The 57,671-nt window shown below is 35.7% G+C and carries 45 protein-coding genes and 3 pseudogenes (2 of these 48 running past the window's edge); 11 read left to right on the top strand and 37 right to left on the bottom strand.

The genetic code is table 11. The annotated features are described in order from the left end of the window. Together MHH73_RS19605 and MHH73_RS19610 are read right to left on the bottom strand one after the other, a co-directional pair. Positions 1-45, bottom strand: the 5' portion of a protein-coding gene (locus MHH73_RS19605; RefSeq protein WP_191813164.1) for a response regulator. The gene continues 639 nt to the left of window position 1, outside the view; the window shows 45 of its 684 coding nt (coding positions 1-45); it begins with the start codon at positions 43-45; the stop codon falls past the left edge of the window. Between the two features lie 72 nt (positions 46-117). Further along, on the bottom strand, positions 118-1,260 hold the full coding sequence (locus MHH73_RS19610; protein WP_341068852.1) for a sensor histidine kinase: 1,143 nt from the start codon (positions 1,258-1,260) through the stop codon (positions 118-120). A 340-nt stretch (positions 1,261-1,600) separates the two neighbouring features. On the opposite strand from MHH73_RS19610, the gene MHH73_RS19615 reads away from it, so the two are divergent. Next, a complete protein-coding gene (locus tag MHH73_RS19615) occupies positions 1,601-2,239 on the top strand; it encodes a YigZ family protein (RefSeq protein ID WP_191813166.1) in 639 nt (212 codons plus the stop codon). A gap of 87 nt (positions 2,240-2,326) precedes the next feature. Further along, positions 2,327-3,433 carry an LCP family protein gene (locus MHH73_RS19620; protein ID WP_341068854.1) on the top strand — a complete coding sequence of 369 codons (1,107 nt, stop codon included), beginning with the start codon at positions 2,327-2,329 and terminating at the stop codon, positions 3,431-3,433. Between the two features lie 157 nt (positions 3,434-3,590). On the opposite strand, the gene MHH73_RS19625 is transcribed toward MHH73_RS19620, so the two are convergent. The 3 genes from MHH73_RS19625 to MHH73_RS19635 all read right to left on the bottom strand — a co-directional run bounded on the left by MHH73_RS19625 (position 3,591) and on the right by MHH73_RS19635 (position 6,700). After that, positions 3,591-4,640: an MraY family glycosyltransferase gene (locus MHH73_RS19625; RefSeq protein WP_191813168.1), complete on the bottom strand. Its 1,050-nt coding sequence runs from the start codon at positions 4,638-4,640 to the stop codon at positions 3,591-3,593. A 144-nt stretch (positions 4,641-4,784) separates the two neighbouring features. Continuing rightward, entirely contained in the window at positions 4,785-5,891 is a 1,107-nt protein-coding gene (locus MHH73_RS19630; RefSeq protein WP_341068857.1) for a glycosyltransferase, read from the bottom strand. 77 nt (positions 5,892-5,968) lie between these two features. Beyond that, a complete protein-coding gene (locus MHH73_RS19635; RefSeq protein ID WP_191813170.1) occupies positions 5,969-6,700 on the bottom strand; it encodes a WecB/TagA/CpsF family glycosyltransferase in 732 nt (243 codons plus the stop codon). A 98-nt stretch (positions 6,701-6,798) separates the two neighbouring features. On the opposite strand from MHH73_RS19635, the gene murJ reads away from it, so the two are divergent. Next, entirely contained in the window at positions 6,799-8,334 is a 1,536-nt protein-coding gene (gene murJ, locus MHH73_RS19640) for a murein biosynthesis integral membrane protein MurJ (protein ID WP_191813171.1), read from the top strand. A gap of 61 nt (positions 8,335-8,395) precedes the next feature. On the opposite strand, the gene MHH73_RS19645 is transcribed toward murJ, so the two are convergent. The 4 genes and pseudogenes from MHH73_RS19645 to MHH73_RS19660 all read right to left on the bottom strand — a co-directional run bounded on the left by MHH73_RS19645 (position 8,396) and on the right by MHH73_RS19660 (position 16,924). Continuing rightward, a complete protein-coding gene (locus MHH73_RS19645; protein WP_341068861.1) occupies positions 8,396-9,694 on the bottom strand; it encodes an O-antigen ligase family protein in 1,299 nt (432 codons plus the stop codon). A 148-nt stretch (positions 9,695-9,842) separates the two neighbouring features. Next, positions 9,843-12,461, bottom strand: coding sequence for a glucosaminidase domain-containing protein (locus MHH73_RS19650; RefSeq protein ID WP_341068863.1), 2,619 nt, complete (start codon positions 12,459-12,461; stop codon positions 9,843-9,845). Positions 12,462-12,759: 298 nt separating this feature from the next. After that, positions 12,760-13,947: pseudogene (locus tag MHH73_RS19655) on the bottom strand (CDP-glycerol glycerophosphotransferase family protein); the annotation flags it as partial. A 100-nt stretch (positions 13,948-14,047) separates the two neighbouring features. Beyond that, positions 14,048-16,924, bottom strand: a complete 2,877-nt coding sequence (locus MHH73_RS19660) for a CDP-glycerol glycerophosphotransferase family protein (protein WP_341068865.1) — start codon at positions 16,922-16,924, stop codon at positions 14,048-14,050. A 257-nt stretch (positions 16,925-17,181) separates the two neighbouring features. Between MHH73_RS19660 and tagD the strand changes: the two genes are divergently transcribed. Beyond that, on the top strand, positions 17,182-17,574 hold the full coding sequence (gene tagD / locus MHH73_RS19665) for a glycerol-3-phosphate cytidylyltransferase (protein ID WP_191813176.1): 393 nt from the start codon (positions 17,182-17,184) through the stop codon (positions 17,572-17,574). Beyond that, the gene (locus MHH73_RS19670; RefSeq protein ID WP_225230523.1) at positions 17,574-18,755 is read left to right on the top strand and encodes a CDP-glycerol glycerophosphotransferase family protein; all 1,182 of its coding nucleotides are present in this window, start codon (positions 17,574-17,576) and stop codon (positions 18,753-18,755) included. The genes tagD and MHH73_RS19670 overlap by 1 nt, the downstream gene beginning before the upstream one ends. 14 nt (positions 18,756-18,769) lie before the next feature. Here MHH73_RS19670 and MHH73_RS19675 read toward each other — a convergent pair. Then, positions 18,770-19,799: pseudogene (locus tag MHH73_RS19675) on the bottom strand (acyltransferase family protein). 182 nt (positions 19,800-19,981) lie between these two features. Continuing rightward, positions 19,982-22,405: an N-acetylmuramoyl-L-alanine amidase gene (locus MHH73_RS19680; protein WP_341068868.1), complete on the bottom strand. Its 2,424-nt coding sequence runs from the start codon at positions 22,403-22,405 to the stop codon at positions 19,982-19,984. Between the two features lie 254 nt (positions 22,406-22,659). Between MHH73_RS19680 and tagU the strand changes: the two genes are divergently transcribed. Continuing rightward, on the top strand, positions 22,660-23,583 hold the full coding sequence (tagU, locus tag MHH73_RS19685; protein WP_191813181.1) for a polyisoprenyl-teichoic acid--peptidoglycan teichoic acid transferase TagU: 924 nt from the start codon (positions 22,660-22,662) through the stop codon (positions 23,581-23,583). Between the two features lie 50 nt (positions 23,584-23,633). Here tagU and tagH (MHH73_RS19690) read toward each other — a convergent pair whose 3' ends face one another. The 7 genes and pseudogenes from tagH (MHH73_RS19690) to MHH73_RS19720 all read right to left on the bottom strand — a co-directional run bounded on the left by tagH (MHH73_RS19690) (position 23,634) and on the right by MHH73_RS19720 (position 34,313). Continuing rightward, complete coding sequence (gene tagH, locus MHH73_RS19690) at positions 23,634-25,196, bottom strand: teichoic acids export ABC transporter ATP-binding subunit TagH (protein ID WP_341068871.1); 1,563 nt, start codon at positions 25,194-25,196, stop codon at positions 23,634-23,636. 121 nt (positions 25,197-25,317) lie between these two features. Next, a pseudogene (gene tagH, locus MHH73_RS19695) lies at positions 25,318-26,103 on the bottom strand (teichoic acids export ABC transporter ATP-binding subunit TagH); the annotation flags it as partial. A 14-nt stretch (positions 26,104-26,117) separates the two neighbouring features. Next, the gene (locus MHH73_RS19700) at positions 26,118-26,951 is read right to left on the bottom strand and encodes an ABC transporter permease (protein ID WP_191813187.1); all 834 of its coding nucleotides are present in this window, start codon (positions 26,949-26,951) and stop codon (positions 26,118-26,120) included. Between the two features lie 165 nt (positions 26,952-27,116). Continuing rightward, positions 27,117-29,642 carry a glycosyltransferase gene (locus MHH73_RS19705; RefSeq protein WP_341068875.1) on the bottom strand — a complete coding sequence of 842 codons (2,526 nt, stop codon included), beginning with the start codon at positions 29,640-29,642 and terminating at the stop codon, positions 27,117-27,119. Between the two features lie 41 nt (positions 29,643-29,683). After that, positions 29,684-30,577, bottom strand: coding sequence for a UTP--glucose-1-phosphate uridylyltransferase GalU (gene galU / locus MHH73_RS19710; protein WP_341068877.1), 894 nt, complete (start codon positions 30,575-30,577; stop codon positions 29,684-29,686). Positions 30,578-30,740: 163 nt separating this feature from the next. Continuing rightward, entirely contained in the window at positions 30,741-32,072 is a 1,332-nt protein-coding gene (locus MHH73_RS19715; protein WP_341068879.1) for a glycosyltransferase family 2 protein, read from the bottom strand. 12 nt (positions 32,073-32,084) lie between these two features. Further along, entirely contained in the window at positions 32,085-34,313 is a 2,229-nt protein-coding gene (locus MHH73_RS19720) for a bifunctional glycosyltransferase/CDP-glycerol:glycerophosphate glycerophosphotransferase (RefSeq protein WP_341068881.1), read from the bottom strand. 465 nt (positions 34,314-34,778) lie between these two features. On the opposite strand from MHH73_RS19720, the gene MHH73_RS19725 reads away from it, so the two are divergent. After that, complete coding sequence (locus MHH73_RS19725; RefSeq protein WP_318245463.1) at positions 34,779-35,285, top strand: sigma-70 family RNA polymerase sigma factor; 507 nt, start codon at positions 34,779-34,781, stop codon at positions 35,283-35,285. On the opposite strand, the gene MHH73_RS19730 is transcribed toward MHH73_RS19725, so the two are convergent. The 15 genes from MHH73_RS19730 to pgsB all read right to left on the bottom strand — a co-directional run bounded on the left by MHH73_RS19730 (position 35,282) and on the right by pgsB (position 51,005). Continuing rightward, a complete protein-coding gene (locus tag MHH73_RS19730; protein WP_191813195.1) occupies positions 35,282-36,394 on the bottom strand; it encodes a capsular polysaccharide export protein, LipB/KpsS family in 1,113 nt (370 codons plus the stop codon). The genes MHH73_RS19725 and MHH73_RS19730 overlap by 4 nt on opposite strands. Continuing rightward, complete coding sequence (locus MHH73_RS19735; protein ID WP_341068884.1) at positions 36,391-38,595, bottom strand: capsular polysaccharide export protein, LipB/KpsS family; 2,205 nt, start codon at positions 38,593-38,595, stop codon at positions 36,391-36,393. The genes MHH73_RS19730 and MHH73_RS19735 overlap by 4 nt, the downstream gene beginning before the upstream one ends. Positions 38,596-38,615: 20 nt before the next feature. Next, a complete protein-coding gene (locus MHH73_RS19740) occupies positions 38,616-39,035 on the bottom strand; it encodes an HIT family protein (protein ID WP_341068886.1) in 420 nt (139 codons plus the stop codon). A gap of 12 nt (positions 39,036-39,047) precedes the next feature. Continuing rightward, the gene (locus MHH73_RS19745; RefSeq protein ID WP_191813201.1) at positions 39,048-39,569 is read right to left on the bottom strand and encodes a KdsC family phosphatase; all 522 of its coding nucleotides are present in this window, start codon (positions 39,567-39,569) and stop codon (positions 39,048-39,050) included. A gap of 11 nt (positions 39,570-39,580) precedes the next feature. Beyond that, positions 39,581-40,564, bottom strand: coding sequence for a KpsF/GutQ family sugar-phosphate isomerase (locus MHH73_RS19750; protein WP_191813203.1), 984 nt, complete (start codon positions 40,562-40,564; stop codon positions 39,581-39,583). After that, the gene (gene kdsA, locus MHH73_RS19755) at positions 40,527-41,408 is read right to left on the bottom strand and encodes a 3-deoxy-8-phosphooctulonate synthase (RefSeq protein WP_191813205.1); all 882 of its coding nucleotides are present in this window, start codon (positions 41,406-41,408) and stop codon (positions 40,527-40,529) included. Before kdsA ends, MHH73_RS19750 begins: the two co-directional genes overlap by 38 nt. Next, positions 41,401-42,132, bottom strand: coding sequence for a 3-deoxy-manno-octulosonate cytidylyltransferase (gene kdsB, locus MHH73_RS19760; RefSeq protein ID WP_341068890.1), 732 nt, complete (start codon positions 42,130-42,132; stop codon positions 41,401-41,403). The genes kdsA and kdsB overlap by 8 nt, the downstream gene beginning before the upstream one ends. Continuing rightward, on the bottom strand, positions 42,089-43,459 hold the full coding sequence (locus MHH73_RS19765; RefSeq protein ID WP_341068892.1) for a capsular polysaccharide export protein, LipB/KpsS family: 1,371 nt from the start codon (positions 43,457-43,459) through the stop codon (positions 42,089-42,091). The genes kdsB and MHH73_RS19765 overlap by 44 nt, the downstream gene beginning before the upstream one ends. A gap of 768 nt (positions 43,460-44,227) precedes the next feature. Next, entirely contained in the window at positions 44,228-45,394 is a 1,167-nt protein-coding gene (locus MHH73_RS19770) for an IS256 family transposase (RefSeq protein ID WP_341065002.1), read from the bottom strand. Between the two features lie 90 nt (positions 45,395-45,484). After that, positions 45,485-46,003: a hypothetical protein gene (locus MHH73_RS19775; RefSeq protein ID WP_341068895.1), complete on the bottom strand. Its 519-nt coding sequence runs from the start codon at positions 46,001-46,003 to the stop codon at positions 45,485-45,487. Between the two features lie 397 nt (positions 46,004-46,400). After that, positions 46,401-48,020 (bottom strand): gamma-glutamyltransferase family protein, encoded by a 1,620-nt coding sequence (locus MHH73_RS19780; protein WP_341068897.1) that lies wholly within the window; start codon positions 48,018-48,020, stop codon positions 46,401-46,403. A gap of 13 nt (positions 48,021-48,033) precedes the next feature. Continuing rightward, the gene (locus MHH73_RS19785) at positions 48,034-48,192 is read right to left on the bottom strand and encodes a hypothetical protein (protein WP_341068899.1); all 159 of its coding nucleotides are present in this window, start codon (positions 48,190-48,192) and stop codon (positions 48,034-48,036) included. Further along, on the bottom strand, positions 48,189-49,343 hold the full coding sequence (locus tag MHH73_RS19790) for a CapA family protein (RefSeq protein ID WP_341068900.1): 1,155 nt from the start codon (positions 49,341-49,343) through the stop codon (positions 48,189-48,191). The genes MHH73_RS19785 and MHH73_RS19790 overlap by 4 nt, the downstream gene beginning before the upstream one ends. An 18-nt stretch (positions 49,344-49,361) precedes the next feature. Then, positions 49,362-49,811 carry a poly-gamma-glutamate biosynthesis protein PgsC gene (pgsC, locus tag MHH73_RS19795; protein ID WP_095371783.1) on the bottom strand — a complete coding sequence of 150 codons (450 nt, stop codon included), beginning with the start codon at positions 49,809-49,811 and terminating at the stop codon, positions 49,362-49,364. A gap of 12 nt (positions 49,812-49,823) precedes the next feature. Beyond that, positions 49,824-51,005 carry a poly-gamma-glutamate synthase PgsB gene (pgsB, locus tag MHH73_RS19800; RefSeq protein WP_341068902.1) on the bottom strand — a complete coding sequence of 394 codons (1,182 nt, stop codon included), beginning with the start codon at positions 51,003-51,005 and terminating at the stop codon, positions 49,824-49,826. Positions 51,006-51,360: 355 nt separating this feature from the next. Between pgsB and MHH73_RS19805 the strand changes: the two genes are divergently transcribed. Next, entirely contained in the window at positions 51,361-52,164 is an 804-nt protein-coding gene (locus MHH73_RS19805; protein ID WP_341068904.1) for a GNAT family N-acetyltransferase, read from the top strand. A 40-nt stretch (positions 52,165-52,204) separates the two neighbouring features. Here the strand turns inward: MHH73_RS19805 and MHH73_RS19810 are convergent, their stop codons facing one another. After that, positions 52,205-52,975: an SDR family NAD(P)-dependent oxidoreductase gene (locus tag MHH73_RS19810; protein ID WP_191813223.1), complete on the bottom strand. Its 771-nt coding sequence runs from the start codon at positions 52,973-52,975 to the stop codon at positions 52,205-52,207. Positions 52,976-53,145: 170 nt separating this feature from the next. Between MHH73_RS19810 and MHH73_RS19815 the strand changes: the two genes are divergently transcribed. After that, a complete protein-coding gene (locus MHH73_RS19815) occupies positions 53,146-53,757 on the top strand; it encodes a TetR/AcrR family transcriptional regulator (protein ID WP_191813224.1) in 612 nt (203 codons plus the stop codon). Continuing rightward, positions 53,750-54,211 carry a low molecular weight protein-tyrosine-phosphatase gene (locus MHH73_RS19820; RefSeq protein ID WP_191813226.1) on the top strand — a complete coding sequence of 154 codons (462 nt, stop codon included), beginning with the start codon at positions 53,750-53,752 and terminating at the stop codon, positions 54,209-54,211. Before MHH73_RS19815 ends, MHH73_RS19820 begins: the two co-directional genes overlap by 8 nt. A gap of 420 nt (positions 54,212-54,631) precedes the next feature. On the opposite strand, the gene MHH73_RS19825 is transcribed toward MHH73_RS19820, so the two are convergent. Further along, the gene (locus tag MHH73_RS19825; RefSeq protein ID WP_191813228.1) at positions 54,632-54,967 is read right to left on the bottom strand and encodes a winged helix-turn-helix transcriptional regulator; all 336 of its coding nucleotides are present in this window, start codon (positions 54,965-54,967) and stop codon (positions 54,632-54,634) included. 129 nt (positions 54,968-55,096) lie between these two features. Between MHH73_RS19825 and MHH73_RS19830 the strand changes: the two genes are divergently transcribed. Next, positions 55,097-55,711, top strand: coding sequence for a nitroreductase family protein (locus MHH73_RS19830; RefSeq protein WP_191813230.1), 615 nt, complete (start codon positions 55,097-55,099; stop codon positions 55,709-55,711). A gap of 1,029 nt (positions 55,712-56,740) precedes the next feature. On the opposite strand, the gene MHH73_RS19835 is transcribed toward MHH73_RS19830, so the two are convergent. Further along, positions 56,741-57,166 carry a hypothetical protein gene (locus MHH73_RS19835; protein WP_341068907.1) on the bottom strand — a complete coding sequence of 142 codons (426 nt, stop codon included), beginning with the start codon at positions 57,164-57,166 and terminating at the stop codon, positions 56,741-56,743. Positions 57,167-57,223: 57 nt separating this feature from the next. Then, on the bottom strand, positions 57,224-57,671 hold the 3' portion of the coding sequence (locus MHH73_RS19840) for a hypothetical protein (protein WP_341068909.1). Its footprint extends 317 nt past the window's final position; 448 of the gene's 765 nt are visible here — the last part of the coding sequence; its start codon lies beyond the right edge, outside the window; it ends in the stop codon at positions 57,224-57,226.

A 57,671-nucleotide genomic window follows, 5' to 3' on the forward strand; every position in this document is an offset into this window, starting at 1 on the left:
TCGGAAAAGTTGATGGTCGTCAATAATTACTATTTTAGTATTCAAGTTCTTCCCCTCCCAATCTTCAACTGTTTTATATCTATCATGATGTTTGACCAGTTTCAAAATCATCAATTATTATTTCATATAAGGTACTTGAATGATAATAATTGTGCCTTTACCAATATTGGAATCTATCGAAAGCTGGCCCTCCAGAAGTTCAACTCTTTCTCTCATGCCGATAATACCAAAGGATTGTGCTTTTTTCTCATTAATATCAAAGCCTTTACCATTATCTCTAATTACGACTGCTATTCGATCATTATTAATCTCAGTTTTAACAATAATCTCATCTGCATCAGCATGCTTCATTGCATTTTGCACAGCTTCTTGAATGAGTCGGAAGAGCGCCACTTCATATTGACTTGGTAAACGGACTTCTTTACCGACATTCATGAAAGTAATTTTGGTCGAATTATGATATTCTTCGATTGTTTGTAGATACTTCTTTAGTGTAGGAACAAGACCTAAGTCATCTAAAGCCATTGGTCTCAAGTCATAAATAATTCTACGGACCTCATATAAAGCACTTCTGACCATTTTCTTTAAATTCCTTATTTCCTCCATGGCCTCATCTGTGCCACGCTCTTTATATACACGTTCAATTAAATCAGAGCGCATCATCACATTCGCCATCATTTGCGCTGGACCGTCATGTATTTCACGTGAGAGCCTTTTACGCTCTTCTTCTTGCGCCTCAATGATTTGTAAGCCAAATTCTTGTTTCATCTTCGCATCTTCAAGCATCTCACCCATTTGCTTGATGTCACTCATCAAGTAGTTCATGACAACAGTAATTTGGGAGATTAAGTGCTCGGCACGCTCAATCGTATCACTAACGCCCACTAATCTTCTTTCAATGTCGTCTCTACGGTCCCGAAGCTGCTTTTCCATTTGTCGATTCATCGATAAATCCATTTGTAATTGATGGGCTTTTTCATATGCATCACGTACTTGCGCTTCCGTGTAATCTTTGAAATGCATACTGACTTCAGATAATCGTTTACGCGCAAAACGTGTTTGACTTTCTAAACGGTCGCCTTCATCAATGACTTTAATAACCATTACCTTTACATCTTTCAGCTCTTCGGTTAAAGTCTCATAATCTTTTCGACATTGCTCACCAATCCGGAAAATTTCATTCTTACTCGTGCTGACCGTTTCTATCATTTTTTCTAAAATTAAATCGAGCGACTTCGTATCAAACTTTTTTATACTCATTCGCGATTCCTCCAAGGGTATAACCCTGTTGCTGCTATTCCTTATTTTACCTTGAAAAGCGGTATTCGACCATGTGTAGCGGCAGAAAATAATACCATTTGACACAAAATTCGATAAATAGTCGCACGCTTGAAAATTATTTATATGTCATATATCCTAATTTTATGTTAAAAAAAGAGGATTATTAGCAATTTCTATTAGTTATCCTCAGATATAAACTTATTATATCACTTCAACGATTCGACAATATTAAAGTTTGTTTACAATCTATTAATATTTATGTTTTCCGAAGATTGTCGAATTATAATAGGAAGAGACTTGCAGGAAGGAGCGGATATTTTTGCTTCCACAATATCATACCGTCAAAGGTTACGGGGAACATGAAATTATTATACAAAAATCAAGATTTATTGCATATATTGACCGAGCAGAAACAGAAGAAGAAGCGCAAGAATTTATTCAAAAAATAAAGAAGCAAAACTGGAATGCCACGCATAATTGCTCTGCTTATTTAATTGGTGAGCATGATTTAATTCAGAAAGCTAACGATGATGGTGAACCGAGTGGAACAGCTGGTGTACCGATGCTTGAAGTGTTAAAAAAGAGACAATTAAAGGATACTGTTGTGGTAGTCACCCGTTACTTTGGTGGCATTAAGCTTGGGGCTGGCGGTTTAATTCGCGCTTACGGTAAAGCGACATCCGAAGGTTTACTTGCTACAGGTATTGTTGAAAGAAAGCTAATGCGCATTATGCATACAAAAGTGGATTACACGTTTCTTGGAAAACTTGAAAATGAATTACGAAGTTCAATTTATCCAATAAAAGAAATCCATTATGCCGATTTGGTTGAAATTGAAACTTATGTAAAAGACGACGAAACCACAAATTTCAATGACTGGATGATTGAATTAACAAATGGACAAGCAGAAATAACAGAAGGCGACGTGTTATATTTAGAATCGACAATTTCTGAGTAAATATTTTACGTATATGCTAATCCATTGTAAAATAAACATTAACTATGTAAAGAAACGATAAATTTTTAATAATAAAGGAGCAATCATATGTCTTATGATGGTCGCAATGCCCAAAAGGTGAGTAGACGTAAAGTGAAGCGCAGAAGACGTGTTTTCGCATTTATCCTTCTTCCTCTACTAGTCCTTGCCCTAAGTGCCACAGCCTACGGTGCCTATCTCTATAATAAAGCAGAAACAGCGATGAACAGCACATATAACCCACTAGAAAGAGAAACCAAGCGAGATGTCGCTGTACAACCTGATGTTGATAACTTTTCACTACTCATTATCGGAGTCGATGATAGTAGTAAGCGGGGTTTTAGTAATTCAGCGCGTTCAGATGCATTAATGGTTGCAACATTTAATAAGGAATCGAAATCTATTAAACTATTAAGCATCCCCCGAGATTCTTATGTACAGATTCCTAAGCTTGGTTATCAAGACAAAATCACCCATGCTCACGCTCACGGCGGACCACTCACTTCTATTGAAACGGTTGAGCAGCTACTCGATATTCCCATTGATTTTTACTTAAAGTTAAATTTTGATGCATTCATTGAGATCATTGATGCACTAGGTGGAATTGAAGTAGAAGTACCTTATGCCTTATCTGAGCAAGACTCTAATGACAAGGCCGGGGCTATTCAATTAGAAGAGGGCTTGCAAACATTAAATGGTGAAGAAGCATTAGCTCTAGCACGAACGAGAAAGCAAGATAATGACATTATGCGCGGGCAAAGACAACAAGAAATCGTGAAAGCGATGATGAAAAAAGCCGTATCAGTTGATGCTATTTCAAAATACGGAAATGTCATCGAAGCAGTTGGAAACAATATGGAGACAGACCTTTCCTTCGACCAAATGAAATCACTTATTAGTTATGCGACTTCTAGTGGCATGACACCAGATATTGAAACGCTCAATCTCAAAGGTCAAGATATGTACTTGCCTAATTCTAATGGGAATCGCGTGTACTATTATCAAATAGATGACACTGGATTACAGGAAGTCATTTCAGATTTACAAAGCCATCTTGATTTAGGGACTACAAACCTCGGACAAAATGAATCTACTAATCCGACAAATGGCGAGAGTTCAACAGGTGGCGAAATTTCTTCTGAATCAAGTGAAGCTGGTTACAATAGCGGATATTAATAGAATTATTCTTTATAAAACCCCCAAACAGTATTTTGTTTGGGGGTTTTATTTATTTGAAGCTAGCATACGGGTCTCTATCATGGCCCTCCCTCTTAACAACTGTCTGCAAACCTCTTAATCTACAAAAAAACTAACCAAATTGGTTAGTTTTTTATCAATTGCCTTTTCCTTTGAGTCTTTTTAAGAGTGGCTGGTAGTCTTTGCCGAGTAGACCGATCAGTTCGGCAAATAGTTCGAGCATGACAAGGACAACGGCTATTAGTAAGATGGCTCCCCATACTTTTGCTTGAGAGAAAATAATGGCAATCATGCCAAATGTGGCTGCCATCGCATAAATTAATAAGACCGTTTGGCGATGGGTAAAGCCTGCATTCAATAAGCAATGATGGAGATGTGATTTATCTGGCGCTGATATTGGTTGTTTGTTTAAAATCCTTCTAAATATCGCAAAAATCGTATCTGATAATGGGACACCTAATATTAAAATCGGGATAATAAACGAGATCACTGTTACATTTTTAAAGCCGAGTAATGACAAGACAGCGATCATATATCCTAAAAAGAGAGCCCCTGTATCGCCCATAAATATTTTCGCTGGATGAAAGTTAAAGACAAGGAATCCTAGTGTAGCTACCATTAACAAAGAAGCCATAGCAATTACATACGTATTCCCCATAAATATTGCCATCCCAGCAATCGTAAATAGCGCAATCGATGATACTCCTGCTGCTAATCCGTCTAGGCCATCAATTAAGTTAATTGCATTGGTCACACCAACAATCCATAAGATTGTAATCGGGATAGCAAAATAACCAAAGTCGATTCGATTATCGCCAAAGAATGGGTTGTTAATAAACTCCACTTCAACATTTCCCCAAAAGACGACGATTAATGCAGCAGCAATTTGCCCTAGCAATTTATACTTAGCAGGTAATTGATATTTATCATCTAACATACCTATTACGACGATAATAAACGCACCGACCATAATCGGGATATGCACTTCTTTATTTGGTGAGAAAATCAGCACACCAAGCATGAAGCTTAAATAGATCGCTAAACCACCTAATCGAGGCATCACTTTTTCATGGACTTTGCGATTATTTGGTTTATCTGTTGCTCCTATCTTAAAGGCTAGTCGTTTTACCAGCGGTGTTAAAAGAACGGAGCATATAAAACATAATATTAAGGTCAAATAAATCATAAAGACCCTCCTTATGGATAGCATGCCCCGCTTTCACACTTGGAACCAGGCATAATTTACAAATTCGTACAATTGTATATCGAACCTATTATATCACAGTTGTACCATTTAAAAAGGTACTTTTTTTGACAAAATCCGCAATATTTATGTCCAATTTTTGTAGGCGTCCATCACATTTTCCCGAAAATGCTCCACACTAAACCACCTTGATGCATGTTTATATAGATTTTCACCAATTTTTTTTAAGGAACCTACATAATGGGCATTTATCGCCTCTTCAATTGCTTGAGTTAAGGCATCCACATCTTTCACCGGGACAAGCCAGCCATACTCTTTCGATGGAATCAATTCACAGACTCCACCAACATCGGTCGAAATCACTGGCTTTTTCGCTCTGGCTGCCTCTAATAAGACAATTGGGAAATTCTCACTTAATGATGATAATAGATGGAGATCCGAAATTTGTAATAAGGCATCAATATCCTGTCTATATCCTAGAAATTTTATTTTTTTTCCTAATCCTTTGTTGTTCACAAAAGCTTTTAATTCTTGTTCTAAAAAGCCATCTCCTATTAAAAGCAGTTTGACTTGAGGTGCTTTAGCCATGACACGGCTGATGGCTTCTAAAGCAATACGATGGCCCTTTACAGGTGTAAGTCTTGCCACCATAGCAATGACAAAATCATTCGCTTCAAGTCCTAATTCTTTACGTTCAAGGGTGCAAGACTGCATCTGTCTATTAAAATCGATGCCATTGAAAATAGTCTTCACTTTACTCCCTTCCACACCATGTGAAAGCAAGAGCTCTTTCGAACGATTAGAAATGGCGAAATAATAATCTGGGTGCTTCAAAAGCCATAAATGTAAACTAGTGAAGGCTTTTCCTTTCAAGCCCTGATTAAGAAAATCATCATAGGGATTGCTATGTAATGTTGTCACCCACTTACAATCTCGGTAGGATTTTTTTAGCAAGTAACCGTAAAGATTTGCTCGTGCACCATGTGTATGAATCATCGTCATTTGCTCAGATTTTATATATTTCTTTAAACGCTGAATGACTGATAGATCATATCTTTTTTTCGTAGCGAAAAGTTTTACGCGAATCCCCCGCTGTAATGCTTTCTGATAAATCGGCCCAGGTTCAAAAATCCCTAGCGTAAAAACAGAAGGGTCACTATCCTCTAATAAATCAAGAATATGTGTCATGCCACCACCTGTATCATTCCCTGCATTTAAATGGAGTACTTTCATCGTTGATATTCCATCCTTCTTCATAGTATCAGACGGAACAGCTTAGAAAATAGTTGCAGATTCTAGGAATTTTTACTTCAATCTCGCTTTCTGGATTGCCGTACTTGCTGCACAAATTGAGGTAAAACAAGCATCCTTCTCCAACGAGAGGGCTGCTTCAATAGACGGTAAAACCACTCTAACTTAAGGTTTTGCCAAAATTCAGGCGCTCGTTTCATTTCACCAGAAATAATGTCAATCGTGCCACCAACCCCAATAAACAACCCTTTAGAGAAGCGATGATAATTGGTGGTGATCCATTCTTCCTGACGTGGAAAGCCTAAAGCAACCAAGACAATATCTGGCGCTAAAGATGCTACTTCTTCAGCCACTTTCCCATCTGCCCAATCAAAATAACCATTATGTCTGCCGACAAGGTTAATTCCCGGATAATCTTTTGCTATATTTTCAGCTGCTCTTTTATTTACTTGTTCCCTTCCTCCGAGCAGATATACATGCCAGCCTTTTTTATTTCCTTCTTCTAGTAAGGCCATTGTTAAATCAAAGCCTGTTACACGCTCTGTTATCGGCTTTTTAAGCATATTAGCTGCAAGTAGAATGCCATTACCATCAGGCACTACGTAATGAGCAGATTGAATGATCTTTTGATAATCCTTATTTTCTTTGGCATACATAACGATTTCCGGGTTCGCTGTCACGACAAATGTTTTTTCTTGCTTGTCTATATGATTGGTTAAAATGGATTCCATTTCTGCAAAGCTTGTATTAATAAAAGGAACCCCAAGTATATTTACGTAATCATGACTCATTCTATAACCTCAATCTTTATCTTAATGGTCGGTGTTTTAGTTTACACCGTTCTGATTATACTAATAATAAAAAGCACTTTTCCTTAAGGAGATTCATGATGAAAAAACAGCTTATCCAAGCTGCGGGACTCATAACAGGTATTGCAATCATTAGTAAGGTTCTAGGTTTTGTAAGAGAATTGCTTATGGCCTCCTATTTCGGTACGTCAACAGTGGCTGATGCTTACTTTGTAGCATCCATTATCCCTGTTTTATTATTCTCAGCAGTTGGCATGTCGATTACAACAGGGATCATCCCTCTATATGCTGAATTAAAAAAACGACATTCACTAGAAGCACGAAACGTAGTAGGGGTACTTACGACTTTATTCCTCATAGTAGCATTAGTGATTACTATCATCGCCATTCTAATCACCCCTATCGTTACCCAATGGATGGCACCAGGGTTTACCAAAGAACAATGGCATGTCACAAATGTATTAACGATAATCATGCTTCCAAGCTTCTGCTTCTATGTTTTATCTGCCGTTTCAACTGGCATTTTAGAATACGAAAAAGAATTCGCACCACCAGCGATGGGAGCCATTCCGCAAAATATTCTAATTATCATTAGTATTGTCGTACTCTCACAGTTCTATGGAATATATGGTGTAGCCATTGCCACTTTATTAGGAGCCATTAGTCAATTTCTTGTACAATACCCATTTATAAAGAAGTATAAAGTAATTCGACTTAATTTTCATTTTAAAACCTATTCTCCATTCATTAAAAGAACCTTTTTTTCTTTTATGCCATTAATTATGACGTCCATTGCTTTTCAGTTTAATACAGTCATTGATCGTTTTTTTGCATCTGGATTGGTAGATGGAAGTGTTTCGGCCTTAAACTATGCGAACAAGCTGATGTTTTTGCCGTTAAGTATCATTCTCCTATCCTTTATCACCGTGTTGTTTCCATCCATTATTGATACGGCGGCAGAGAATAAGAAAGAGCTTATTCCACTGATTATTAGCGGTATGACGATTATCAGCTTAGTAGGCATACCTATTAGTGCTGTCATGTTAATAGAAAGTCGGACATTGATTGAAGTAGCTTATGAGAGAGGCGCATTCAATACGGAGGCAACTCGTTTAACGACCATTGCTTTTTTCTTTTATACAATTGGTATGATCGCAATCGCATTAAAGGAATTTTTAAATCGTTCTTTTATTGCCTTACAAAATGAGAAAATGACCATGATAGCTGCACTCGTCTCTATTATCGTCAATATCATTTTTAGTTTGATTTTAACACCGTTAATGGGCATTGGTGGTGTAGCCTTGGCTACTTCTATCAGCATGGTCTCTCAGACCGTTGTTTTGCTGTATTTTTTACGGAAGGATTTAGGCATACCGAGACAAGAGATGAAGGAATTATTGTTTTCCCAAGGGAAAGTACTCGCGATGTTCTTACTCGTAACTGGCGTTCTTTTTGGCTTACATAAGCTCTATCATACCTACTTACCAGCACTACTGTCATTATCAGTGACAACCATCATTGCCATCATTGCCACCATACTAGTGGCTACATTATTAAGAATATCTGAAATGGAAAAGTTCGCTGAATGGACTAGGACACTGAAGAGAAGGACGTAACAGATTCAAACAAACGTTTGTTTTAAAAATGCGTTCATTCGAAATTGGCAGCTGAGAACTCTTAGTTCAGAGAATTCTCAGCTTGCACGTATTGGATCCTACACGTCAACCAAGCCATCAATACAGCTAAATATATACTCACACCAGGCGCTGTTAATACATGCCCAGCGATAAAAGCAATCCCAAGACCTAGCGCTATTCCAGTGAGTACTAAAATAACCTCTAATTCCATCATTTGCTTCCTATTTTGAAATGTTTGTTTAATCAATTGCCAAAGCATATAGATAAAGGGCAGCAAATATAAACTAAACCCTATGATTCCTAATGAATAGAATAAGTCTAAAAAATCCATCTCAATCGTTTTCGCTTCATCCGTAAAGTTGCCACCATAACCCATGCCAAAAAGTTTTTGCATCCATGGTGCCGCTTGAAAATAAGCCTGATAATCTTCCCAATAAGTTTCGCGACCGCTATAGATGATGTTATCCTGTTGTGCACTTGTCATCACTGGCGTTTCGCCTTCTTCTTTTGAAACACCTAGCCAATCAAGTTGTAGCTCCATGTTATGGGCAACTGGGGTATAAGGTGTCAAAAGAATAAAAACAACAAACAAAATGCTAAGCGTAACGAATTTGAATGTTTGAATGTATTCTCTTTTTACCAAACGAAGAACAATAGAAGTACAGATCCCGATAAGCAATGTAATCAAAATCGCCCCATAACCTACTTTCGTCCCCAAAGCGAGCAACCCATACATTACCATGAGTAATCCTACCATCAGCCACCATGAGCCTTTTAAGGCAAAATATAATACAACTGGTAAACCCATAGCCAAAATGGCGCCAATCTCATTACCAGCATAAAACCAGCCAACATGGCCACTTTTCCAATAATCATAACTAGCAAACGCAGTATTAGAAAGCCCCGCTACCGTCATTATTGCCCCTGTCAAAATCACCGCTAACATCAAATAAAAGAGTGGAGAAATCCTAAACCCTCTGCGAAAAACCACGAGAAAGAATAGAAAACAGCCAACAAAATAAACATTTTTTAATAGCCATTTCAACTCAGGTCCCCACATAAAAACAGGTTTCATCGTAAACTGAACTCCAATCGATAACACAACAAACAAGCAAAACAACAACAAATACCCTAAAATCACGGGCTTTCTTACATAAGATGCCAATAACAAGTAAACACATATAAATAATAAGAAACCAAAACGCATCGCTAAACCAAGCGTAAATGCCTGATCATTCAAACGAATAGACAAAGATGTAAGCACATCAATCACCGGCTGCAATAACAAAAAAACCATAATCAGCCACAACATCCGATTTCCCTTTTCAATCCTCAGCATAAATAAACAACCCTTTGGTGGAATTTTTATGGTTTTAGTATGTGAGGAAATTGGGAATTTACTATAGAGGTACAAAAAAAGTGCTTCTGAAATTGATTTTCTATTAGAAAAATGAAAAAAACCGAGGAAAAATCCCTCGGTATAGTCATTATTTGAATTGCTGTAGTAAATCATAAGAAGAAGTAAAAACTTTTGCTTGTTTTGCATTTGTAAAGGTTAAATAGTCACCGTAAATCCAGCCCTGTTTACCATTAACTGAAATGCGATACCAAGTTGTATCATAAGGATAGCTGCCATTAGATTTTACATCCGTGTTATATCCTAATACAATCACTTGAGTTGAAACTTTTAATGAGCCCAGGACATTACTATTATTATTCACATAAGGGAACGATCTCCAATTTGCATTGGTGTTAATTGTTGCCGTAGTACCAGCCGGCATGTTTTTAACAACATCTGATGGATATGGCTTGCCTGCTGGAATATCCCTGCTCCAATTACCTGATGGTACAGGACCATTACTCGTTATAACATTTGTAGAAGAGTAGTACTTCGCATCATACGGCTGTAAATCTTCCATTAACCGAGCAATCTTATTTTGCCAATCTTTATCCGTTGCATATTTCACATTCATGCCAACTAGATCTGGCCCATTGTACCATTTACCATTAGGCGTTAAATAATCCGATTTCACTTGGTACGCTACATTACTAATACTATCTTCTACACTATCAAAATAGTAACCGCAAGTGAACGGACAAACATCATACGCCCCGTATCCATATAAGTTATTTTTATAATCGAATAAGTTGGATTTCTTTCCCCAACCAGTCTCTAAAATGGTATGTGCTACTAAGTAAGTTGCATTTACCCCATATTTATTTTGGACATTAATAAACTCTTGAGCATAATCCTTTAACTTACTATCCCCATGACCTTTACGATCAAATAGCGCTTTGATCTCCTGTACAGTCAGCTTTGCTGGTTTTCTTAAATCAAGATTGAGATAACCTGGTTTTTCAGTGCTGAGGTCACCTTTGTGGATGTAGCCTGTATATTTCTTCCCATTTACATATACAGTTGCTTTGTACCAGTTTGAAGTAAAGGTATTAACTTTTAATAAATGTCCACTATTGTATGACTTTATAACTTTAGCTGACTTAGAAGCTGATGTATAGACGTGAACTTTGTCAATTGCAGCATAAAGTGAAACTAACTTAGGGGTTGATGTGCTGTTTTCGACATCTTCGTGTTTAATAAAACCAGCGCGTTTCTTACCATTTACATATACATTGGTGGAATACCAACCATCAATAAATGTAGAATACTGCAGGATACTACCTAATGAATATTCTTTTAGTGCAGATGCATTATTTGACGCATTGCTATACACTTTAGTTGGCGCTTTTAGGCCCACACCAATATGACTGACTTTATTCTCTGTTGGAATTCTTATATCATTAGCATTAATGTAACCCTTTTGAGATTTTCCATTAACATATACATTTGTTTGATACCAACCAGTAACAAACTTTTTAAACATCAGGGTATTACCCTGGCTATATGATTTAAGCACTTTAGAACCGGTTGAAGTTTTTTGATACACTTTTGTAGGGGAGGCCATTCCTATACCACTGATAACTGTTTCATCAGTTGATCCTACTTCAATATCACTAGCCCTTATATATCCTTTTTTCGCAACTCCATTTACATATACCGTCGCTAAGTACCAACCAGAAGTAAAAGCTCTAAACTGTAGAAAAGATCCACTTGAATAGGATTTAATTACTTTTGAACCGTCTGCAGCCTTTTCATACACATTTGTTTTATTAGATTTCGCAATACCCGTTACTAAAGTATTTTCTTTTATTGTTTCTACATCATTTTTTTTGATAAAAGATTCTACCTTAATTCCATTAAAATATACACCTGTTCTATACCAGTTAGAATTATAGTGTTCATAATATAAAATGCTACCTTGAGAGTAACGCTTTAATGACTTGGCATTTTGACTGGCAGAGTCATATACATAAGTCGGTTCTTTTAAGGCTAACCCTTGAACTAGTTTGTTGGTTGTAGAACTGAAGGTTGATAACCGGCTTTGTATATTAATATTATCAGCCTTTGTGTTTTTTTCATTAACAGATTGATCAATATTTGTTTGTGAATCTTCTTCTAATATACTACCTTCTGACTCTAACTCAGCTTCTTCTTCAAGAATAGGTTCTTCACTATCCTTTATTAAATCATCATCAATACTATTCTCAATATCCTCTTCAGGAGTATCCTCAGAATTCAAATCAGGATTTTCTGGGGTTTCTATTTCTGGAGAATCCTCAGAAGAATTTTCTGGAGTTTCTATTTCTGGAGCACCCGTAGAATCGTCTACCCCATCTAAACGATTAATACGATAAATGTCAGCTTCTTCTTCCTTTACTAAATACTGATTTTGTACATAACCAATATTATTCACACTTGAAATCAGATTTGATTCATTTAGTAGTTCGATTTTAGAAAATTCCTCTTCCTGTTCTAAAATTCTAACTTTGGTATCATCATCAATTTGAATACTAACCTCTGACTCAACTTCAGGCTTTTCATAAACATTTACTTGAGCTCCAACTGATTCTCCAAAAATAAAACCGTAAACTAAATCTTCACCTATAGTATTTTCTTGCGCCTTTGCTATGTATTGAAAATTAACAACACCATTAAATGTTAATAAAAAAATCATCATTAACATAGCCAACTTGCGAACACTTTTCAACTTCTGTTTCCCCCACATATAAAGATTACACAGACTAAAATAACATCCTATTGTCATTTATCTACTAAGCTGATTTAGTTATATTAAACTGTAAAAATATGAAATTATCTCCGTTAAACACCTCCTAATTTCCCCAAAATATGATTAACTAACTTAATCAATTACAATAACAACTATTATATCGACAAAAATCATTGTCTTTTAATCTAATTTGGGTATTTTATTAGATCATGAAATAATCTATAACAATAAAAAACAAACCCCAAAATTTTTAGGGTTTGTTTTAATGCATTACTTTTTAGCGCTTAAAAACTTCCATTACTACTTGCCTACTTGAAGTCCCTTTCTCTAAATAACAAAATCGATTAAAGAACGGTTCAAAACTTTCATCTAACATCTTACCTTCTTCAATTAATCGAATTTCCTTTAACACTTCAGAAGTTGTTTTAACTAACGGGCCTGGTGCTTCTTTTTCGAAATCAAAATAGAACCCTCTTAACTGATCCCTATAGTTATCTATATCATAGGTAAAGAATATCATTGGACGTTTCAAGTTTCCATAATCAAAAAACACGGATGAATAATCCGTAATCAAGATGTCTGATATGAGATATAGCTCTCTTATATCCTCATAACTGGATACATCTTTTGCAAATCCTTCATACATAGATAAATCCATATTTTCCGCAATTAAATAATGCATCCGCATTAATATAATGTACTGATTACCTAATTCTTTTTTCATTTTTTCTAAATCTAATTTTAGGTTAAATTTATATTTACCCACACTATAATATTCATTATCTCTCCAAGTCGGTGCATATAAAATAACTTTCTTGTTAGGCGGTATTTTTAATTTTTCTTTTATGCCATTAATAACTGCTTCATTTCCATTATTTAAGAGTAAAAAATCATTTCTTGGATAGCCAGATTCGATCATATCTTTATCAAATCCAAATGCTCTTCTAAAAATATCTGTTGAATACCGATTTGGAGAGATTAAATAATCCCACTTTCCAGATTCATTTAAGAAATTTCGCTTATAACGATCCGTGTCAGTTCCAGGCATATGCACTTCTTCCATATCAGCAGCAAGTTTTTTTAACGGTGTACCGTGCCATGTCTGTAAATATATTGTATTCTTAGGTTTCGGAATCCATGAAGGTGTTCTACTATTAAACACCCAATATTTAGCCCTCGCCATTTTAAAGAGCCACTGTATAGAAAAACGGTTTATTGTTTTAACTCCTTTGTTTTGAAACGAAGCCGAGTATCTAGGATCAACGCTCCAATACATTTCATAATCGGGATAATTTGCTTCTAAATACTCGTATATCGAACGAGGATTACAACTAAACTGTTTACCCAAAAAACTTTCAAAAATGATTAGGTTATTCTTCTTAGGTAATAAACCAACTATTTTAAAAGCTAATTGATAAGCCTTTTTTATCCAACGGTGTCTTTTAACCTTTGTTAACAACTTCCTAATCACTGAATCTTCCTCCCAAACAAACTAGATGGGGAATTTTTTTATCTTATTTATTTTTTAAATATTCATTAATACCTATTTAAGACCCATCTCTTTACTATTTTCTTAAATGGTTAATGCAATTAAAAATTCTTTCATTATTATTTTTATCTAACACCGAAAATATATCAGATTTCCGTGTCATTATATCAGGCCTTTCTTTAAAATCCCTTAATACTGCCTCTTCAATTTTATTGACTAATTCTTCATGTGAAGAAACAATATCTCCTAGAAAAGTTTCTTCTATTGGTCTTAGTATGCCATTTGCAAAAAATAAATCGGAATCAAAGTGAAAATAGATTACAGGCTTACCTAAGAAAGTAAAATCAAAGGAAACTGAAGAGTAATCTGTAACCATTATTGAATTTTCTTTCAAAAGCTCCTGAACACTTTTTTCTCCAAATTCTACAAGTTTAATCCTATTGTTATTCATAGGAACATGATCCTTAATATATTGTTGCATTCTATAATGAGGATAGAAATTCAATCTTAAATTATATTTTTCAAGCACTAATGATAATTCTTGCGATTGAATAAATCCCATGTATTTTTCAAAGTAACTTGATTGGATTAAATTATCTTCACTATTAATCCATTCTCTCCATGTAGGAATAAGTAAGATTTCTCTTTTTGGGTGATGATTCTCTTGTAATTTATCGAATCTAGCCAAACCAGTAACTACCACTTCAACTTCATTATATCCAAACTGCTCAATAACCATATCCTTCTCTGCCTGAGACGATACAATGAATAAATCAAAAGGGTACTCATAGTAAACCTTATGATATGGAACATTTTTTCTACCTAAAACACCATGCTGCAAAAAGATTTTTTTTGCTTTTCTATAGTTTTCATATTTTATTCCTTTAAAAGGAAGAATATAATCCAAATCATGAGTACCAATAAATGCACTTGCCTGTAAGCTCTTTTTAATGTGTTCAATGCTACCTATTTCTAGGACGTTACCGAATGCTGAAACTTTCTCTATATCAGGGGATTTTCCATCAATTACATAATAAACCTGCAACTCAGGAAAGTGATTACGGCAGTACTCAAAAAATCTATAGCCATTATCCTGAGCAGTATCAGGCCTTTCCCCAACAAGCCATATTTCATTACTTTGGGGCGTTTTAGAAATAGTCTTCATTTCTTTATAGATCTTATTTTCAAAAATAAAGCTTTCAAATTTAATATTACCTTTCGGAGTAGTAGTTAAGTTATACTCATACGTTTGAGTATCATCTTCTGAAATAAAATCAAGAAATACTTTATCTTTGTGATACGTATACTCTCTTAATCCTAATTTCACTTTCCGAAAAATCGATTCTCCTTCTAATATCAAATAAAAGTCTATTATCTCTTTAAATTCATCCACAATTGATTTGAACTCACTTATCGGAATGGAGACGATGAAGTCTCTCTCATTTTTAACCGAGGCCTCATATCTGATAGCCTCCATATTTCTTCTATTAATTAATTCAATATAAGGGTGATATTGTATATTTTCTCTAACGAACTCCGATTCGAAATATATTTGTCCTTCTAAATAAAAATGATGATCTTTCATATAGAACTTGCTAACAAATTTGTTCAACCTTGCACGAGAATATACTAACGAAAGCTTATTATACCTCGTACCGTAGAATTCAAAGAAATAACAATCCCTTTGATTCTCAAAAATATAAGTTGTCGAATTTTTAATTTTATTTATGACATTATTAATAATCCGAAAATCAATATATTGTGATTCAATTGTTTCAACACCAATAAATAAATCCCATCTTCTTGGTCTATCAAGTGCATCATAACCTAATATTGAATAATCCAATTTGGTATATATCATTAAAACGTCTTCTTTTACTTCTTTATCCATTTTAATGCTAGTAAATTCATTTGTATCCCTTTGCCTTAAACGTAAGAATATATCTGACTCGCTCTCGTTAAAGATTTCTATCTTATCTTTTGTAAATTCCAGAGTTACAGTTACTATGTTCTGTTCTCTTTTAAAGTAAATATTATTAGGTCGGATAGATAAATACCTTGTATGAGCGTATATTTTTCCGTTGATTACTTTAGTACGAAAATGCATCGTTTCACGATGGGTAGGGAGAAAAAATTCAACAGTATTTTCTTTCGCTTTTTCATTTCGCACGTACATAGGAAAGCGAAAACTTTGTGTATCATGATTAACTGTAATAAAAAACTTCCATTTTCCTTTTATAGAAAAAGAAGTGTTTTCCAGTATAATATTTGCTGTGTATTGGTTTCCATTTATACTCATCGGTGTTTTTACACTATATCCGTTAGGTCTTCTTATTTCCAAGAAAAATTGTTCTTTTAATATTTCTTCATCCAGGAAGTTCAAATAAATAGAGCCACTTAATTTAATGATCTTCTCTTCATAACGAATCGATTCAATTGTATTGGGTATATCGTATATAGATTCCATTTCTCCATTTAGATAACTTATTTTGAAGAAAACTCGATTGTGCCTATCCCATCTAAGTAAGAATAGATGGGAATTACTTAAAAAGTACTGAAAATCTTTGTGAACGAAACAATCCGAAAACCTTACCCTGATTTTTTTCTTTCCTATCAATAATGAAACATGGTAGGTTCGCTTATTGGGTGGTAACAAAATATCACTTTTGGATATAATAAATTCAATGACATTTGACTGTTTCTCTTGATTAATACCTTCTATTTGTTGGAATACTTCACCATCTTTTGTATGAAAGAGAAGTTTTATGTTTTTATGATTAGCTAACTTATTTTCAACTTTTATTTTAAAAACAATTTTTGAGTCATCATCTTTTATGTCCATTAATTCACCATAACTCAGTAAATTATTGATAATATACTCTTTTGTCTTTTGCTTTTCAGTTTTTAATTTACGACTAACTTTTCTTTTAACTTTTTTCGCAAAGTCAAACATGTTTTTCGTGTTTATTGTAAAAACCTTCTTTCAGTAAACATTTAAAAATACTCCATTTTTATCTAATAGCAATTTTAGACGAATATTAAATGCTATTCAACAATTACTTAATTAATTAACATTTGCCACTTCTATGTAATACTTACTAATACTTGATAAAAAAATTTATATATCATAAAATAAAATAATGAGTATCATCTATAGAAAATATTATCAAACCATATAAAGTTTATGTCAAATACTCGGAGGTAACTCTAATGAAAAAGGTAATAACATACGGCACATTCGACCTACTTCACTGGGGTCATATTAATCTTTTAAAACGCGCTAAAAGCCTTGGTGACCACTTAACAGTCGCTATTTCTTCCGACGAATTTAACAAATTAAAAAATAAAGAAGCATATCACTCATATGAAAACAGAAAAATGATTCTTGAATCTATTCGATATGTTAACAAAGTAATCCCTGAGAACACCTGGGAACAAAAAATAGAAGACATAATTAAACATAATATTGACATCTTTGTAATGGGTGATGATTGGGAAGGGAAATTTGATTATCTAAATGAATATTGTGACGTAATTTATTTACCAAGAACGGTTGGTATCTCTACCTCACAAATAAAACAAGATCTCTTTAAAGTAAAGTGATGATTAGAGAACTTCTAATATTCTTTTATTTATTTACTTTTCGTTTACTTTTCCAACTCTTTAAACTATTTCCTGTGCAAAATAAAGTTGTTTATGTCACTTCCTTTTTAGAGAATAATATTAATATATATAATGAACAAAAGCGACAAGATTATACTTGTCGCACTATTTTTTTAACAAGGAAAGACTTCATTAACTACCTTACACAATATAAAGATGCTCATACAGATATTTTATTATTTAACTTGCGGTCACCTTTCCAATTTATAAAAGGGATATTTCACTTAGCTACATCTAAAGTAATCTTTGTAGATAATTATTTTGGCTTCTTATCCGCAATCAAGTTTAAAAAGGATGTAACTTGCATCCAACTTTGGCATGCAAATGGAGCTATAAAAAAATTCGGTTTATTAGATCCCGGAAACAACACACGAACACCTGCAGCAATGAATCGATTTCATAAAGTCTACAATCAATTTCATAAGATTATCGTTGGTTCAGATAAGATGCAAGAAATATTCAAAAAGGCTTTTGGATTAGATGATTCAAGATTTATTAAATCTGGTATTCCTCGAACTGATATCTTTTATAATCAGGTACTCATAGAGGAAAAAAAAGAGCAGTTATACCGTAAGTTCCCACATTTACGCGGAAAGAAGATTCTTTTATATGCACCTACGTATCGAAACGAGGATCTTGAAAATTTTGAGCTAAACCTTGATTTGGAATTGATGACTACAGAACTTGCAACAAGAGGGTATATTTTATTACTTAAATTACATCCTGCAATTAAACAAGGTGTTGACATACCTAAAAGTTGTAGTCATTTTGTCTATGATTTCTCAAAAATGTCTAACACCAATGACTTGCTCTTTATTACTGATATTCTAATTACTGATTACTCATCATTGCCTTTCGAGTATTCTATCTTAGAAAAGCCCATGATTTTCTATCCATATGATTTTGACAAATATAAAAATGAAAGAGGCTTTTGGGAGGATTATCATCAATTAGTTCCTGGGCCAGTAGTTTCATCTACTTCAAAAATAATCTCAACAATAATTGAAAGTGACTTTAATATAGATGAAGTAAAGAAATTCAAACAAGAATGGAATCAATATTCAAACGGAAATTCCAGTAAAGAAATAGCTAAATATATTCATTCACTCATTAATAAGTAAAACAACTCCCCAAATTAATTCAATTGAGGAGTTGTTTTACTTTTATCAAACTTTCGTTTTGTATTCCCTATTATATATTTTCCAAAGGGTAGGAACGAAATCAATTTTATGAGCACCATTGAGAAAGCAACAGAGAATAAAAATAATATTACAACCAAAACATATGGTGATAAATTAGGTATACTCTCTGTCAAGTAAGGCGTAAAAATCCTTTGTACTTGCCAATGAACAAGATAAATACCTAATGAATAGTTACTAATTTTATTTACTATATTTATGTTCGGAAGTAGTTGCCCCCAAGCTAATATCGTCAAGCTTATTGCTATAGATAGTGGGAAAATATCTAGTCTTCTAGAATCAACTTGGTTATAACCGCCTTCGAATCCAATTAAAATAAGTATGATTACATAAGTTAATGCAATTGTCGGAATCCATTTATATGTTTTCAAGAAACCTATAATTTTTTCATAGTAAGCCCCTATTAGAAACGCAACAGTAAAATAACCAAACCAAGCAGTAAAAGGCAATTTCAACATAGCTCTGTTCTCAACTACAAATGGAATTTCACTATTTAAGATATATAAGTGCGCCACCATAATGAAGATACTCCAGGGCAATAATTTCAAAACCGAAATCCTGAATTTTACTATCAGATAATGTAAAATGTAAAATTGAAAGATAATTAAAATAAAATAACCTATAAAATTACCCATTAAATTACTTTGAATCTTAGCTAAGATGTTTATACCACTTTCCGACATATAGTTCACTACTAATGCATCTATAATAGCAAAAGCAATGAATGGTAATTAGCTTTATTCGTTTTGTGAAAAAATTGGGCGGTATCTTATCCTTATATCTATTTGCTAAAATAATTTCTGATAAAACTATAAAGGTAGGAGTGGCATAAGTTAAGAGCACTCTTAGAAAGTACATATTTTCTATACTAGGATATCCGAAAGACCTACCAATTTGTGTTGAACTATGCAGGAACACAACACTTAGACAAGCTATTGTACGCAATAGGTTCCATTCTCTCACCATTTCTTTACAAACTCCATTTCTTTACAATATAAAAATTTAATAACTTTTTAAATATAACATATAAAATTTGCTAATTAAATATTAATCAGGAAATACCATTTTATTATATTACCACTAATTAGTATTATTGATAACTTAAAAGGTGATTCTTTTGTAAGAACCACCTTTTAGAAATAATATAATTAATTAAAATACTGATTTAACCCATTAAAAATTCCTTTTGCTGCCTTTTGTTGATAAGCAGCTTTAGTAACAGTATCGTATTCATTAGGGTTTGACAAAAATCCTAGTTCGACTAATACAGAAATATTTTGATTCTCACGTATGACATAAAAATTCCCATTATTTTTAACTCCACGATCTCTTAGCCCTGTTTCAGCAATAACTCCATCTTGAATTAACTGAGCTAACTCTCGTTCGTCTTCGTTAGAAGGTAAATAATAGGTTTCAATACCGTGTGGGCTGGGGTCTGGATTTGAATTATAGTGAATGCTAATGAAAGCATCAGCATTATATTCATGGCTAATTTCCACACGTTCAGCCAATGTTAAATATACATCGGTAGAACGCGTCATAATTACCTCAGCTCCTTCTGCAATTAAATAAGAGCGAAGATAATTAGCTGTGTTAAGATTCAAATCTTTCTCTATACCCATTGCCCCGGGATCATGACCACCATGACCAGCATCCAGCACAATGACTTTTCCTTTTAAGCCTTTTTCCATGGTGTTCGTTTTAATATAACCAGTATGTGCTTTTCCGTTTACATACACAGTCACTTCATGCCAATTCGAAGTGAAAGTTTTATATTTTATCTTAGAACCTTTACTATAACTTTTAAGTACACTTGAGGTAGTAGATGCCTTTTTATAAACAGTCACTTCCGACTGTGCCGTACCCGTGATGCTTTGTTGCGGATTCTTACTATTTTCAACATCTTTTTTATTGATATAACCTTTTGTTGCTTTTCCATTCACATAAACGGTTGCTTCGTACCAGTTATCAGTGTATGAACGATACTTAAGGATTGAACCTGAACTATAGCTTTTCAGCACATTGGATGAAGCAGATACATCTGCATACACCTTTGTTGGCGAAGCAGTCGCAACTCCTCTGTAATTCGTTCTAGTTACATCTTCATCCATCATTGCATCTTTCTGAATATATCCAGTTGTTGCTTTTCCATTCACATAAACGGTAGCTTGATACCAATTCTTCGTGTAGGTTTTATATTTAAGAGTACTACCTTCACTATAGCTTTTTAGGATACTTGAGCTAGTGGAAGTACTGCTATATACATTGACACGTTTTTTTGCAATGCCACTTAGTGTCTCTTGCTTCGCATCATCATTGATTACATCATTTTTATGGATATAACCTGTAGTTGCTTTACCATTGACATAGACAGTCGCTTCGTACCAATTCGCAGTATGTGTTCTGTATTTAATACTTTTTCCTTCATTATAGCTTTTCAACACATTGGATGACTTTGATAATCCGCTATACACATGAAGTTTTTCATTTTTCACCACACCATTTAACGTTGATTGTGGTGTGTTTTCTGGGATCACATCATCTTCGTGGATGAAGCCATATTGCCATTTACCATTTGCATAAACTCTTGCCTCATTCCATTGTGCAGAATAAGTACTATACATGACAGTATGTCCTTCATTATAACTCTTTAAGACATTTGAGCTTTTAGAAGGCGTAGCATAAACATGTAGATTTTTGTTATACACGATTCCTCTTGAACTCTCTTGCTTTTCAACAAGTAAGTCAACATCATCACTATTGATGTAACCCGTTACGGCCTTACCGTTCACATAAACGGTTGCTTGCAGCCATTGATTATTCGACTTTTCAAATTTAAGGATTTTACCTTGTGAGTAGCTCTTTAACACTGTAGAATTTCGACTGGATTCTGCATAAACATTTGTGGGGTTTTTAAGTGCAACACCTTGTACAGTAACTAAAGCTTTACTCATGAGCATCCTTGATTTTACAGGCTCCTCATCACTTACTTCCTGTTCATCTGGTACAGCTTGTTGTTCTTCGTCTTGTTTTAATTCATCTGTTTGACTTTCTTCAGTGAGTTCATTCTCTTCAGTAAGATTATCTTGTTCTTCTGTTGAGTCAATAGAAGTATTCTCCTCACTTACCGCCTCTTCCTCATTAGGAGCATTCTCTTGCGGTTCTTCTGTCAAAGGGGGCTCAATTGCTTCTTCCGCTTCTTCCTGTTTCTCATCGCTCAGCTCTTCTTCAGTAAGTTTATCTTGAACAATTGCATATTCATCAATTTCTTCATTTAGGATGTAGCCAAGCACTTCATTCTCTTCTTCATCCTTTGTTTGAATATAAGAGTACTCTTCTCCTTGTTCAAGGATTTCAAACACTGAATCTTTGAATAAATGATATAAAATCTCGCTTTCTTGTGAGTCTTCAAGGTATACAGCAACTTGTTGCTCTTCATTTACAACATATGTAATTGGTTCTTGTTCAACACTTTTATCATTTATCTCATTCGCATATCCTATATTCGAAGTTACACTGAATACTAATAAAGCAATAAGAAACATGGAAATATGTTTCTTTAGTTTAGTCATTTTCTCCTCCTTTTCTAAAGTTATGATACTTTATAACTATTTTTCCAGTAGTGCTAAATTCTACATACCCCACCATTCATATTAACATATTAAAATATGACAGTATTTATTATTTTTTTTACATTCACTTTACGAATAAGAAGAGTTTTTGTCTAATATTGTCTATTTTACATTTATTTTATATCCACTGAACTAATAATTTGGTATTCTATAACATATATCAAAAAAATTAACATTTGTATGGGGGAAAAGAAATGCGTAGCCAACCTAAGAAAAAAAAGCGGTTATGGTTAAAAATAACCGGTTCCATTGTTCTGCTAATGGTCATTGCAGTTGGTATTTATGGGTTTATGGTCTATCGTTCTGTTTCAGGGGCTGTGGAAACGATGCATCAACCAATCAAGTATAAAACAGAGAAAAGAGAGCAGGACCTTACACTGACTGAAAAAGAGCCGTTTTCTGTTTTAATGCTCGGAGTAGATGAAAGAAGTGGAGACAAAGGGCGTTCTGATACGATCATTGTTATTACTGTTAATCCAAATGACCAATCGATGAAAATGTTAAGTATTCCAAGAGATACACGTACTGAAATTGTTGGTAAGGGCATTGATGATAAGATTAATCATGCTTATGCATTCGGCAATGAGGAAATGGCGATGGCCACAGTAGAAAACTTCCTTGATATCCCAATTGATTATTATATCAAAGTAAATATGGAAGGGTTTAAAGATATTGTTGATGCGGTTGGAGGTATTACAGTGAACAGTTCCCTCGCATTTGAACAGGGGAATTCTTCTTTTTCAGAAGGGACAAACACCTTAAATGGCGATGAAGCATTATCTTATGTCAGAATGAGAAAAGAAGATCCAAACGGGGACTTCGGTCGTCAAGATCGTCAGCGTCAAGTGATTCAAGGGGTTATTAAAAAAGGGATGAGCCTTAACACCCTCACAAACTATGATAACATCTTAGGTGCGTTAGGTAAGAATGTTAGAACGAACTTATCTTTCAATGAAATGCGTGATATCCAAAAAAATTATAAAAATGCAGTCGGGAAAATTGACCAACTAACCATATCTGGCAATGGTCAACGCATCAATGACATTTGGTATTTAATCGTTTCAAATGAAGAAAAATCAAAAGTACAAAATGAATTGAAATCACACTTAGATATATAAGAAGAAAAGTCTTATTCTATGAACCAATTAGGTTAAGAATAAGACTTTTTTTAACTTCTTTTAATCAACTGCAGTGAGCTTATTGTTCCATCTTCTACACTTTGAAATAAGTAATCAAATTCTTCTCCATGATATAAGAAAGATTTCGTCTCTTCTAACTGCATATCTGGTTCTCCCAATTGATTAAACAATGTATCTGTAGACGGACCATTCATATCAATAACCACGCCATTAATTACTTCATCTTTATATATATATTCTGCATGTTCGAGAGGTTCATCCAACACTTGTCCTTCTCCTAAAGTGTTCCTAACTCTTTCTAAAGGGAACTCAAGGCCGACAATGCCATTTAATTTGGCATCCATCTCTGGGTCAACAACTGTATTATTTAATCTAGCCAAAACCGTTGTACTAACCCAGCCTTCGTCATTATCATTTTGTTGGATTTTAGCCCATCCATCCTTCTCTTCTAATACTTCGTATGGAAACCCAAAAATAGCAAAGTCTATTGCTTCACTCTCCATTGTTGGTTCTTGTCTTATATTAGCACTTGAGACCGTTACATACCTTATATCTAATGATTTACCCTTTAACTCTTCTTCGACAACGTTCGGTTCTTCTAATGCGGCAGATGATTTGTTCTTCACAGCCGGAGTCGATGAGTTATTGTTATTTATTAGAAATAGTGTGCTAACGGATAGTAATATTAAGAGTGTACTTAATCCTAAAATAAATTTCCATTTTTTATAACCAGGCTTTGTTCGCTGACTATCATCAGAACCAATGTTAGTATTTTTGGGTTCAGTGTTGGTATAATCATTCAACTGACTACGCCTATCTAAAATGTCCTGCCTGAATTTCTTCTGTTCCTCTTTAGATAAAGATTTAAAATCCTTTAGGAACTTTTCATACTTTGGAATGATTTCTCCGATTGTGCCGTAATCTCTCACTTCTCCCGCCTCTAGCCATAAGGCTTTATCGCAGAATTTCTTTACCTGTGCAATACTATGACTAATGAAGAAAATTGTTTTACCTTTTTGCTTAAATTCATTCATCTTATCTAAACATTTATCAGTAAACGTTTGGTCACCAACCGAGAGGGCTTCATCAATGACAATAATATCAGGATCAATATTAACAGAAATAGCAAAACCTAATCGAGACTTCATACCACTAGAATAGTTTTTAACTGGTTGGTCGATAAACTTCCCAATATCAGCAAAGTCAATAATCTCAGGCATCAATTGCTTAATTTCTCTCTTATTAAATCCTAGCATGAGACATTTCAATTCAATATTCTCTCTGCCTGTTAATTGATTGTTAAGACCTGATGCAATAGCAATAAGCGACGCACTACCATTAATCGTTATATTACCAGTGGTGGGAGGTACTACTCCCGTTATAAGATTGGACAGCGTTGATTTTCCAGCACCATTAATCCCAATTACACCAATGACATCCCCTTGGTAAGCAGTGAAATTGATGTGTTGCAAGCCGTAGAAATCTTCACCGTATCCTTTAGGTACGAATATATCTAATAGTTTTTCTTTGTTGTTTTGATACATTTTAAAACGCTTCGTTACATTTTCAAAATGAACTGATTCAATGGCCATGTCTTTTTCCCCATTATTTATTAAATTAGTCCTTTTTACTATACCAAATTTTGCAAAGAAAAAAAGGCTAAAAATCAATTTAGCCCCACACTTAATAAACATTTATTTAATTTGTAACAAGTCCTGCTTGCTTCTTCATTGCCTTCTCTTTAAAAGCACGCTTCTCGGAAGCACTCATCGCTTTATATTCCTTTAAGAAAGCCTGATATTTTGGCATTACTTCTTTAATCGGACCAAACTCTCTCACTTCACCATACTCCAGCCAAAGTGCCTTTTCACAGAAACGATTCATTTGACCAATCGAGTGACTAATAAAGAAAATTGTTTTTCCTTTTGCTTTAAACTCATTCATCTTATCTAAGCATTTATCCGCAAATGTCTGATCACCGACTGAAAGTGCTTCATCAATCACTAAAATATCCGGATCAATGTTTACTGAAATGGCAAAGCCTAAACGTGATTTCATCCCACTGGAATAGCTTTTGACTGGTTGATCAATAAATTTACCAATATCAGCAAAATCAATAATTTCCGGTTCTAGCTCTTTTATCTGCGCTTTACTAAATCCGAGCATCAGACATTTTAATTCAATATTTTCACGCCCTGTTAATTGGTTATTCAAACCCGAATTTACAGCAATTAATGCCGTCTTCCCATTGATGGTTACCTCACCTGTAGTAGGTGGGATAATGCCAGCAAGGATATTGGACAGAGTGGATTTACCAGAACCATTCACTCCAATAAATCCAACAACATCACCTTTTTCAGCTGTAAAACTAACATTTTGCAATGCGTAAAAATCTTCACCGTAACTTTTTGGTAATAAAATATCTAATAACTTTTCCTTATTACCTTCATACATTTTATATTTTTTTGTAATATTGTTTAAAATAACTGAATGTTCCATAATTCACATCCATCTTATAGAAAGTCTACGAAGCGATCTCTAAATTTCACATGTAAAATCGAACCAACGACAAATAATAATATAGTAATTCCCCAGAAATAGAGGCTATATTCCCAATTCACAAATGGATACCAATTTAGACCTAAGATCGTCGCCCGATATCCTTCTGCTAAGTAATAAATCGGGTTCAGCTGCATTAATGTTGGCACTATCTCGGGCTTTAGTGCATATGGTGGCCATAAAAATGGAGATACATAAATAAGAATCCTCACGACTGATTGAATAGCCATTTGAAAATCACGTACAATTGTTGAAATAGTAGAGGTGATTAGTGAGAGCGCAACCAAGAATATTAGGGTCGCTAACATCATATAAGGTAATTGTATATAGTATACAGAAATTGGATAACCCATAAATTGGAACATAATGAGTACAATAACTAGTAACATTAAATGTTGATAAAGCTTTGCAAAAATCACATAGGTAGGTATGACACTCATTGGGAAACTCATTTTGGATACCATCTTGATTCTTGAATAAACTGATTTTGACCCCATTGTGATCGATTGACTAATGAAGAACCAAACGACTATACCTGATAACATCCAAGAAAAATAGGGGATATAAACTTCATCACCTATATTCACATCAGGTCTACCAACAGATCTAAATATCCCATAGCCAAACACAAACCAATAGATCGCAATTTGAATCATAGGGTTGATAATTTCCCATAGAATCCCTAAATAGTTGTTTCTGTTCGCACTTTTCATTTCATAAACAGAAAGGCGTCTAACTAAATAAAAACTTTTGATTTGTTCTTTTAAAACTGTCACTACAGAACGCATGCGTTTTTCCTTTCCGTGCCTTTAATTTTCTTTTAACAATGAATTACTCTCCCCGAGAAAATATTTTATCATTGAATGATGAAATTGTCATTTTCTGTTGCGACAGAGCAAAAATAAAAAGGGAATTAAAAGATAAATAATTCCCTTACATTACCGATAACAATATTATAATGATTTACCTAGTACTTTACCATAAAATTGGTTTAATGCTTCTTGATTATATTGTTCGTCATGAAATAAACTTCTCTCAGGTAAACATTTTTGTCGGTAACGCTCAACAAATTGAATTAACTTTTCAGCCAATGCTTCTTGATTGTTCTCTACTAACTCACCATAGCCTTCTTTAAGGACACTTCTAACACCTGTTACATCTGTTGCTATAATCGGTTTACCTATAATCAATGTCTCGAGTAGAACGAGTCCTTGCCCCTCATAATTTGAAGAAAGGACAAAACAATCACACTGATTAATAAGAGCAAAGGGATTAGATAGTTGCCCCACTAAAATAATGCGATCATTCATTTTTAACTTATGAATAAGAGATTGCAATGATTCTTTAAGTGGTCCTTCCCCAACGATATAAAGCTTAATATCTTGATCGTATTGGTATAGAGTCCAAAATGCATGAATTAATTTTTCATGACCCTTTTCAGGTGAAAGTCTACCGACAGTGACAAAGTTCACATCTCCCTCTTCAGGAGCAATGACTCCTTGAATAGTTAACTTAACAGACTCGGCTAATTGGTCCGTAACAAGATAATTATTCCCGCTAACTTCGATATAATCATACTGATTCATCAGTGTCTTTACACGGTTACTATCAACTAGATTATTGACATAAGTCATTTTTTTGTGACTATCTGGCACTAACTGCTGTAAGTTTTTCATATTCGTTTCATGCGTCGATTCTGCTACTGAGATGATTCTATCATAATATTTATAAATAGAGAAAATCACTTTTAGATTCTTTTTATGTTTAAATTTCCCTTTGATTTTCTTATTAAATTCTTCCATCATATCATTATGAAGATAGATAGATTTATTCTTTATTCGCGAAAAGGCAAACAAGAGACTCCAAAAATCATTATAACCACCAAAATTTATTGCATGATCAAAATTCACATCACCAACTAACCGACGAAACTCATTATAATATAAATGTGCTGGGAGTACCTTTTCTACGATTTGTCCACTGACACCTCGATTCAAGATCCACTGATGTTTATAGCTATCGAGAACTGTTCTACCAAGAACCCCAGGTCGATAAATAAAATGAACGTTAGGGTTAGCTCTTTTAATATTCACCCATTTTTCTTCAGAACCTTTTGGATTCTCTATGACAACCACTTCGTATTTATCATAATCAATCGCATTTAATAAGGTTAAAGCAGACATCGTTATGCCATTGTTATAGAAAGCTCCGCAATACATAATAATTTTCTCTTTATTTGTTTCCGTTTTGATTAAATGCTTCTGTTCGTTGTCTAATAGGATTGATAACAGTCTTGAAGCAGCCTGTCCATCATCATTATAACAAAACTGATCTTGATATTTTTTGTACTTCTCATTATATTTCTCTTGCTCTAAGTCGATATTTTTAATATACTCAAACACTTCTTCTAATTGTTGAGTGAGTGGTCCAGGTAATTGATCAATCGGGAGATAGAATCCTCTCTCATGACTATATTGTTCAATATCATCTCCATAGAAAATGACTGATCGCCCGGTCGGTAAGAAGTCAAAGAAAATGCTAGAATAATCAGTTATTAAAATATCGACTGCTGATAGTAATAAATTTGTATCGATGCCATTTGGTACACATAGCTCTTGTTTTTGATTTTCCTCAAAGTACTTAAAAGCAAAATAATGAGACTTCAGTAATACAGTATATTCACTGCCTAATTTCCTCTTTAATTGGAGGACATCCTGAAGTAATTGCTCACTCATATCTGCCTCATCTCCTACCGTCCCCCGCCAGGTTGGAGCATATAATATCACCTTCGTTCCACTCGGTACCCCTAATTGTGATAATACATTCTCTTTTGAAGCATGTAGTGTTTGATCGACACGAGGATAACCAATATCAGCTACATAACCTGGAAAGATTTCATAAATATCATGGGAAGACAATAGTTTTTCATATGTAAACTGATTAGGACTAACTAATATATCTGTTTGCAAAAGATTTCTCTGGATATTCATATGATCGGTCATACCCGCTAGTTTAATATCCTTGCCTAACGTCTTAAGAGGTGTCCCATGCCATGTATTCACATATACTTGACCTTCTCTTTTTATGAAATAATAAGGAAAGGACGTATTATTAATTAAATATTTGGCAGTAGCTAAGGATTTTAAATAAAGATCATCATCTACTGCCACAACTTTAATATTTTTTCTTTTTGGTAATGCGTCTACAAAAGAATCTTTTTCATTCACGACTATAATATGAAGAAACTGATCGAAATCAGTTCTTTTTTCAAATGCTAAAAAAATAGCTAATGGATTACACGTAAAACTCTTACCATGATATGCCTCATACAAAATCACTCGATCTTCCACTTTTAAATGATTCACATAATAATTATACTTCGCGCGAATCTTAAACCGTTCATTCCTAATATAATCACGTATAGGTTGTTTAATAAAAGGAATTTTGCGACTGAAGTATTTCATTAGATTACTTGCCAAAATGATCTGCTCCTCTTTCATTAAAAATGTGCTAATTACTACTATTTTGAGTATTCTTTATTTTTATTTGATTCTACTATATTTACTAATATTTTCATAATATCTTCTTTTAACTCCTCATTCTGGAGCGAGAACTCTATCGTAGTTTTAATAAACCCTAATTTTTCTCCTACGTCATATCTTGTTCCCTCAAAATCATAGCAAAATACCGACTTATATTCATTCAATGCTTGAATAGCATCAGTCAATTGAATTTCCCCACCAGCACCAATCTCTTGATTTTCTAGATACCTAAAAATATCAGGGGTCAAAACATACCTTCCCATTATAGCTAGGTTAGAGGGGGCAGTACCTTTTAAGGGCTTTTCAAGAAATTGACACACCTCATACAGTCTACCATTATTACTTAATGGATCAATAATACCATAACGATCGGTTTCATCTGCTTCTACAGTCTGAACACCTACAATTGAACTCCCAAGTAAATCATATTGATTTATTAACTGTTTAATACATGGGACATCACTTTGCACTATATCATCACCTAGTAACACAGCAAATGGTTCATTGCCAATAAAATTCCTTGCACACCAAATTGCATGTCCAAGACCTTTTGGTTCCTGTTGTCTTATATAATGAATATTGGCAATTTTAGAGGGGTGTCTTACCCTTTCTAAAATATCTAACTTCCCTTTATCTAAGAGGTTCTTCTCTAACTCTGGAGCATAATCAAAATGATCTTCGATTGCCCTCTTCCCTTTCCCTGTTACAATGATAATGTCTTCAATACCTGAAGCTACAGCCTCCTCGATTATGTACTGAATAGTCGGCTTATCCACAATAGGGAGCATTTCTTTAGGCATAGCTTTTGTAGCTGGTAAGAACCTTGTTCCTAATCCGGCTGCTGGGATAATGGCTTTTTTTACACTAGACATTGAAGGACTCCTTTGTAATGTTTTAATTTTCTAAAAAATAGTATATAAAAGATAATTTACCATGTTTTTCATAATAAATATATCTAAAAATTTTTTATAATTACATTTGTCCTTATAAAAAAACCTTAAACTAATAGCTTAAGGTTTTTACCCTATAGAAGATTTAATTTTTAATGGACTTACTAATTAATTCTTTTTTTACGGTGCTAATTAATTTTGTAAAGAGGTTCACCTTCCGAGTCGAGGTAATTTCCTCATTTTCCTTTACAAATAATTCAAACTCCGAAATATACCACGGAATATCTACTATAAATTTGAAGCTTTTTTGAGATGTTGTAATTGCAAATTGTTGTACTACTAATTCTTCACTATTTTTAATAGTACACGGTATTATTTTATTTTTGTATTTAACAAAAACTTCTCTATTAAATGAAGTACCTTCAATCTGGAAATAAAGATATTTCAGTCGTAACTTCTCAATAATAATTTTCCTAAAAGAAGAAAATTTATTAACATCGTATTGTTTACCATATTTGACCTTCAATAATACCTTCTTTTCTATTGTTTTAAAGTTTTGGTTTAGAATATATTTATCTTCTATTTTCCCCAAAAGTAACCGCATAAGGTATATAAATTCTTCTACTTCCGATTCTTCCAATACATTTAACATTTTACTGTAATTTTTAGAAATTAAAAAAAGTCTTAAGTGGTAAATTATTAAATAACTCATGTAAGGTAAAGTATTATTATCCATTTCAATTGATAACTTTAATAATGGACTATATGATTTTTTTAAAAGAGGGATGTACCTATCCCTCTTCTCCCAATTTATATCAACCAAAGAATTTTGTTCTTCTCTTTTCCTATAAAAATATTTACTATTTTTTATAAGACCATATTTCTCCACAGAAAGTATAAATTGATTCACAAAAAAAGCGTCTTCAAAAAAACTAATATCAGACCTAAACGTCAAACCTAGATCATTTAGAACACTAGTCCGGAAAATTGTCCCACCAATATAGAAATGTGGACTATTATATTCTCTAGTTATATCTATAACCCTATCATTTTTACTACTGAATCTATAATTTAATTTATGTTCTCCTTGTACTCTTCCAAAATAAATAATAGGTGAAACGGCGATATTAACTGTAGGGTTAGCGGTAAAGAACAAACAAGCATTGTTTAAGTAATCCAAACTCAACTTATCATCCGCATCAAGAAAAACTACATAATCCGAAGTAATAGGAACACAGGACAAACCAATATTCCTAGCAACTGAAGGTCCACTATTATTTATTTTTCTATATATTATGGTATCTGGAAATTTTTCTAAATAGGTATGACATATTTTTTCGCTATTGTCCGTACTACCATCATTTATAAGGATGATTCGTATATTATTTAAAGGGTAATCTTGATTTATTACACTCTCGATAGTTGTACTTAAATACTTCCCAGAGTTATAAATAGGTATAATTACTGAGAATTTCATCATTTTTCCTTTCTATTCCTTACTATTCACTAACTTTTTTATAAAGTTTTCTAACTTTAAGTTGGAGTTTTCCGTATAGATATTTGCTAAAACTGATTTAACTTCCTCATAAGTTACATTAGGATATTCTGTATTTAAGAGAGTTATTTTATTCGCTAGTGTTTCAACATCTGTGGAATTAAAATCTAATAATTTCTTGTTAATATCTCCGTAAACCCCTCTAGCCTTTTCATACTGCTCAAAATCATTTATATACAATAAGAATTTCTTATTAATCGCTAGACCATCAAATATAATTGAAGAATAGTCGCTTATTATTAAGTCAGAAATCAATATCAGTTCTTGAACATCAATAGTTGAAGAGGGATTAATAACCTGGCCATTTACTTCTTTCCCACCCAAACTCATACTATGATCTTTATCTATTAATACGTAATCATCGTTTAACTTTTCTAATAGGCTATTTAAATCCAATTTGTACGTATTATCAGGTGTAGAGGATTTGTAATTATAATCTCTCCATGTTGGAACGTATAAAATAACCTTTTTTCCAATTGGTATATTCAAATCTTTTTTAATAACTTCAATTAGTTCTGTGTTTTCTTGATTTGATTTTAGCCATTGAACTCGAGGGTAACCAAAATTTAATATTTTCTCTTTCGGAAAAACAAAGGCAGATATAAACTTTTCAGATGCTTTAGGGGAATCAGATAGTAGAAAATCCCATCTCATAATATCTCTTTGTTTCTGCTTTTTATGGTTCCTGTTGTATTTTGAAATATACATTTCATGACTATCGAATAACAATTTTTTATAGGGAGTTCCATGCCACATCTGAAGCCAATATGTACCTTGTCTTTTTCTAAAATCTAGAGGCAACCAACTTTCTCCAATTACAACCTTTGAAGTTGCTAATTTTTCATAGAATTTCATTGACCTTGGAGTAATTCGAAACTCAGAAGGCACCCTTTTATCTTTTGTAACGAAATGAATCTCAAATTGAGATTTCCTTTCCTGTAGGTATTCAAAAAAGTATCTTGAGTTTCCTATATATCTATAATCAAACCCTAAAAATAATATAGAGTTTTCATTAATCGCTCTATTATTAAACTCCTCAATTTTCTTTAGCTTTTGTTGTTTCTTCTTGTTTTTATAGTAATTAGTATTTCGAATAGAATCAGTCAGCTTATTATATTTAATCTTATTTTTATATTTTTTTGCAATTTTAAAAATAGGTACTAATTTTCCTTTAGACTGAAGCCAATCCACAAATAAAATTCTATTAACTTTACTTCGCTGAACATACCTTCTTCGGAATAATAAATGATTTAAAGGTATAATATTTAGGGGGACTTGATAATGTTGGTTTTTCGTATTTAAAATGGAGATAACTTTCTTTAAAGTCTTTCTTTTATATCCAATTGGAGCCCTTTTTTTAGCATAGTAAATAGATTTTTGTATTAAATGTTTATACACTTGATAATATGAACTTTTCCCTCTAGGATTAAACAATTTAATACTATTTTCTACCGCTTTCAAATATGAAGTTATATGTTCTGTCCCCTTAGTATTAGTTTTTGTAGTTGAATGTTCATTTACACGTACCCAATACAAAGGATTAGAGATTATTGCAATTGCATTGGCTTTTTGTGCAACATCAACGTAAAATTCAAAATCCTCATAGATATATCCCTCTCCATACCTTATATTGTTATTTATCAAAAACTCTTTTAAATATAGCTTATTAACACTAAAATAAGTTGGTGCCTCATATAATTGTTCACAATCAATGTCATATAATGCTTGTTTGTATAAGAAGAGATCATTATTAACATATACAAGCCCTTTATCCTCATAATAATAAGCCCAATCACATAAAACAAAATCATAGGGACCCTCAATTGCTTTATCAAACAATTTCTCAAAGCAACTAGAGTCTAAGATATCATCCCCATCTAAAAAGAATATGTATTTCCCTTTCGATTCCTCTATACCTCTATTCCGAGCAGTACCTTGTCTCATATTTTTTTCTTGATATATAACTTTAATACTAAAATTTTTTGAATCATTAACTCTTTTAAACTCCTCAATAAGTTCATGAGTTTTATCAGTTGAACAATCGTCTATAATTAATACTTCAACACTACCTTTGAAACTCTGCTCCTTTACAGAATTCAAAGCTTCATCTATATAAAGCTCTACATTATATGTAGGTATAATTACGGATATATCAAATTCCATTTTGTTTCCCCTCTCAAAGCTAATAAAAAAGAAATTGTTATAATATGAACATTTTAAAGTATATTCAAACATTATAAAAGTGCAGATAAAATAATATCTTCTCTATTTTACAATATACACTTTGTCCAAAAACAAACATAAAAACTATTATATCAGTAAAATAGGACCATACAATACCACTATTATCCTTCTTTATTTATAATTTTATATTTTAAATAGCAATTTTAGGAGTATTTCACTAGGTTGGCTTGTACAACAAGTATTAAAACTACATGTTTGTTTTTAGTAATTAAACATTTCAAAATATCTATATTTTGACCAATTCTTTTGATTTTTTAGGAAATGCATAACTTTTTTCGTCAATTTAATATGGTTTTTTATTTTGTCAATGTTCTATTCAATTCTTTAAACTACCCCTACCTAGGAAAAAACCGGTAAGCGCGCTTCCTATAAGGATGATGGTGAGTGCAGGAGTTTGAGGTTGTGCTTCAGTCGTATGAGCCAATGATTTTTAAGATTATGAGGAGTTTGGGGATTTATCGGGAGAAAGAGGAGTATTATCAGGTGGCTGTGATTGCTTTGTGGGAGGCATGGGAGCGATATGATGAAGGGTTGGGGAAGCCTTTTATTAGTTATGCTTATGCTTGTGTGAGGGGGAAGTTGTTGAATGAGTTGAAGCGGTCGATTAATTATTCAGTGCGATGGGTAGTGGCAGAGGAAGAGTTTTGGTTATTGGTGGCGAGTGATGAAGTGAGCGATGATTCTACTGTTGAGTTAGAGTTTTTGCGGATTTGTCGAGGGTGTTTGACGGAGAAGCAGTTTAAGTGGGTATGGTATACGCTCATGTATGATTACTCGATTCGAGAGATTGCCCTTAAAGAGGGGGTGTCTATATCTGCTGTGAAGCAGTGGCGGGAAGGGGCACGAAGATCCCTGAGAAAGAGGATGGGGCGAGAAGGAACGCACCATTAAGTGTGAACAGGCGCATTCCTTTCTTCATTAATCAATCGAATTGTCTCTTCTAGAGTGATTGGCTCTTTGGTAGTAGGATTCATATATTTGGGATAAAGTAAATAGGCGGCAGCGAATACTTCAACAAGTGTACGTTGTCGCTTTCTTCTGGCTACCATTTGACGATCATCTGTTAAGCCCCAGTTGGAGTAAAAAGGGGCTCCAACTGTTGTAACGGGAATGCCTCTCATAAGCGCTTCGAAACCGGATAAAGAAGTAATAGTATAAACATGGTCGACGGTTTTTAGTGAATCATGCAAGCTAATTGGTTCGCTGACAATCTGTGCTAGATGAGAGACGTCTTTTGGATTGGATTGCAACGGCCTCTTGCCGGATAGTACGTCAGGATGCGGCTTATAAATAATTTGTGCATGAGGATTTTCCTCCCGAGCTAAGCGGACAAGGTCATTGTTCGTCCATCGACTGGCCGCTCCCATCAAAATCGAAGCATCATCTTCTACTTGTCCAATGACTAATATCCGTTTATTCATTTTCCTGCCGTAGACTACATTCACATCTTTATGTGAAAGATGGTTATATTTACTTAAGCCATTTTCTTTTATTTCTTCTATGATGTGCGCTGCACGATCTAGGATATCTTGGTCAAACTGATGATGATTGAGTAAATGCTCTAAGTCACTTGGTTGGGTACTATCATAATAAATACCTGTTTTGTCTATGCATAACGAGTATGGCAAAGTATGCAGTGCCCCTAAACCAACAGAGCGGACAAAGCCGTCTTCTACACGATAGATAGGAACTTGATAGGCTTCGGCGATATCTTCCAGTTGGACATGTTGTTTAGATCCCCATATTAAGAATACTTTTTCCCTGTTTATGCGAAGCAACCCGTGTAAAAATACAGTAGTAAAAGTATGGGGGATAAAAATAATTTCATATTCACGAAAAAATTCTTTCACACACTCTTGTTTCCAATGAGAAAAGTAGAATGCCAACGCTATAGGTTTTGTTTCATTATTCCTTTTTACCTGGCGAACGGTTTTTGTATATTGCCGTATCTCGTTTACTTTCCTAACACCTTTCTTTGCTAACCCTCGCCATTTTTTCACTGTAAGACACCTGCTACGATGTAGGATTTGAGCATATCCTTCTCTTTACTGCTACCTGAATATAGAATTTGTTCCTCGCCTATTTTTTCTCCTGTTTGTTGAACGACCCAGTAGAGTAATAATTCACAATCGCTTGGTTTTCTGCCCAGTTGATTAACTAGCTCACGATAAAAACCTTGTGGGTAAGACTGTAACTCCACTCCTCGTTCAATCAGTGTACGCATATAATCTGAGCCATGCGGATAGCGATGAAGGAGACCAGGTTCATTACATAATAATAATTCCACCTGTGATAAGTTCACCTGCTCATGCAATTCAGGATGAATGGTACCAAATAAAATGAATGAACTGTTCCGATCAATCAATGGAAAGGATGGTGGCGTAACAAAAATTACGCTATCAAATTTTTGACAGAAATGATGCAGCGCCTCTTGTGACGTCGCTTCTAGTACAATCCCTACTTTTTTATGCGTGGTCAGCAGTTGTTGAAAACGGCCTTCTGATTGAATCAATTGATTAACAACCACTTTCTCACTATAAGTGGAGGCGTTTGATTGATCGTAATCAAAATTGACTGCCAAAGAAAGATAAGGCACGTCTATTGGTTCTATTTGCTTCTCTCGTAAAAGCTGTTTCGCCTTATAAGGGTGACCGCAATGATTAAGAATAGCTGCAAATTGCATGATATCTTCTCTAGAAAAATCGACATCCAACATTTTTAACGTCTCTTCTGTTGCATGTAATAACCTATCTGATGGACCTTCAATCTTCCATAGTAATCTGATTAAAGCAAGCATTTGCCGCTTAGATTTTTTCTCTACCTTCAATAAGGAGATAAGTGCTGCCTGATAATCTCCAATACCGGCAAGAGCAATGCCCTTTTCACAATGGAGAGGGTCAGGTAAGCTGCTCTGTTGCTGTTTTTCTTCGATTAGTTGCAAGCATTTTTCATATTGTCTCGCATCATTTAAAAGTTCAATATACACTTGCTCTCTTCCAGGTTGATAAACTAAATTTAATGCTTGTTTATATAATTGTTCAGCTTCAGAAAAGGCAAGTGCTTGTCTTTTCTTATCACCCTCTAGCTCCATACTTTCTGCACGTTGTCTAATTAAGATTTTCATTGCTTCTTCTAATTGAATATGTTCACCGGTATCCGGGTTCATATAGCGCGGATACACAAGATAGCTAATCGCAAATAACTCGTCAATCGTACGTTTCCGTTGTCTTCTCTCGTTAGGTTGCTTATCTGTTGTTAAGCCCCAGCCTGCATAAAATGGCGATCCGTAACAAGTAACTGGTATACCGCGAATAAGCGCCTCGAAGCCAACAAGAGAAGTCATTGTGTACACATGATCAATCGTCTGGAGCGCATCAACGATACCAAGCGGTTCAGTTACGACTTTCGCCACATCGGTCACGTCCATCGGATTAGAAAACGCCTTACGATATCCGCCAAGAACATCGGGATGTGGTTTATAAATGATTTCACATTCTGGGTGCTCTTTTGCAGCCGCACGAACGAGATCATTATTGGTCATTTTTGCTTCTAGTCCATATTGAATGGATGCGTCATCTTCTACTTGCCCAATGACTAAAATCCGCTTTGACTTTTTCTCACCATATATCTTATTGATATCAGCTTGCGCAGTATGGTTATATTTTGATACGCCCTGTTCAATAAGCTGTAGCCGACATTTTCTTGCTCGCTGCAACAATTCCACTGATACCTCGTAAGTATTTAATAATTCTTCTAAGTCTGATGGTTGCCGAGCATTGAAATAAAGCGTCTTTGAATCAACAGCGATGGATAAAGGAAACGTATGGGCTGCACCTAAGCCTACTGAGCGGACAAAACCATCTTCCACACGCAGGACTTTAATACCTTTCTTAGCTGCATAAGCAGTTAGCCCTTCAGGTTCTTTAAATCCCCAGACGATAAATACTACCTGAGATGCCTTTTTGATGAAAGGTTGCAATCTTTTTAAATCCCCTTGTCCAAAAACAAACGCGGTGCGATATTCCGAGAAAAATTTGCTGCTATGCTCCCTCTTCCAAGGATTAAAGCCGAACATAAAAGCGACAGGCAATGCCTCACTTTTGCTCCAATTCTCTCCCATTTCAATAAATGGCTTTTGTTCGTTCCCTTTATTTAGCGAAAGTTGTTTTAAACTTTTTTTTATTGTTTTTTTCCAACCCATACGTACAATACCTCCTTCCTTTATACATGTACGAAATGTGTTTTTAATCCTTCGACCCAATCCACTTCCTTAAGAGAGGTGGCTGCTGCTCCACCCATGACGTCTGAAATGAATGGCAGCCCATGCTTAGCGCTCCCTTTTAGGCGTGGGATAAGATGAAAATGAAGGTGCCGTACAAGCTCGTTCATTGAAGTCATATATAAACGTTCACTGCCAATTACTTCTTTCAGTGCGCTTTCGACCACTTTGACGATCTGAAAAAAGTCATGCTGTTCTGCCTCGTTTAAATCGCTCCAATGTTCAATATGTCTCTTCGTTTCCAAGTGTAAATAGCCTAATGCAGTCTTTGATTCAACCGCAACAAGCATCCACCGATCATTTTTATAAATTACTTCACGCTTATGAGCGAGCTGTTTTTCACAAATTGCACAGCTATTCAAAAGAAACACTCCTTACTGTCTGACCGCCTGTTGGTTAAGAAAATCCTTTACAAGAGCCGTGTAATCAAAACTTTGACGAAGAATGGATTCAATAATCTCCCGTACTGCACCATTGCCACCCATCCGTTCCGCAACGATTTCCGCCTCTTGCTTCACTTCCTCAATCGCGTTTGCTGGACATGCTGCTAACCCGACCATATTCATTGCTGTTATATCATTCAGATCATCACCGATATAACACATTTGATTCACATCAATATCTAGTTCACCCGCTAATTGCAAAAGGGTGGATACTTTATCTTTCACACCTTGCTGCACATGGTTGATATTCAGTTCCGCAGCTCGTTTCTCAACCGCCGCAGATCGTCGGCCTGTTATAATTGCGACCTCTATCCCAACAAACTTCGCTAAGCTTATTCCCATGCCATCATGTACATGAAATGCCTTTAGTTCTTCACCACTACTCGATAAAAAGAGTTTGCCATCGGTTAACACACCATCAACATCTAACACGATTAAGCGAATATTTTTCATCAGTGTGCCTCCTACAACCCAAGATGCATAAGGTCATGAATATGAATCATACCTACGGGCTCATGTTTGTCATTGACAATCGGTAGCACATTTACTTTATGCTGTTCCATTAATGTCTTCGCTTCAGAAGCGAGATGGTTTTCTGTCAGATAATACGGTTGTGGGTTACAATACTGAAGGACTTGTTCCTCGAGTATTGTATTCGTCATCGCAAATGCTCTCCGAATATCGCCATCTGTTAAAATCCCGAATAATTCATTTTTCTCTGTGACGACACTGATCGCGCCCATCCCTTGTAAAGTCATCGAGAAGAGTGCTTCTTGAACAGTTGCATGTGTCGCAATGATCGGGTTTTTGCGGGTATTAGCAACCACATCGGTTGTTTTAAGTAATAATCTTCTTCCTAATGAGCCTGCTGGATGAAAGACGGCGAAATCTTCTGGCTGAAAGTTTCTTGCTTCTAGTAAGGCAATGGCTAAAGCGTCTCCTAAAGCTAAAGTAACCGTCGTGCTCGTTGTAGGAGCTAAACCATGTGGGCAGGCTTCCACTACATTGCCAATGCAAAGGACAATCTCTGACTTTCTAGCCAATGTCGATAATGGGTTTTTCACAATGCTAATCATTTTCGCACCGATTCTTTTTATGGACGGGATGAGCTGTAATACTTCTTCCGATTCCCCACTATTTGATATCGCTATCACTACATCCTTAGCCGTAACCATCCCCAAATCTCCATGCAACCCTTCCGATGGATGAAGGAAAATAGAAGGTGTACCTGTACTCGCCATCGTAGCATTGATTTTTCTGGCAATTATGCCTGATTTACCTATGCCTGTAATAACCACTCTTCCTTCACATTGGAGAATCATGGCAATCGCTTCATTAATATGTGGACCGATTTGATCTTTTAACTGCATAATAGCTGTTGCTTCTTTTTCCAATACAGAAATCACGTGATTAGTATAATCCAGCTGGTTCGTTTTCATATTCAGCATGCTCATTCCCTCCTGCATAGGATGACGCTTTTAATAAACAATCCATGGCTACAATCGGTTTTAAGATTTGTTCGACATCACTTAATTTCACCATATTCGGTCCATCAGATAACGCTTTATCAGGGTTAGGGTGAACCTCCATAAAAATGGCATCGACACCAACTGCTGCCGCGGCACGAGATAAGTAAGGAACAAATTCACGCTTTCCTCCTGTACTCGTACCATTGCCCCCTGGAATTTGCACACTATGTGTCGCATCAAATACAACTGGTGCCATTTCTCTCATCATTGGTAATGAACGCATATCAACAACTAAATTGTTGTAGCCAAATGTTGAGCCTCTTTCTGTAAGTAAAATACGGTCATTACCTGCTTCCTTTAACTTTGTCACAACATTGATCATGTCATTAGGAGAGAGGAATTGTCCCTTTTTTACATTGATGACTTTTCCTGTTTTCGCTGCAGCAGTAAGCAAGTCTGTTTGTCTACAAAGGAAGGCTGGGATTTGGATAATATCCAGCACTTGACTAGCTAGTGCTGCTTGGCTAGGTTCATGAATATCTGATAACACAGGAATGCGAAAGGCATCCTTTACATTCGCTAACATATTTAATCCCGCTTGAAGTCCCGGCCCTCTTTCGGAAAAAATAGAAGAGCGATTGGCTTTATCAAATGACCCTTTGAAGATAAATGGAATGCCTAAATGGGATGTAATTTCTTTTAATCTTGCCGCTGTCTCCATCACTACTTCTTTGCTTTCTAACATGCATGGTCCAGCAATCAATACAAAAGGACGCTCACCGCCAAATACGATTTCATCATTTAATCTGACTGTTTTAGACATACTGTTTTCCCCCTAGAATCTCTTCTATTTTTTGAATATCTTCTTTCGTGTCTACACCGTGAAACGGGTCATCTGTTGCAATCATCTTAATCATGATATTATTTTCTATCAGCCGCAGTTGCTCAAGCATTTCTGCTTGTTCAAGCGGTGTTTGTGGGAGCATAACGAATCTCATTAATATTTCTCGTGGATAACCATAGACGCCAATATGTTTGAAATAATCAGTTTTTTCTCCTCTTTGGAAAGGAATCGGTGCTCTCGAAAAGTAGAGTGCTTCATTATCCTTATTTGTCACGACTTTTACCACATTTGGATCCGTGATATCTTCAGGGCGATCAATTTTTTTCATAGCGGTAATTAGAGCCCTATTTTGCTCTTTTCGAGAGGTTCGAACCATCTCATCAATCAAGGTAGGCTGGATGAGGGGCTCATCTCCTTGAATATTAATGAAAAAGTCACCTTCTATATTGGATGCTACTTCAGCCATACGGTCAGAGCCCGTTTCATGGGCGGCACTTGTTAATATCGCTTCACCCCCGATTGATTCAACTACTCGCTTAATTTCTTCATGGTCAGTAGCGACAATGACGCGCTCTAATTCTTTCGATTGGCATACTTGGCGATATACTCGTTCAATCATTGGAACGCCAGCAATAAGTGCAAGTGGTTTACCTGGGAATCTAGTCGATGCGTACCTTGCGGGAATGATTCCAATCGCTTTCATCCAATACACCTCTCTCATAATCTTCTAATCTATTCGCTAAATTTTTGGCTGTTTGTTTATTAGGTCGATTAAGCACACCTTCTGTTTGATAATGAAATCGTAAATAATAGAGAAATTTTTCAATTTTATCTATAGATAAAGGAGTCGATAATGACTTTTGCAAACTTTGATATAAAAGATCTGGATGCGGACATTTTTCTACAAGTGGGTCAATATTGTATAAGGCATCTCCTAATGTAATCACTTTCTTGTAGTGAGCAAGCGCTTCTATTCCTACCGTTGAATTGACCGTTACCACAGCTAAGCTTGCCTTCAAAAGCTTGTCCATCCGATATTTCTGAACAAATTGTACATTTGTATATTTGTTCTTCAATGATTGATAGTTTTGTCGTGATAAGTCTTCAGGATGTTCCTTTACAATGACTTTAATTTGCCTGTGATATGTTTGGTTATATTGTTCCACCGCTTTTAAAGTAATCTCTAGTAATTGCTCCATTGATTGAATATGTGGTGAATGATAAAAGATTTGCGTATCACGAGACACTTGAAACGGGAGAAAGATATATTCACCACGCAAATCAACCTCATCTTCTTTTCTTCGGCTATACCATTTCTTATGAACGAAATATTTGAGTCCTTGCCAGAAATTAATATGAGCAAAATAGTTTGGATGGATACGCAAAAGTGACCCTGCCATTGATAATAGTTTTGCTGAAGCAACTTTCAGTAAATTTTCCCTCTTTAATTGCTTAAGTGATGTTTCCTCAGGGCGGAACATATATTTCATCAGACGCGGACGGTCAACCTCAATATCCTGATAGAAAGAGAAGTCTCTCGGGACGCTCGAACAGGCATTAATCCCATTCGGATCACACGTAATCGTATACGGTCTGAACAGCCCATCTTCAAAGAAATACGTCCGCAAACCCTTCTTCTTTGCTAAATAACGGCATATTTGGTCAATCCAGTGATAGCCATTAAACAAGCAAATAACTTCTATGTTGTGTCTATCAAGCAGGTGATCTAGTGCTGCCATGTACCGCTTATACATCCTAAGCTCACTTAGCGGGATCTCCTTTTGCAGTACTCTTTTTGTAAAAGTAATATTATATATCTGTAGATCCATTAACTCCTCGTCACTAATCGGGTATTCCTCTTTCGCCACATGATGAGGTAAAAAAACGGTTGGAATGGTCGTTTTCATTAATAACTCATTTAATTCAAGCTGGATTAAATGAACTTGATGACCTTTTCCTTCCAACTCAGCCCCAATATCATGAAAAAGCCTCTTATTGCGATTGCCTCGAATAAACATGAAATGAGCCATTAGCATCCTCCAAATTCATCGGCTGTATTTAACGCTTTATTTGCCTAGAGTGTATCATGACAATCGCCGAAAAATGACGGATTTACCGATTATTTACAAACCATTTAATAGATATTTACATTTGTTAGAAAATTTTTATAATAGTTAATAGAGAGTTTACAATTTAGAAGAAGTCATTTAAATAATGGGAGTAGATCTAGATTTTCTTTTCACAACAATCTCCACTGGGATGATGTGCTATAGAATACTTAGTTGAGTTAGACGAATTTTTTTGCGTGTAACCTCAAACTCACGATGTAGATTTTTGATTATTTCATACTCTAGGAAGACAATCATTTTGTTGGCGGTTTTTCTATTTATAATCGCAAACTCTGTATTTTTTTGTTTACGTTACATTTGTGCACTTCTCCCTCTTATGGGTGTAATCCTCATTTACCAACACAACTTGTGGTTTTTCAAACCTTCTTAAGTGGACATTTCCCTTTTGCCCACACTTCTTCTTCATTTTGATTCCACTTGTGTGGGCTTTTCCACTTTGACCACACTTCTTCTTCATTTTGAAGTCAAGTCCTTAATATTGTGTAAAATTCTAAACCACTGTTTTCAACTATTAATTAGTGATATGATTTATCCCCTTACATTTTTTGAGGGAATCTTCCATGGTTCTATTCCTTCATAGCCAGGGTGGGATGTCAAAGGCTCCTCACTTTGACAGTCCACCCTGGCTATGAAACCATCTATAATGGAAGTTTCACTCAAATGTAGAGGCTATTTGCATAAGGATTTTCTCTTTTGGTAAACCGTTTGTTGATAATGAAGTAAGACAGCTCCCACTAAACGAAAAGCGGACTGAGTGTTAGGAAAAATCCGTATGACTCTTTCCCTTCTACGAACTTCTTGATTTAACCGTTCTAATGAATTCGTACTTCTTATATGAGGCCAAAGAGCTTGTGAATGTCCCATATATTGAATGGTATCTTCAAAGCCTTCATCAAGGATTTTTAAGGCGTTTGTGAATTTAGGATTTTCACCGAATTGGTTCATAAGTTCCTCTTTGAAATTCCTCATATCCTCTATAGTTACCGCTTCAAAAATCCGCTTGACCATCGTCCTAATTTCACCAGAATCTTTCTTTGGGAGTTTCTCGATAATATTACGTTTAAAATGTACATTACATCTCTGCCAGCTAGTGCCGATAAACTCCCGTAGAATTGCTTTTTGAAGACCTTGATGAGCGTCTGAAATAACGAGCTTTGGAGACTGAAGTCCACGGGATTTAAGCTGTTGAAAAAATCGACTCCAGCTATCATAGTTCTCAACATGATCAACTTGAAGGCCAAGAATCTCACGAGTGTTTTTATCAGTCAGGGCGGTCGCAATATAAATCGCTTTGGAGACAACTCGATGGTGCTCGCGCACCTTAATATACATAGCGTCCACAAAGATAAAAGGATAGTAGGAGACATTAAGTGGTCTCTTGGCCCAGTCGTTAACGATAGGATCTAGCTTTTGAGTAAGAGAGGAAACAAAAGACTTTGAAACGTTCTCCCCACAAAGCTGTTCCACAATATGTGTAACCTTACGAGTAGATATACCATTAATCACCATTTCGACCATTGAGATAACGAAGGCTTGATCACATCGTGCATATTTTTCAAAAACGGAAGTTGAAAATTCACCATTTCTAGTGCGTGGTACTTTAAGTTTTAGCTTCCCAATACTCATCGTAAAATCACGTTCGTAGTAGCCATTACGATAATCTAAACGGTCAGTCGTGCGTTCGTAACCAGCAGCTTGTATATATTGATCTCTTTCTTTTTCCATGTATTCATTTAATACAAGGACAATAGCAGATCTAACCACAGTATCAATATTTGAGTTTATAACGGCTTCTTTTAAAACATCCAAATCTAGGTTAAACTGTATTTGAGTCATTCTTATTCCTCTTTCATTGTTTATCGTCGTTGAAAACAGTGTTGACAAGAAGGAATAAAATGACTCTTCTTTTTACACAATTATATGGACTTAATCCATTTTGATTCCACTTGTGTAGGCTTTTCCCTTTTGCTCACACTTCTTCTTCATTTTGATCCCACTTGTGTGGGCTTTCCCACTTTGCCCACACTTCTTTTTCATTTTGATTCCACTTGTGTGGGTTTTTCCTCTTTGACCACACTTCTTCTTCATTTTGATCCCACTTGTGGGGGCTTTTCCCTTTTGCTCACACTTCTTATTCATTTTGATTCCACTTGTGTGGGCTTTTCCCTTTTGCCCACACTTCTTCTTCATTTTGATCCCACTTATGTGGGCTTTTCCCTTTTGCCCACACTTCTTCTTCATTTTGATTCCACTTGTGTGGGCTTTTCCCTTTTGACCACACTTCTTCTTCATTTTGATTCCACTTGTGGGGGCTTTTCCCTTTTGCTCACACTTCTTATTCATTTTGATCCCACTTGTGGGGGCTTTTCCACTTTGCCCACACTTCTTATTCATTTTGATCCCACTTGTGGGGGCTTTCCCACTTTGACCACACTTCTTATTCATTTTGATCCCACTTGTGTGGGCTTTCCCACTTTGACCACACTTCTTGCTGATTTTTTCCTTCTTATGTTTGTATTCTGGATTTAATCCTTCTCCTCTCCCTCATTACTTTTACGCGAATTCGACTTGCACGCAATTCTTTGTTACGCACTCAGTTCGGGTTCACCCCCCTGAGTGCGAATATCCCCTTCTTCCAACACTATCCACTATCTACTTCGATTTCGTCTGTTTGCTCAACAATTGAATATCCTACCTAATTTGCCCTTCGTTCTTCATAGAATTAATAGCGTCCACCCCGCTTTATTCATGCAACCATTTTCCATTTCGAGCTCATCCGGAAATCACGGGCACTCATCAAAAAAGGCATTCAATCAAACGTTTGATTGAATGCCTGTTTCATTTATTCAGCTTTCTTCCATTCCCCTATTCTACGGGGATCTGCCGCTCCGTCTAGTGTACGGTCTTTTAGTTGTAGTGATAAGGCATTGACACTGCCGAAGTAAGTGGCATTGTCATTGATTTTCACTTTATAGCCTTTACTTTGTAGTTCGTTATAGGTTTCACGTTTGAAGCCTGGTTCAATTTCGATTTTGTCATCTTCTATATAAAAACGTGGTCGCTCTACAGCTTGTTGTAAACTATGACCATAGACAAGATGATAGAGAATGGATTCGGTGATCACTGCAGGAATTCTTCTTCCTCCAGGTGAACCAATGCCGATTACTTCTTTATCATTGGCTAGAATCGTTGGTGAGATAAAGCTCCTTGGCCGTTTTCCTGGTTCAAACACATTCGGACTTTTTTCATTTTCACTGTAATTGGTGAGTGCATTATTCAGGAAAAATCCTTCCTCCATATACTCACCTGTTCCAAAAAAGTTCCCTAATGAATTCGTTGTTGACACCATCATACCGCTTTTATCTACGACAACAAAATGAGTCGTATGTCCATAATCTTTACGTTCTGCCTCTGAATCATTTAATCGGGCACTTTTGAAAATGTCCTTATGTTCCTCTACCAACTCATCAGTAAACTCTTTACTCATTGATTTTTCCAAATCAAGGTCGGAATAATCCATATCCCCTATTTGTGATAATCTCTGCTCGTAGGCAATTTTACTAATTTCTCCGAAAGAGGCGACAAAAGATGGTTCATCGTCCCATTCTTGTTCCTCTAATACTTTCTCTGCCATCTGCAATGATTGAATAACAGTCAGCCCTGAGTATGGTGGGGCAGAGGAAAATACATCATATCCCATAAACTCTCCATGCACTGCTTTCATTTTTTGTGAAGTATACTTACTAAAATCACTGCGGTCAAATGAATCATGTTGCTCAGCAAACGATTCTGCCATGTCACCTCGATAAAAAGCTGCCGCACCGCCATCACGGATTTTTTTAAACGTTTCAGCAAGAGCTGGCTGGACGAGACGATCACCCACTTCTATCGGTTCGCCATCAATGATAAAAGGCAAATCGTCATCCTCGTCTATCCGATTATTCAATGCCACCTTAAAACGATAAGATAAATCCTCATCTACCTGGAAACCATTTGCAGCTAGAGGAATCACTTTATCCATAATCTTTTTAAAAGACATACTTCCTTCAGCTTCATGAATATCTTCCATTCCCTTTACAAATCCAGGTATGCCTGAATCTGATTCTACTTCCTCAGAAGAAAGCGGAGCCATTTCTCTGTATTGCTGAACAAATGGCTTTGCGCCTTCTTGGTATACAAGAGTTTCTCCACCACCGCCAAGGCCTGAGCCATATGGTTCGACAACCGCTAATGCATAAGACACAGCAACAGCTGCATCAACTGCATTGCCCCCTTCGTTTAATACTTCCATTCCTACCTTTACAGCTAACGGGTGGCTTGCACTTACCCCGTATTCACCGCTCTCTGTTCCTATCATCGGGAGGCTCACCTCTTCCTCACCCTTTCCATCAAAAACCCACAGAAGAACAATCACAATGAGAATAACGACCAGCAATCCTAGCAGTATAAGTTTTTTCTTCATTGCTCCTCCTTCTTTAATCTTGGCTTTGTTGCACTTTCACCTTCAACAATTCTATTTGTATTTCTTGTTCTTCTTTTTCTGTTAGTGTATCTGTTTGACTAAAGCCCACAATGAAAAGGAATAAACCGGCTACAAATAAATAAGGCACTAAACGATTGAATACCTTCTTCATTCTTCCCCCTCCCTTTGTTTAACTGTAAACGTTAATTTATCATCAACTGTTGCGTGATCCACATCCAAATCTCTCGTTAATTGACGCATAATCGACTGCTCTGAGAGCTTGTCCCAGTTTGATAAAGGGGCCGGTGTAGCTTCTCGTATTTTCATAGGGGTAATTTCGAAATTCGTTTCCCCTGTAGGCATGAGATGAAATTGTACGAGGGCTGTTTCTCTCGTTCTTGACCAGCCTTGGTCGAAAATAAAGTTACCTAAGCTATAAAAAATAACTGTGTCATCATAGACCTCAATAGACTCTAATACATGAGGATGGTGTCCAATAACTAAATCTGCTCCAGCATCTGCCAACGCTCTTCCCAACTCTTTTTGGCGGTCGCTCGCTCGACTATTATATTCACGTCCCCAATGGGCATGGACAATCACGTAATCTGCCTTTTTCTTTGCTTCTGCGGTTAAAGGGATAAAAGTAGCTGGATCAAAATCCAATATGCCGGCTTTTTTTTCTCCTGTCTTCGTTTCATCAGAACTTAAGTCAGAAAAACTCAGTGTCGCAATTGTTAATCCATTGATTTCCTGATAAGAAATACGATTTCTAGCATCGGTATGATTTGTCCCAGCGCCAACGGCATCGATTCCTTGTTCATGAAAGGCATCAAGGGTATCAATCATTCCCTGTTCGCCATAATCCATCATATGATTATTTGCCATGGCCATCGTTTGAAAACCAGCGTCCTTCATCGCCGCAACCGATTCACGATTGGCTTGCAATGTAATCTCTTTGTTTTCCATCGGTTCAAGCTCTCGATCACTTGCTACATTTTCGAAATTCCCTGTGACATAGTCCGCCTGATTAAATAATGGCTCAACATAACGGAATAAATAGTCATAGCCATAACGTTTTGTTACTTCTTCCACATGTCTCCCAACCATTACATCTCCAACAGCCACGCCCGTTACTTGCGCATTTTCTTCTGGCTGAGCATCTGCCTCCGTACGAATATCAAAACTATAAATAATAGCAAATGCGACAATTAGCACCGGAAAAAGAATCATGATATGTATAGGAATACGTCTTTTCTGCTTCTTTAAGAAACGAAGAAGTTGTTCATGGAAATTGAGCTTCCTATGTTTCTTTTTTTGTTCCATTCTTGTCTTCTCACTCCTTTAAAATAGATAATACACGTACATAATGCCAAATGTTGCAGCGGATAAAAGCAGGGTGCTACCTAATGTAATGGTAACTCCTTGTTTTTGAATCGTATTTGCAATCAATCCGGGGACAATGACCCCCAACCCTCTAAATTCATTAATCTCAAACGGTAATATCGGGTAAAAATAATCTAATATCAATTTGAGACATATCCCGGTAATGAGCATCGCAGCAAACTTCCGACGTCCGTATAAAATAACGACCTTTGATACGCCATATTTTACAATCACATAGGTTAATAAACTGACAAGCAAAATAATTAAAACAAAGATTGGCTGGTCCAATACAAGAGCCAGATAACCTGGCACGACTAACCCAGCAGGCATGATCCCAAATTTCTCAGCAAATAAGAGACTGAGTAGGACGCCTAGAATAAGAGATATGTATAAATCATCACCAAACATGGAAAACGCTCCTTAACTGACTAATTGTTTTATTTTCAAATGTTGAATTTCCTCTATTAACGGTTCTGCAGCACCATGTATATTGCCGACTCCATAAATGGTAGAACCTTTCATTTCTCCTTTTAAATGCTCGAGAATTTCTCTCGTATCCGATCCTTCTAAGTTTTCTAATGATTGTGCAGGGATAAGTCCTAGCTCGTATGCTTTCACAATCGGTTCTGCCGATTCCCCAATCACAACAAGCGTTTTCATTGGGATAAATGGTAAAACATCTCTCGCAAATTGTTCCGTACGATCGACACGGTCTGCACGACAATTCATGATAACGATTGGTTCCTTTGTCGGGTATCCAACTTCTTCTACTCGCTTCCAAATATTCAAAGTCGAAGACGCATCATTTGCTGCAAAACCATTCACAAAATAGGATGGTTCTTTCGAATGTCCAATTGGCGAAATTCTCATCGCTCCTGGATCTGGTGGTGCATGGAGCATCCCTTGTCTTGCCGTTTTTTCATCAATACCAATCGCTTCTGCTACTGCCAGTGCTAAAGAGGCATTATCAGGGAAAACCATGTAATCGAACTGTTTTAAAAATGTTTCTGAAATCTTACTATTATCAGCGACAATCACAGTCGTGTTACGTTCAGCCGCTACTTTTTCGTAATAATCACGATATGCATCATCAGTAATAATTAAATAACCGTTATGAGGGATGGTCGCTGTAAAAGCTTCAGCAACTTCATCTAATGTTGGTCCCATCACATCCATATGGTCCTCTAAGACATTCACGATAACCCCGATATTCGCTTGTAGTAATTCTTCTTGGAAAGTAATTTGGTAATCGGGATTGACCGCCATACATTCACTGACTAATGCTTCTGCTCCACGATCAACCGTCTCTTTAATTACTTCCTTCTGTTCACCAATATTAGGCCCTTGAGGCTTTCTCACAATTGGTTTCTCTTCTGGATCATTCCAATAAATCATCCTCGCATCCGTTCCCGTTGTTTTTCCTACTGTCTTATAACCAGCTTCGAATAATATCCCAGTAATAAGCCTTGTGACAGTCGATTTCCCGCGGATTCCATTAATATTAACTCGTATCTTTAATGCATCTAGCCTTTTACGATGTTTTCTTTTTTCAATAATTCCTGCCGTTAATAAAATGAGACAGCAAACAACAATAATCCACATATGCCCGCCTCCTCTTTTCCTTTTTTTTTATTGTCAAATTGGCACGATTAATATATTAATATATAAATATTTCACTGCCATCACATGGAAATAAACTTTTTTTACCGATAGATGACAGTAGGATTTGGATTAATACTACAATTCCCGAGGAGTAAATCACTATAAATAAACATTTTTTTCTAATTGTTCAAACCGTTCTTCTTATAAAATATTTTTTATGTCCGTAGGTAGGTATTTCTTTTATAAAAAATAGATGACATAAGAAACGGATGCTGACATAAAATAGAAAAATATTTTTCAAAGAGGAAATATCCAGAAAGGTGTCGAAAAAGGTTGAACGGAGGATGTGAAATATATGAATGAAAAATTATGGGAACAAATCGAAATGGATACACTCACTTCGCGCCTTCATGCTATTGGAAACCGACCAAATAATCCACTCGGTGTATCCATCCAATCATTCGGACAAACAATGGCCTACACTGTTAAAAATATTCCGGGGCCAGCTTTTAATGTCATCAAAGGGTTTTGTGCGGAAGACGAGTTATTGCTTGATAAAATAATTGATTGGTATGATGAGAAACATATTCCTGCTCGCTTCGAAATTGCACCAAGTCATTATTCCCAATCATTATTAAAAGCATTGCACAAGCGCGGTTTTTATCAGACAGATTTTCATACCACTTTATATAAGCAGTTACCCGATACCATAAAACCAGTAAATCATGCAATAGAAATCCGTACTTTACGCCAAGATGAATTCCAGACTTTTGCTGACATATACATACAAGGCTTTCAAATGCCCTCTTTCTTACTAGAAGACGTAGCGCAGAACAATGCCGTCCTTTATCCGCTACCTGAATGGAAATTTTACTTAACACTAGTCAATCATGAACCTGCTGGAATCGGCGTGCTTTTTTGTAATGAAAAAGGGGCAAACCTCGCCGCTGCTGCTACCTTACCTGCTTTTCGTCAAAAAGGGGTGCAGTCTGCACTCATTCAACAAAGAATGCAACATGCGCAGGAAATTGGCTGCAAATGGATCGCTGGGCAAGCCTCCTATGGCTCAGTTAGTCAGAGGAATATGGAGCGGGCAGGAATGAGGGTTGCCTATACAAAGGCGATATGGGTGAGGGATGAGATTATTAAGAGGAAATAAAATAGAGCCCTTTTTAAAAAAGAGCCCTAACAATTGTATCTTATCTAGATGTATATCCAGCGTCGGCATGAATCGTAGTACCTGTAATATAAGATGATGCATCCGATGCTAACCAAAGACTTGCTTGTGCAATCTCTCTTGGTTGACCAAAGCGATTCAACAAGCTTAGTTGTGGTGCATACTCTTCTTCCGTAAAACCAAACTGATCAAGAGCACCTCTAAGCATTGGTGTATCAATTGCACCAGGAGCTACTGAATTCACACGTATATTTTGTGGACCATATTCCATAGCAGCTACTTTTGTCATTCCAACTACTCCGTGCTTAGCTGCTACATAAGCAATATTTTGTGGTTGTGGACGGAATCCGCTTACAGATGAGATATTAACGATGGAACCACCGTTTCCTTGTTTTTCTAGTTGTTGTAGCTCATATTTCAAACAAAGAGCCGTACCTGTTAAGTCAACAGACATTAAGCGGTGCCAATAATCTTCATCGAACTCAGCAGCTAATTTATCATCTGGTGTTAACGCAGCATTGTTTACAGCCACATCTAATTTACCGTATGTGTCTACAGCAAATTGCACCATGTTTTGTACTTCTTTTGATTTCGAGATATCTACTTTTACAAAAGCGGCCTCTCCACCACTAGCTTTGATTTCTTCTACTACGGCTTGGCCTTTTTCTTCATTAAAATCAGCTACTACTACTTTCGCTTTTGCCTCTGCAAAAAGTTTAGCCGTCGCTTCCCCCATGCCCATTGCTGCGCCTGTAACAATAGCGACTTTACCTTCTAATACTGGAAATGTCATTGTTCTTTCCTCCCTTTCCTTTGTTCAGTTTCTATTAAATCTCATCAATTTTAGTGTCTCAATATACAAATTGGGTTATTTTGTTCAGTAATGTTCAACCAATTTTATTTTGTTCAGTAAAATTGCAAAATATGTAGGAATTCAACATAATAAGAAAAGAGGTGATTCTCTTGGAGCATGATTTTTTAGATAAACGCGTACAACGATCACGCGCGGCTATTAAAACAAAATTTATTGAATTATTATATAAAAAGTCTTTCGACCAAATTACTATATCTGAGATTGCAAGAGAGACAAATTATAATCGCGGAACATTTTACGCCAATTTTCATTCAATGGACGAGTTACTAAAAGAGGTCATTGATGAAACATTACATGAGATGATTGAACAAATTGGTATTCCTTATCAAGCTTATGAACAAGTTTATTTACGAGAACTTCCGATTGAGGAGATTACATTATTCAATTATTTCAAAGAACAGGCATCACTATATCAATTATTATTAAGTGACCATATTCGCGTCGATTTCCGCTATCAAATGGCAAAGGCCATTGAACAGCTTTTTTTAGATGAATACGACTATGTCCTACCTAAGGACAGTTCAGTTGACGCTAAATGGTTATATATTTATCGCGCCAATGGCATTGCCGGTCTCATTATTCGTTGGATTGAAGAGGACTTCCCGCATACGCCCACTTATATGGCAGAACAAATTGTTGAACTGATGGTCGTTTCGACTGAATCTTTTTTTGTAAAAGGAAAGGGGCATCCTCATGATTAAAGTGTTATTTGTTTGTTTAGGTAATATTTGTCGTTCACCAATGGCGGAGGCGATATTTAGACATAAGGTGGAACAAGTTGGGTTAGAGAAGGAAATATTCGTAGATTCTGCAGCGACGAGCGCTTGGCATATTGACGCGCCTCCACATAAAGGGACACTCGCTATTTTAAACGACTATCGTATTTCCTCTAAAGGATTAAAAGGGCGTCAACTACAGAAAGAAGACTTTGAAGCATTTGATTATATTGTGGCAATGGATGAATCGAATATAAAAGATATATACAGTATACTTGGTCAACCTCAACATCCAAAAATTTTCCGTTTGTTAGATTTAACTGAAGGTGTAAAAGATGTGCCTGACCCTTACTATACCGGAGATTTCCAAGAAACATATGAATTAGTGAGCGCTGGTTGTGAAGCGTTGATGAAGAAGATAAAAGAAGAACGAAGATGATGAGCCAGATGTTTGTATATCCCCTTCCCCATTGCTCGGCGGTCAGTTTACCGAAAAGAATGGGGATAGGTTGTACACTTTTCTGGTCCATCAGCATGGAATTGCAGCAATTTTTTCTAAAATCCCTTTCATCTGCAATTAAATTGGTCGTTATAAAATCGCTTTGGCCAAGTTTCCTACAACTGCTCTGTAGTTAGGATTTCCCTATCGACGATTCTCAAATGATCGATACGTGTGAAAATTTCCTCAAACCATTATGGATCCATAGATATTTTTTACTCCACCTTTTCCTTTACAATTTATTATTCATTTAAATTTTCAACAGGAGATCATTCACCCTTTTAATAAGAAAAAGAGTCAAAAAAAGAACAAATCCTCTATAGATCTGTTCGTTCTTCACTAAAATATTTGTCTCGGCTATTACTTTTCGTTTTCTGCAATCCAAGCAAGAATGGCTTCAATGACTTTCTTCAGGCTCATTCCTCTTTCTGTTAAGGCGTATTCAACTTTTTTCGAGGAATCTTCTAAATATGTTTTACTCACAAGTTCTTCCTTAACGAGTTCATTTAATCGTTCTGTAAGTAATCGGTCAGAAATACCATTGATTTCATCAGCTAATTCAGAAAATCTCTTCGGTCCGTCCATTAAGGAATAGATGATCATGCCCATCCACCTGCGACCTATAAATTCAATCGCTTCATGGTAGTTGCTACAGATATGCTTAGAATCCGTTTTCAAATTATGGTTACAATCCATTCTTTATAGCTCCTTTACCTGTCCTCATTAAATAGTATCATATATTCATTGGTTGACAACATAACTTACGAATGGTAAGTTTAAAAAACGAAATAAACTTACGATACATAAGTAAAGGTGGAGAGATAAATGTCAGAATTAGTAACTCTTATGAATGAACGCAAATCTGTTAGGGTGTTCGATCCTTCTTTTAAAATACAGCAAGAAAGTTTAGAAGAATTATTAGCACATGCTATTTCAGCTCCTTCTTCTAGTAATTTACAATCATGGAGATTTATCGTTATCCAAGAGGAAGCAATGAAAAAGGCTTTACCTGTCTTTGGCAATAATCAAGCGATTGTAGAAAATGCTTCTGCTGTTATTGCCGTACTTGGCGATATTGAGGCTTATAAAAATGTCGAGGAAATCTATACTCAAAATGTCGAAGCTGGTTACATGGATCAATCCATTGCTGACCGTACCATCAGCAATACACACCAACTATATCCTGGCCAACCGAAAGAAGGACTAATGAACATCGCAAGCTATGATGCTGGTCTGATTTCTATGCAATTGCTTCTGCTAGCAAAAGAACGCGAGCTAGATACAATCGTAATGGGAGGCTTCGATAAAGCTGCCTTCGCCAAACAATATGAACTAGAAGAAAACATATTCCCAATTACTTTAATCGCTATCGGCAAAAGTGCTGCACCCGCCTTTAATACAACAAGGCTACCACTAGAACGCGTTGCGAAGTTTTATTAATAGAACGGAAATGGCACTTACTATCAGTCAGAACCATTGAAAAATACATTACCCGTGAACAAAGGTTTTTTGGCCTTTGTTCTTTTTTATAGTGTGGCGTACCTTTATGGATTGAAATTGGAATCGATAGGGGTTAGATTGAGGTTTGATTGTGTTTAGATGAAGTTTTAAACCTTGATGTCTGTTTGATTGATTCATATGAAAACGTAGCAATATAGGTAGATATTGAATTAATTGATTTGATTAAATTGGAAACGCGTCATTTATCTGGAGCTATCGCTTAATTTGATTCGGTTAAACTTGAATCGCGCCAATTATCTGGAGCTATCGCTAATTTTGATTCGTTTTATCTAGAATCGCATCATTTAACTGAAGGTATCTCTAATTTTGATTCGTTTAATCTTGAATCGCGTCATTTATCTGGAGCTATCGCTTATTTTGATTCGTTTATTCTAGAATCGCGTCATTTATCTGAAGGTATCTCTAATTTTGATTCGTTTAATCTTGAATCACGTCATTTATCTGGAGCTATCGCTTAATTTGATTCGTTTATTCCAGAATCGCGTCATTTACTGAAGGTATCTCTAATTCTGATTCGTTTAAACTTGAATCGCGTCATTTAACTGAAGGTATCTCTAATTTTGATTCGGTTAAACTTGAATCACGTCATTTATCTGGAGCTATCGCTTAATTTGATTCGGTTATTCCAGAATCGCGTCATTTATCTGGAGCTATCGCTTAATTTGATTCGTTTATTCTAGAATCGCGCCAATTATCTGGAGCTATCGCTTAATTTGATTCGGTTATTCCAGAATCGCGTCATTTATCTGGAGCTATCGCTTAATTTGATTCGTTTATTCTTGAATCGCGTCATTTATCTGAAGGTATCTCTAATTTTGATTCGTTTAAACTTGAATCGCGTCAAATTTACGAATGCGGATCTATGTTTGATTGGTTTCAGCCAACATCGAATCAAGAACGGGCCCATGATTGTGATGAAGTAGTGTAATCAGTTAAGATTGGACCCAACTACTCCTCAGCTACTGCAGCCATATCAGCCTTTGCTGCTTCCATTATGGCTTCTAACTCAGCGATTTTCTTTTGATTCTCTTCAATGGTTGGATCGTAATTTTGGATCAGTTCATTTGTGTACGCTTCTAATTCAGCTACACGTTTGGCTACTTCTGACTGTGTTTTCTCTTTTATTTGTTGATCTGCTGCCGCTAGTTTTTGTGGGATTTCTTCTTTTAATTTCGCAATTTGCTTCTTTTTTTCTTCGTTTACAGCCGTTTCTATCTCGGCGATGGACGCTGCTTTTTTTGCAGAGAACCAATTCGTTAGCATCGATTCCATATCTTCACCTGCAGACACAAGTCGAAAACTAACAGACAGAAGGAAACCTGCGAAAAGGCAACTAAACAATATTTTGACATATTTTCTTTTCTTATGATTCATTTTGTTTTCCTCCCTTTTCGAGATTTCCAGGACCAAATTACTTGGCCCTGAAACTAATTAATCATTGACAATATTGTTGACAACATCATCTAAGCTCGTTTTTGCATCTGCCTCTAGTTCAGCAGCTTTCGCTGTGATTGCAGCCTCTTGTTCTGCAACTAAATTAGCTAAGATGGCATCTAATGCCTCTCGGATTTCTTCTGCCTTCCAATTTGCCTGGCTACGTAAGTTTCGGCTACTAATTTCAACTTGAGATTCGACTTTTGTAACAATTTCTTGTTTCGCTGCTACAATCTCTTGTTCAAGTTCTGTCACTGCATCTGCTTTCGCTTGATTTAATTCCGCTGTGACTTGCTCTAAAGCCGACTGCCCCTTTTCACTCGCAAAAGCTTGGAAATTAGCCGTTGCTTCCTCCTCCATTAAATCTCCTTTTGCCTTAATATGAAAATAGCCTTCTAAAAATAATTGATAGAATTGATAATCCATATTTTCCAGAATCAATAAT

Source organism: Cytobacillus sp. FSL K6-0265, from assembly GCF_038003465.1.
Classification (GTDB): domain Bacteria; phylum Bacillota; class Bacilli; order Bacillales; family Cytobacillaceae; genus Cytobacillus; species Cytobacillus stercorigallinarum.

Coding starts and splice junctions, on each gene's coding strand:
- MHH73_RS19610 (WP_341068852.1), bottom strand. CDS start 1,260: ATGAGTATAAAAAAGTTTGATACGAAGTCGCTCGATTTAATTTTAGAA.
- MHH73_RS19620 (WP_341068854.1), top strand. CDS start 2,327: ATGTCTTATGATGGTCGCAATGCCCAAAAGGTGAGTAGACGTAAAGTG.
- MHH73_RS19625 (WP_191813168.1), bottom strand. CDS start 4,640: ATGATTTATTTGACCTTAATATTATGTTTTATATGCTCCGTTCTTTTA.
- MHH73_RS19630 (WP_341068857.1), bottom strand. CDS start 5,891: ATGAAAGTACTCCATTTAAATGCAGGGAATGATACAGGTGGTGGCATG.
- MHH73_RS19635 (WP_191813170.1), bottom strand. CDS start 6,700: ATGAGTCATGATTACGTAAATATACTTGGGGTTCCTTTTATTAATACA.
- murJ (WP_191813171.1), top strand. CDS start 6,799: ATGAAAAAACAGCTTATCCAAGCTGCGGGACTCATAACAGGTATTGCA.
- MHH73_RS19645 (WP_341068861.1), bottom strand. CDS start 9,694: ATGCTGAGGATTGAAAAGGGAAATCGGATGTTGTGGCTGATTATGGTT.
- MHH73_RS19660 (WP_341068865.1), bottom strand. CDS start 16,924: ATGTTTGACTTTGCGAAAAAAGTTAAAAGAAAAGTTAGTCGTAAATTA.
- tagD (WP_191813176.1), top strand. CDS start 17,182: ATGAAAAAGGTAATAACATACGGCACATTCGACCTACTTCACTGGGGT.
- MHH73_RS19670 (WP_225230523.1), top strand. CDS start 17,574: ATGATTAGAGAACTTCTAATATTCTTTTATTTATTTACTTTTCGTTTA.
- MHH73_RS19680 (WP_341068868.1), bottom strand. CDS start 22,405: ATGACTAAACTAAAGAAACATATTTCCATGTTTCTTATTGCTTTATTA.
- tagU (WP_191813181.1), top strand. CDS start 22,660: ATGCGTAGCCAACCTAAGAAAAAAAAGCGGTTATGGTTAAAAATAACC.
- tagH (WP_341068871.1), bottom strand. CDS start 25,196: ATGGCCATTGAATCAGTTCATTTTGAAAATGTAACGAAGCGTTTTAAA.
- MHH73_RS19700 (WP_191813187.1), bottom strand. CDS start 26,951: ATGCGTTCTGTAGTGACAGTTTTAAAAGAACAAATCAAAAGTTTTTAT.
- galU (WP_341068877.1), bottom strand. CDS start 30,577: ATGTCTAGTGTAAAAAAAGCCATTATCCCAGCAGCCGGATTAGGAACA.
- MHH73_RS19715 (WP_341068879.1), bottom strand. CDS start 32,072: ATGAAATTCTCAGTAATTATACCTATTTATAACTCTGGGAAGTATTTA.
- MHH73_RS19720 (WP_341068881.1), bottom strand. CDS start 34,313: ATGGAATTTGATATATCCGTAATTATACCTACATATAATGTAGAGCTT.
- MHH73_RS19735 (WP_341068884.1), bottom strand. CDS start 38,595: ATGGGTTGGAAAAAAACAATAAAAAAAAGTTTAAAACAACTTTCGCTA.
- MHH73_RS19745 (WP_191813201.1), bottom strand. CDS start 39,569: ATGAAAAATATTCGCTTAATCGTGTTAGATGTTGATGGTGTGTTAACC.
- MHH73_RS19750 (WP_191813203.1), bottom strand. CDS start 40,564: ATGCTGAATATGAAAACGAACCAGCTGGATTATACTAATCACGTGATT.
- kdsA (WP_191813205.1), bottom strand. CDS start 41,408: ATGTCTAAAACAGTCAGATTAAATGATGAAATCGTATTTGGCGGTGAG.
- kdsB (WP_341068890.1), bottom strand. CDS start 42,132: ATGAAAGCGATTGGAATCATTCCCGCAAGGTACGCATCGACTAGATTC.
- MHH73_RS19765 (WP_341068892.1), bottom strand. CDS start 43,459: ATGGCTCATTTCATGTTTATTCGAGGCAATCGCAATAAGAGGCTTTTT.
- MHH73_RS19770 (WP_341065002.1), bottom strand. CDS start 45,394: ATGACTCAAATACAGTTTAACCTAGATTTGGATGTTTTAAAAGAAGCC.
- MHH73_RS19775 (WP_341068895.1), bottom strand. CDS start 46,003: ATGAATAAGAAGTGTGGTCAAAGTGGGAAAGCCCCCACAAGTGGGATC.
- MHH73_RS19780 (WP_341068897.1), bottom strand. CDS start 48,020: ATGAAGAAAAAACTTATACTGCTAGGATTGCTGGTCGTTATTCTCATT.
- MHH73_RS19785 (WP_341068899.1), bottom strand. CDS start 48,192: ATGAAGAAGGTATTCAATCGTTTAGTGCCTTATTTATTTGTAGCCGGT.
- MHH73_RS19790 (WP_341068900.1), bottom strand. CDS start 49,343: ATGGAACAAAAAAAGAAACATAGGAAGCTCAATTTCCATGAACAACTT.
- pgsC (WP_095371783.1), bottom strand. CDS start 49,811: ATGTTTGGTGATGATTTATACATATCTCTTATTCTAGGCGTCCTACTC.
- pgsB (WP_341068902.1), bottom strand. CDS start 51,005: ATGTGGATTATTGTTGTTTGCTGTCTCATTTTATTAACGGCAGGAATT.
- MHH73_RS19805 (WP_341068904.1), top strand. CDS start 51,361: ATGAATGAAAAATTATGGGAACAAATCGAAATGGATACACTCACTTCG.
- MHH73_RS19810 (WP_191813223.1), bottom strand. CDS start 52,975: ATGACATTTCCAGTATTAGAAGGTAAAGTCGCTATTGTTACAGGCGCA.
- MHH73_RS19820 (WP_191813226.1), top strand. CDS start 53,750: ATGATTAAAGTGTTATTTGTTTGTTTAGGTAATATTTGTCGTTCACCA.
- MHH73_RS19825 (WP_191813228.1), bottom strand. CDS start 54,967: ATGGATTGTAACCATAATTTGAAAACGGATTCTAAGCATATCTGTAGC.
- MHH73_RS19830 (WP_191813230.1), top strand. CDS start 55,097: ATGTCAGAATTAGTAACTCTTATGAATGAACGCAAATCTGTTAGGGTG.
- MHH73_RS19835 (WP_341068907.1), bottom strand. CDS start 57,166: ATGAATCATAAGAAAAGAAAATATGTCAAAATATTGTTTAGTTGCCTT.